General features: G+C 68.5%; 52 protein-coding genes (2 of these 52 running past the window's edge). 27 read left to right on the top strand and 25 right to left on the bottom strand.

Annotated elements, in window-relative coordinates:
* Positions 1 to 240 carry the 3' portion of a hypothetical protein gene (locus Ahu01nite_RS17230; RefSeq protein ID WP_203837537.1) on the top strand. The gene continues 3 nt to the left of window position 1, outside the view, so 240 of the gene's 243 nt are visible here — the last part of the coding sequence; its start codon lies off the left edge, out of view; the stop codon is at positions 238 to 240.
* On the opposite strand, the gene Ahu01nite_RS17225 is transcribed toward Ahu01nite_RS17230, so the two are convergent.
* Genes Ahu01nite_RS17225 through Ahu01nite_RS17210 form a run of 4 tightly spaced genes read right to left on the bottom strand, consistent with a single transcriptional unit; the run spans position 237 to position 3,397 of the window.
* Positions 237 to 950, bottom strand: coding sequence for an alpha/beta fold hydrolase (locus Ahu01nite_RS17225; RefSeq protein ID WP_203837536.1), 714 nt, complete (start codon positions 948 to 950; stop codon positions 237 to 239). The two genes, Ahu01nite_RS17230 and Ahu01nite_RS17225, sit on opposite strands and share 4 nt — an antisense overlap.
* 44 nt (positions 951 to 994) lie before the next feature.
* The gene (locus tag Ahu01nite_RS17220; protein WP_203837535.1) at positions 995 to 1,567 is read right to left on the bottom strand and encodes a DinB family protein; all 573 of its coding nucleotides are present in this window, start codon (positions 1,565 to 1,567) and stop codon (positions 995 to 997) included.
* A gap of 41 nt (positions 1,568 to 1,608) precedes the next feature.
* A complete protein-coding gene (locus Ahu01nite_RS17215) occupies positions 1,609 to 2,604 on the bottom strand; it encodes a prephenate dehydrogenase (protein ID WP_203837534.1) in 996 nt (331 codons plus the stop codon).
* Between the two features lie 25 nt (positions 2,605 to 2,629).
* Positions 2,630 to 3,397, bottom strand: a complete 768-nt coding sequence (locus Ahu01nite_RS17210) for a M23 family metallopeptidase (protein ID WP_239158906.1) — start codon at positions 3,395 to 3,397, stop codon at positions 2,630 to 2,632.
* A 37-nt stretch (positions 3,398 to 3,434) separates the two neighbouring features.
* On the opposite strand from Ahu01nite_RS17210, the gene Ahu01nite_RS52030 reads away from it, so the two are divergent.
* Positions 3,435 to 3,998, top strand: a complete 564-nt coding sequence (locus tag Ahu01nite_RS52030; protein WP_438874792.1) for a hypothetical protein — start codon at positions 3,435 to 3,437, stop codon at positions 3,996 to 3,998.
* Between the two features lie 102 nt (positions 3,999 to 4,100).
* Positions 4,101 to 4,268: a hypothetical protein gene (locus Ahu01nite_RS17200; protein ID WP_203837533.1), complete on the top strand. Its 168-nt coding sequence runs from the start codon at positions 4,101 to 4,103 to the stop codon at positions 4,266 to 4,268.
* Between the two features lie 555 nt (positions 4,269 to 4,823).
* Here the strand turns inward: Ahu01nite_RS17200 and Ahu01nite_RS17195 are convergent.
* From Ahu01nite_RS17195 to Ahu01nite_RS17180, 4 genes are read right to left on the bottom strand one after another with little or no spacing between them, the layout of a single operon-like run.
* The gene (locus Ahu01nite_RS17195; protein WP_203837532.1) at positions 4,824 to 6,494 is read right to left on the bottom strand and encodes a DUF885 domain-containing protein; all 1,671 of its coding nucleotides are present in this window, start codon (positions 6,492 to 6,494) and stop codon (positions 4,824 to 4,826) included.
* Between the two features lie 40 nt (positions 6,495 to 6,534).
* Positions 6,535 to 7,602: a PHP domain-containing protein gene (locus Ahu01nite_RS17190; protein WP_203837531.1), complete on the bottom strand. Its 1,068-nt coding sequence runs from the start codon at positions 7,600 to 7,602 to the stop codon at positions 6,535 to 6,537.
* 4 nt (positions 7,603 to 7,606) lie between these two features.
* On the bottom strand, positions 7,607 to 8,560 hold the full coding sequence (locus Ahu01nite_RS17185; RefSeq protein ID WP_203837530.1) for a DUF4034 domain-containing protein: 954 nt from the start codon (positions 8,558 to 8,560) through the stop codon (positions 7,607 to 7,609).
* 40 nt (positions 8,561 to 8,600) lie between these two features.
* Entirely contained in the window at positions 8,601 to 9,527 is a 927-nt protein-coding gene (locus tag Ahu01nite_RS17180; protein WP_203837529.1) for a tetratricopeptide repeat protein, read from the bottom strand.
* Positions 9,528 to 9,658: 131 nt separating this feature from the next.
* Here Ahu01nite_RS17180 and Ahu01nite_RS17175 point away from each other — a divergent pair, with 131 nt between their 5' ends.
* The 7 genes from Ahu01nite_RS17175 to Ahu01nite_RS17145 all read left to right on the top strand — a co-directional run bounded on the left by Ahu01nite_RS17175 (position 9,659) and on the right by Ahu01nite_RS17145 (position 17,604).
* Positions 9,659 to 11,500 carry a M48 family metallopeptidase gene (locus Ahu01nite_RS17175; protein WP_203837528.1) on the top strand — a complete coding sequence of 614 codons (1,842 nt, stop codon included), beginning with the start codon at positions 9,659 to 9,661 and terminating at the stop codon, positions 11,498 to 11,500.
* 416 nt (positions 11,501 to 11,916) lie between these two features.
* Positions 11,917 to 12,948, top strand: a complete 1,032-nt coding sequence (locus Ahu01nite_RS17170) for a hypothetical protein (protein ID WP_239158905.1) — start codon at positions 11,917 to 11,919, stop codon at positions 12,946 to 12,948.
* Positions 12,935 to 15,514, top strand: a complete 2,580-nt coding sequence (locus Ahu01nite_RS17165; protein WP_203837527.1) for a sensor histidine kinase — start codon at positions 12,935 to 12,937, stop codon at positions 15,512 to 15,514. The genes Ahu01nite_RS17170 and Ahu01nite_RS17165 overlap by 14 nt, the downstream gene beginning before the upstream one ends.
* Entirely contained in the window at positions 15,511 to 15,975 is a 465-nt protein-coding gene (locus Ahu01nite_RS17160; RefSeq protein WP_203837526.1) for a roadblock/LC7 domain-containing protein, read from the top strand. The genes Ahu01nite_RS17165 and Ahu01nite_RS17160 overlap by 4 nt, the downstream gene beginning before the upstream one ends.
* Positions 15,972 to 16,400 carry a DUF742 domain-containing protein gene (locus Ahu01nite_RS17155; protein ID WP_203837525.1) on the top strand — a complete coding sequence of 143 codons (429 nt, stop codon included), beginning with the start codon at positions 15,972 to 15,974 and terminating at the stop codon, positions 16,398 to 16,400. The genes Ahu01nite_RS17160 and Ahu01nite_RS17155 overlap by 4 nt, the downstream gene beginning before the upstream one ends.
* Complete coding sequence (locus tag Ahu01nite_RS17150; protein ID WP_203837524.1) at positions 16,378 to 17,004, top strand: GTP-binding protein; 627 nt, start codon at positions 16,378 to 16,380, stop codon at positions 17,002 to 17,004. The genes Ahu01nite_RS17155 and Ahu01nite_RS17150 overlap by 23 nt, the downstream gene beginning before the upstream one ends.
* 93 nt (positions 17,005 to 17,097) lie before the next feature.
* Positions 17,098 to 17,604 (top strand): hypothetical protein, encoded by a 507-nt coding sequence (locus Ahu01nite_RS17145; protein WP_203837523.1) that lies wholly within the window; start codon positions 17,098 to 17,100, stop codon positions 17,602 to 17,604.
* Here the strand turns inward: Ahu01nite_RS17145 and Ahu01nite_RS17140 are convergent.
* The 4 genes from Ahu01nite_RS17140 to Ahu01nite_RS17125 form a co-directional block, all read right to left on the bottom strand.
* On the bottom strand, positions 17,584 to 22,404 hold the full coding sequence (locus tag Ahu01nite_RS17140) for a DNA repair ATPase (RefSeq protein WP_203837522.1): 4,821 nt from the start codon (positions 22,402 to 22,404) through the stop codon (positions 17,584 to 17,586). The genes Ahu01nite_RS17145 and Ahu01nite_RS17140 overlap by 21 nt on opposite strands.
* Positions 22,401 to 24,431, bottom strand: coding sequence for an SPFH domain-containing protein (locus Ahu01nite_RS17135; protein WP_203837521.1), 2,031 nt, complete (start codon positions 24,429 to 24,431; stop codon positions 22,401 to 22,403). Before Ahu01nite_RS17135 ends, Ahu01nite_RS17140 begins: the two co-directional genes overlap by 4 nt.
* Before the next feature lie 8 nt (positions 24,432 to 24,439).
* On the bottom strand, positions 24,440 to 25,021 hold the full coding sequence (locus Ahu01nite_RS17130; protein WP_203837520.1) for a hypothetical protein: 582 nt from the start codon (positions 25,019 to 25,021) through the stop codon (positions 24,440 to 24,442).
* 134 nt (positions 25,022 to 25,155) lie between these two features.
* A complete protein-coding gene (locus tag Ahu01nite_RS17125) occupies positions 25,156 to 25,407 on the bottom strand; it encodes a hypothetical protein (RefSeq protein ID WP_203837519.1) in 252 nt (83 codons plus the stop codon).
* 345 nt (positions 25,408 to 25,752) lie between these two features.
* On the opposite strand from Ahu01nite_RS17125, the gene Ahu01nite_RS17120 reads away from it, so the two are divergent.
* The 4 genes from Ahu01nite_RS17120 to Ahu01nite_RS17105 are packed head-to-tail and all read left to right on the top strand — an operon-like array spanning position 25,753 to position 30,325.
* Positions 25,753 to 27,102: a glycosyltransferase gene (locus tag Ahu01nite_RS17120; protein WP_203837518.1), complete on the top strand. Its 1,350-nt coding sequence runs from the start codon at positions 25,753 to 25,755 to the stop codon at positions 27,100 to 27,102.
* 27 nt (positions 27,103 to 27,129) lie between these two features.
* Positions 27,130 to 28,317: a non-hydrolyzing UDP-N-acetylglucosamine 2-epimerase gene (wecB, locus tag Ahu01nite_RS17115; protein WP_203837517.1), complete on the top strand. Its 1,188-nt coding sequence runs from the start codon at positions 27,130 to 27,132 to the stop codon at positions 28,315 to 28,317.
* Entirely contained in the window at positions 28,317 to 29,945 is a 1,629-nt protein-coding gene (locus tag Ahu01nite_RS17110; RefSeq protein ID WP_203837516.1) for a DUF2334 domain-containing protein, read from the top strand. Before wecB ends, Ahu01nite_RS17110 begins: the two co-directional genes overlap by 1 nt.
* The gene (locus Ahu01nite_RS17105; RefSeq protein WP_203837515.1) at positions 29,945 to 30,325 is read left to right on the top strand and encodes a nuclear transport factor 2 family protein; all 381 of its coding nucleotides are present in this window, start codon (positions 29,945 to 29,947) and stop codon (positions 30,323 to 30,325) included. The genes Ahu01nite_RS17110 and Ahu01nite_RS17105 overlap by 1 nt, the downstream gene beginning before the upstream one ends.
* 31 nt (positions 30,326 to 30,356) lie before the next feature.
* Here the strand turns inward: Ahu01nite_RS17105 and Ahu01nite_RS17100 are convergent, their stop codons facing one another.
* A complete protein-coding gene (locus tag Ahu01nite_RS17100; protein WP_203837514.1) occupies positions 30,357 to 31,094 on the bottom strand; it encodes a dienelactone hydrolase family protein in 738 nt (245 codons plus the stop codon).
* Positions 31,095 to 31,243: 149 nt separating this feature from the next.
* On the opposite strand from Ahu01nite_RS17100, the gene Ahu01nite_RS17095 reads away from it, so the two are divergent.
* The gene (locus tag Ahu01nite_RS17095) at positions 31,244 to 32,704 is read left to right on the top strand and encodes a cellulose binding domain-containing protein (RefSeq protein WP_203837513.1); all 1,461 of its coding nucleotides are present in this window, start codon (positions 31,244 to 31,246) and stop codon (positions 32,702 to 32,704) included.
* 55 nt (positions 32,705 to 32,759) lie between these two features.
* Here Ahu01nite_RS17095 and Ahu01nite_RS17090 read toward each other — a convergent pair whose 3' ends face one another.
* The gene (locus tag Ahu01nite_RS17090; protein ID WP_203837512.1) at positions 32,760 to 33,368 is read right to left on the bottom strand and encodes a TetR/AcrR family transcriptional regulator; all 609 of its coding nucleotides are present in this window, start codon (positions 33,366 to 33,368) and stop codon (positions 32,760 to 32,762) included.
* Positions 33,369 to 33,474: 106 nt separating this feature from the next.
* On the opposite strand from Ahu01nite_RS17090, the gene Ahu01nite_RS17085 reads away from it, so the two are divergent.
* Both Ahu01nite_RS17085 and Ahu01nite_RS17080 read left to right on the top strand, forming a co-directional pair.
* Positions 33,475 to 33,963 (top strand): MarR family winged helix-turn-helix transcriptional regulator, encoded by a 489-nt coding sequence (locus Ahu01nite_RS17085; RefSeq protein ID WP_203837511.1) that lies wholly within the window; start codon positions 33,475 to 33,477, stop codon positions 33,961 to 33,963.
* Positions 33,960 to 35,564: an MFS transporter gene (locus Ahu01nite_RS17080; RefSeq protein WP_203837510.1), complete on the top strand. Its 1,605-nt coding sequence runs from the start codon at positions 33,960 to 33,962 to the stop codon at positions 35,562 to 35,564. The genes Ahu01nite_RS17085 and Ahu01nite_RS17080 overlap by 4 nt, the downstream gene beginning before the upstream one ends.
* A 171-nt stretch (positions 35,565 to 35,735) precedes the next feature.
* On the opposite strand, the gene Ahu01nite_RS17075 is transcribed toward Ahu01nite_RS17080, so the two are convergent.
* Together Ahu01nite_RS17075 and Ahu01nite_RS17070 are read right to left on the bottom strand one after the other, a co-directional pair.
* Positions 35,736 to 37,163, bottom strand: a complete 1,428-nt coding sequence (locus Ahu01nite_RS17075; RefSeq protein WP_239158904.1) for a DHA2 family efflux MFS transporter permease subunit — start codon at positions 37,161 to 37,163, stop codon at positions 35,736 to 35,738.
* A gap of 94 nt (positions 37,164 to 37,257) precedes the next feature.
* Positions 37,258 to 37,911 carry a TetR/AcrR family transcriptional regulator gene (locus Ahu01nite_RS17070; RefSeq protein WP_203837509.1) on the bottom strand — a complete coding sequence of 218 codons (654 nt, stop codon included), beginning with the start codon at positions 37,909 to 37,911 and terminating at the stop codon, positions 37,258 to 37,260.
* 184 nt (positions 37,912 to 38,095) lie between these two features.
* Between Ahu01nite_RS17070 and Ahu01nite_RS17065 the strand changes: the two genes are divergently transcribed.
* Positions 38,096 to 39,700 carry a tetratricopeptide repeat-containing diguanylate cyclase gene (locus tag Ahu01nite_RS17065; RefSeq protein WP_203837508.1) on the top strand — a complete coding sequence of 535 codons (1,605 nt, stop codon included), beginning with the start codon at positions 38,096 to 38,098 and terminating at the stop codon, positions 39,698 to 39,700.
* Positions 39,701 to 39,912: 212 nt separating this feature from the next.
* Positions 39,913 to 40,740, top strand: coding sequence for an SAM-dependent methyltransferase (locus Ahu01nite_RS17060; RefSeq protein ID WP_203837507.1), 828 nt, complete (start codon positions 39,913 to 39,915; stop codon positions 40,738 to 40,740).
* A 557-nt stretch (positions 40,741 to 41,297) separates the two neighbouring features.
* Here Ahu01nite_RS17060 and Ahu01nite_RS17055 read toward each other — a convergent pair.
* Together Ahu01nite_RS17055 and Ahu01nite_RS17050 are read right to left on the bottom strand one after the other, a co-directional pair.
* The gene (locus Ahu01nite_RS17055; protein ID WP_203837506.1) at positions 41,298 to 41,936 is read right to left on the bottom strand and encodes a nitroreductase family protein; all 639 of its coding nucleotides are present in this window, start codon (positions 41,934 to 41,936) and stop codon (positions 41,298 to 41,300) included.
* A gap of 443 nt (positions 41,937 to 42,379) precedes the next feature.
* Entirely contained in the window at positions 42,380 to 42,754 is a 375-nt protein-coding gene (locus tag Ahu01nite_RS17050; protein ID WP_239158903.1) for a hypothetical protein, read from the bottom strand.
* Between the two features lie 479 nt (positions 42,755 to 43,233).
* On the opposite strand from Ahu01nite_RS17050, the gene Ahu01nite_RS17045 reads away from it, so the two are divergent.
* Positions 43,234 to 43,470, top strand: a complete 237-nt coding sequence (locus tag Ahu01nite_RS17045; RefSeq protein WP_203837505.1) for a DUF397 domain-containing protein — start codon at positions 43,234 to 43,236, stop codon at positions 43,468 to 43,470.
* An 84-nt stretch (positions 43,471 to 43,554) separates the two neighbouring features.
* On the opposite strand, the gene Ahu01nite_RS17040 is transcribed toward Ahu01nite_RS17045, so the two are convergent.
* Entirely contained in the window at positions 43,555 to 44,445 is an 891-nt protein-coding gene (locus Ahu01nite_RS17040; RefSeq protein ID WP_203837504.1) for a Sco1979 family transcriptional regulator, read from the bottom strand.
* A 306-nt stretch (positions 44,446 to 44,751) separates the two neighbouring features.
* Between Ahu01nite_RS17040 and Ahu01nite_RS17035 the strand changes: the two genes are divergently transcribed.
* Complete coding sequence (locus Ahu01nite_RS17035) at positions 44,752 to 45,072, top strand: hypothetical protein (protein ID WP_203837503.1); 321 nt, start codon at positions 44,752 to 44,754, stop codon at positions 45,070 to 45,072.
* A gap of 205 nt (positions 45,073 to 45,277) precedes the next feature.
* Positions 45,278 to 45,700 (top strand): hypothetical protein, encoded by a 423-nt coding sequence (locus tag Ahu01nite_RS17030; RefSeq protein WP_203837502.1) that lies wholly within the window; start codon positions 45,278 to 45,280, stop codon positions 45,698 to 45,700.
* Here the strand turns inward: Ahu01nite_RS17030 and Ahu01nite_RS17025 are convergent.
* Positions 45,697 to 46,530, bottom strand: a complete 834-nt coding sequence (locus tag Ahu01nite_RS17025; RefSeq protein WP_203837501.1) for a phosphoribosylaminoimidazolesuccinocarboxamide synthase — start codon at positions 46,528 to 46,530, stop codon at positions 45,697 to 45,699. The two genes, Ahu01nite_RS17030 and Ahu01nite_RS17025, sit on opposite strands and share 4 nt — an antisense overlap.
* A 120-nt stretch (positions 46,531 to 46,650) precedes the next feature.
* Here Ahu01nite_RS17025 and Ahu01nite_RS17020 point away from each other — a divergent pair, with 120 nt between their 5' ends.
* Positions 46,651 to 49,734 (top strand): DEAD/DEAH box helicase, encoded by a 3,084-nt coding sequence (locus tag Ahu01nite_RS17020; RefSeq protein WP_203837500.1) that lies wholly within the window; start codon positions 46,651 to 46,653, stop codon positions 49,732 to 49,734.
* 161 nt (positions 49,735 to 49,895) lie between these two features.
* Here Ahu01nite_RS17020 and Ahu01nite_RS17015 read toward each other — a convergent pair whose 3' ends face one another.
* The 4 genes from Ahu01nite_RS17015 to Ahu01nite_RS17000 all read right to left on the bottom strand — a co-directional run bounded on the left by Ahu01nite_RS17015 (position 49,896) and on the right by Ahu01nite_RS17000 (position 53,352).
* Positions 49,896 to 50,432: a DUF305 domain-containing protein gene (locus Ahu01nite_RS17015; RefSeq protein ID WP_203837562.1), complete on the bottom strand. Its 537-nt coding sequence runs from the start codon at positions 50,430 to 50,432 to the stop codon at positions 49,896 to 49,898.
* A 29-nt stretch (positions 50,433 to 50,461) separates the two neighbouring features.
* Positions 50,462 to 51,253 carry a lytic polysaccharide monooxygenase gene (locus tag Ahu01nite_RS17010; protein WP_203837499.1) on the bottom strand — a complete coding sequence of 264 codons (792 nt, stop codon included), beginning with the start codon at positions 51,251 to 51,253 and terminating at the stop codon, positions 50,462 to 50,464.
* A gap of 84 nt (positions 51,254 to 51,337) precedes the next feature.
* The gene (locus tag Ahu01nite_RS17005; protein WP_203837498.1) at positions 51,338 to 52,669 is read right to left on the bottom strand and encodes a sensor histidine kinase; all 1,332 of its coding nucleotides are present in this window, start codon (positions 52,667 to 52,669) and stop codon (positions 51,338 to 51,340) included.
* Complete coding sequence (locus tag Ahu01nite_RS17000; protein WP_203837497.1) at positions 52,666 to 53,352, bottom strand: response regulator transcription factor; 687 nt, start codon at positions 53,350 to 53,352, stop codon at positions 52,666 to 52,668. The genes Ahu01nite_RS17005 and Ahu01nite_RS17000 overlap by 4 nt, the downstream gene beginning before the upstream one ends.
* A gap of 36 nt (positions 53,353 to 53,388) precedes the next feature.
* Between Ahu01nite_RS17000 and Ahu01nite_RS16995 the strand changes: the two genes are divergently transcribed.
* Positions 53,389 to 53,997 (top strand): DNA mismatch repair protein MutL, encoded by a 609-nt coding sequence (locus tag Ahu01nite_RS16995; RefSeq protein WP_203837496.1) that lies wholly within the window; start codon positions 53,389 to 53,391, stop codon positions 53,995 to 53,997.
* Between the two features lie 29 nt (positions 53,998 to 54,026).
* Here the strand turns inward: Ahu01nite_RS16995 and Ahu01nite_RS16990 are convergent, their stop codons facing one another.
* Positions 54,027 to 54,608, bottom strand: coding sequence for a Crp/Fnr family transcriptional regulator (locus Ahu01nite_RS16990; RefSeq protein ID WP_203837495.1), 582 nt, complete (start codon positions 54,606 to 54,608; stop codon positions 54,027 to 54,029).
* A gap of 179 nt (positions 54,609 to 54,787) precedes the next feature.
* On the opposite strand from Ahu01nite_RS16990, the gene Ahu01nite_RS16985 reads away from it, so the two are divergent.
* The 3 genes in view from Ahu01nite_RS16985 to Ahu01nite_RS16975 are tightly spaced (at most 21 nt apart) and all read left to right on the top strand, a layout consistent with a single transcriptional unit that may run on beyond the window.
* Positions 54,788 to 55,360, top strand: coding sequence for a hypothetical protein (locus tag Ahu01nite_RS16985; RefSeq protein ID WP_203837494.1), 573 nt, complete (start codon positions 54,788 to 54,790; stop codon positions 55,358 to 55,360).
* A gap of 21 nt (positions 55,361 to 55,381) precedes the next feature.
* The gene (locus Ahu01nite_RS16980; RefSeq protein ID WP_203837493.1) at positions 55,382 to 56,026 is read left to right on the top strand and encodes a helix-turn-helix transcriptional regulator; all 645 of its coding nucleotides are present in this window, start codon (positions 55,382 to 55,384) and stop codon (positions 56,024 to 56,026) included.
* Positions 56,026 to 56,404, top strand: the 5' portion of a protein-coding gene (locus tag Ahu01nite_RS16975) for a Pvc16 family protein (protein ID WP_203837492.1). 206 nt of this gene lie beyond the right edge of the window; the window shows 379 of its 585 coding nt (coding positions 1–379); its start codon is at positions 56,026 to 56,028; the stop codon falls past the right edge of the window. The genes Ahu01nite_RS16980 and Ahu01nite_RS16975 overlap by 1 nt, the downstream gene beginning before the upstream one ends.

Here is a 56,404-nt window from a genome sequence, read left to right as displayed (position 1 = left end):
GAGAGTTCGAGCACCGAGTCCCCCGCCCGCATCTGGCTCCGCCGGCTGGTCATCGCCGTTTCCTGCGCGCCGCTCGCTGCGCTCAGTGTTCTGCACACGATGGGACGCTCGGAGGACTTCGGCGTGCTGGGACGCTGGTACGTCATGGTCCCGCTGGCCGTCGGGTGTTATTTCGCCTGGAATCTCATTGAGAAGGCGATCGCGTGGACCACGCCGGTCGAGACTCGCGAGGAAGCTTAGGCATCCAGCTCGCTGAAGAACGCGAGGACCGGCGCGATCACCTGGTCGGGATGGGTCACCGGGGTGAGGTGACCGGCGCCGGGGAGTTCGAGGTAGCGGCTGTGCGGGATCGCCGCCGCCACCTCGCGCGCACGGGCCGCGAAGGTGTCCGTGTCCTGCGCGAAGCCCATCACCAGGCACGGCACCCGAATGTCGGCCAGTGCCGCCAGCCTGTCCCGGTGCGTTTCGATGAATTCGCGAGCTTGTGCGGCGGCCGCCGGGTTGGTGTCCGCAGACCAGGCCTGCAGGTTGGGCAGCAGGTGGTCCAGGAACGCGTCGTCGCTCAATAGGGCCGGCGGATAGCTGGTGAGCAGCAGCAACGCGAGCCGCACCGGGTCCAGCGACGCATCCGACGCGTCCAGACGCTGCCACGCTGATTGCAGGACGCGGTCGATGCTGTTCTGCCGACCGTACGGTGCGATCAGGGCCGCGCCCACTATCCGTAACGGGCGGAGGAGGGCGGCTTCCTGGGCGATGGCCGCGCCCTGGGACCAGCCGAGCAACCGCACCGGCGGCCCGCCCAGATGGTCCAGGAGGGCCGCCACCGCCGCAGGAGCCGGGCCGTCGGCGCTGTGGACGAACGTGAGGGCCTGGTAGCCGGCGTTGACCAGCGCCGTCACGAGCGGGCGGGCCCACCAGCCCGGGTCGGCGCGCGGGTTGCTGAGGATCACGACGGGTGGGCCGGAGCCGAAGGTTTTGTAGTGGCCGGCGCCCGTCAGGCTGATGCTTTCCAGGGCTTCATCCAGGGGGATTCGGGCCAGCCTTCGGCGGCGGCCATTAATGGGTACGCCGTGGCGCCGTCGACTGATTCGCGGATGATGTCGGCGTGGCCTGCGTGGCGGGCGGTTTCCTGGATCAGGTGGAGCAGGACCCAGCGTACCGACCAGTTGTCGATGTCTTTCGGGTTCCAGGGGACCGTGTGGTCGACCGGGACGGGATGGTCGAGGTCGTCGATTTCCGCGATTGTCTTCTCGGTTTTCGCGGCGATGCGGTCGTAGTCGGCGAACACGTCCTCGATCGTTTCGCCGTCGGCCAGCCGGAAATTGTTCTCGTAGGCGGCATAGTCGACCGGGCGCTGCTCACGGCGTACCGTGTCGATCCAGTTTTCCTCGGTGGAGGCGCAATGCTTGATCAGACCGCCGACCGTGAGCGGGCTGGCCGATGCGGCGGTTCTGAGCTGGTCCTCGGTAAGGCCGAAGGCCGTCAGGCGCACGACGTAACGCATCTGGGTGAGGTAGGCGAGCAGTCCCTCACGTTCGTTGCTGATGGCGCCGACCTGACCGGGCATGAGCGTTCTCCTGTCCATTTCGCTGGGCTTTCCCGCCCAGGTTAGGACGCTTTCAGGTCAGTTTCCGGCCGCATTCCGATCGCCGTGTCGCCCACCCGGGTGACCCATCCGCCCGCGCGCCCGAGCGCCAGCAGAGATTCCCGATCAAGACCGATTTCCACGGGTACGCCCGGAGCTGCCGGCCACCCCCGCCGAAGCTCACCGGGCCGGCGCAGGAGCCCGGTCAACTCGTCGACGGAGTCGAGCGATTCCGTAAAAATCGACAGGTCGGAAAGAACAAGTTCCATTGCTTCGCGTACGGCGTCCGCGTTGCCGCCGCACATCGCCGCGATGAGTTCGGGGCGGGTGGCGGCTACCCGCGTACCGTCGCGAAAAGAGCCGGCGGCGAGCGTACCCGCCAAAGGGTTGTCTTCGATCAGGTTGCTGAGCGCCGCGGCCAGCAGGTGCGGAACGTGGCTGATCCGGGCAACGGCCCGGTCGTGTTCGTCAGCCGTCGCGGGCACGACCCGGGCGCCGATGGACGTGTAGAGGCGGGCCAGCGTGACCCAGTCGGCCAGGCCGGTGCCGCCAGGCTCCAAGCAGAGCACCCACGCGCACTCGTCGAACAGGTGCGGGTCGGACGCGAGGAAACTCGACGACTCCTTGCCGGCCATGGGATGCCCGCCGACGTAGCGCAGGCCGCCCATCAGATCACGGACCGGGCCTTTCACCGAGGTGACGTCGGTGATCAGGCCGGGGAAGCCACTCAGGTCGGCGAGAACGGCGGGCGCTGCGGGCAGCGGTACGGCGAGCACCACCACCTCGGCGTCCGTCACCGCTTCCGCGACGCTGTCGGTGACGTGCCAGGCGCCCTTGATCTCGACCGGGCGGATCGAAGGGTCGGCGAAGTGGTGGGCACCCGCGGCCCTGGCCATGGCGGTCGCCTCGGCCCGGGTCGAGGACGCCAGGTCGTAACCGGTGACGTGATGGCCGTGGGCGGCGAGGGCGCGCAGCAGCGAGCCGCCGATGAGTCCGAGACCGATGACCGCGACATTCACGGGCCGACTCTCGCACACCCGGCCGTCAGGCCTTGCAGTTGTTGGCCTTCGCCCATGAGTTCACCTTCGCGACGGGGCTCTTGTTGCCACCCTTACGCCACGAGTCCAGGAACGTCGCCGGCCAGATCACACCGCGCCGGACCTTCCAGTCGCCCGTCTTCGCGCACGCCGGCGAGATGCCGTAGTGCAGGTGGCAGACGCCGTTGGCGTTACCGGTGTGCCCGACCTTGCCGACCTGCTGGCCCGCCGTGACCCGGACCCCGGCCTTGATCCCCGACAGCACCTTGCTCAGGTGCGAGCCGTAGTAACGCACCCCGTCATCGCCAAGGATCGACACGGAGAGGCCGCCGTTGAGCGGACCGTCCGGCTGCCCCTTCACGTACTCGTCCTTGAGGCTCACCTCGAGCACGACACCACTGGTCGTGGCGACCGCCGGCTCACCGCAGTCGGCGAAGATGTCCGTCGCCGGATACTTGCTGTGCGTCGGGTGGTAGTCGACGTTCGAGGCCTTCACCGGGAATGTGTACTTCACGGTGGTCGCGGTCTTGCTCGGGCTTTTGCTGGGACTCGGGCTCGGGCTCGTGGACGGCGGCGCGCTGGCTTTACCCGCGGCTGCCGGCGGGTCAGCGGACTCCGTCGCCGCCGTCGAGGGCGGATCCACGAACTGCGGTGTCGCCGAGCTTGACGAGTCGTCGCTCGGCGAGCCGCACGCGGCAAGCGAGAACACGGCAACGGTCAGGACCGAGAACGTACGCAGGGAAACCACGGCGCCATCCTGGCAGAAGTCATCCATCCCCGCTGACCTGCCGGCCGTGGATAAGGTGAGTGACATGACGGAACAGCACGGCGGCTGGGGCTCCTCGACACCACCGCCCGGCTGGCTGCCCACGTCCGCGCAGCCGGCGCAGACCCTCCAGCCGAGCCGGCCTCCCACGATGCCGCCTTACGCGACTGCGCCGTACGCAAATGCGCCCTACGCGACTGCGCCACATGCGAATGGGCCGTATGCGAACGGGCCGTATGCGAATGCGCCTTACGCGATGCCGCCTGGCATGGCACCGATGGGCCGCCCGCCCGCGTTCCCGCCGAGCCTGCCACCCCGCCCGGTCTATCGCGAACCCCACGCCATCTCAGCGGGCCCGCTCCTGGCCGGCATCGGAGCGACAGCGCTCTGGTTCGCCCTCTTCGGAGCCCTCGGCCGCGACCTCATGTCGTACGCCTGGTGGACATTCGCCGCCGCCGTCTCCGCCTGGCTGACAGCCGCCCTCCTCACCTTCATCGGCAACCGCGGCGTCGCCGTAGGAGTAGCGGTCAGCAGCGCCCTCGGCCTGTCCATCGCAGCCGGCTTCGTAGCCGCCCGATGGATCACCACCAACGACTGGCCCCTGTGGTGATTGCCCCACTCTGCCCATCCCTGTGAGCCACAATGGGTACGCTCCCAGTCGCACAACGCACTCACTCTTGACGAACGCCGACAGCCCAGGAAGTCTCGGCTCATGGCCCACGTACCGCAGCGACTCGACCCCGAGCGTCGCCGTCGCCGGCTCGAGCTCCTGGCAGCCCTCGCCGATGCCAAATCAGCCCGAGACCACGCCCAGCCATCCCGCCTCCGCGGCGCCCGCCTCCGCGAACTGATCGCCAACCGCCGCCGCCTCGCGAACTGACCAGGCCGGCATCTCGCGCTGTCTGGCCAGACCCGAGAGGCGCGCTTACCCGCGCGTAGGTGTCGGCGCCCGCGAAGCGGTTCGTCCACCTTCGCTATGAGCCCGAGGACCCCGGCCGCCGCCGAACTCGCTGACCTCGCTCGCCGCCGTTGGAGAGGTCTCAGTTACCAAAATTGGAGCTGGCCACGCGCGCGCCGACAGCTGTGCCGGCGAAACCGCAGGTCGGCAGCGAACAATCTGAGTCCGCGTTCACCGCGGATCGGTCCGCCGTAGCGGGTCATCCGTCGGGCAGGCCTGATTGCATGACGCGTCGCGCACTGCGATAGGGGCCGTCATGGGAGTCACGGGATGGCCCGGCTCCGGCGTGGCCCGGTGTTACCAGCACCCCACGGCAAATGAAGCCACAACAAGAAAATGCACGGTGCCTTCACACGCTTTCGGGACGCGACGTCTCGTGGTCCTTGGACCGGATGGCTGCGTGATCAGGTCGGGACGGCAGCGAGCTGGGCGGTGGACTCAGGGCTGGGGGTGGGGCGTATTTGGAGGGGGGGAGCGTTACAGGCGCGCCAAGGCCTTGCGGAGCGGGTCGAGGCCCAGGGAGCCGAGGTTGAGGGCGTCGCGGTGGAAGTCTTTGAGGTTGAAGGTGGGGCCTTTTCGGGCTTTGGCGTCGTCTCGGGCTTGGAGCCAGATGCGTTCGCCGACCTTGTAGGAGGGGGCTTGGCCGGGCCAGCCGAGGTAGCGCTTCCATTCGAAGCGGAGGACGTCTTCCTGCATGCGGCAGTGCTGGCGGAGGAAGTCCCAGCCGAGTTGGGGGGTCCAGCGGGCGCCGGGGTGGAAGGCGAAGGGGTTGTCGCGGGGGATTTCGAGCTCTAGGTGCATGCCGATGTCGACGATGACGCGGGTGGCTCGGAGGGCTTGGGCGTCGAGCATGCCCAGGCGGTCGCCGGGGTCGGCCAGGTAGCCGAGGTCGTCCATGAGGCGTTCGGCGTAGAGGGCCCAGCCTTCGCCGTGGCCGGAGGACCAGCAGAGGAGGCGTTGCCAGCGGTTGAGGGTGTCGGCTTCGTGGATGGTCTGGCCGATCTGGAGGTGATGGCCGGGGACGCCCTCGTGGTAGACCGTTGAGGTTTCGCGCCAGGTGGAGAATTCGGTCTGGCCTTCGGGGACGGCCCACCACATGCGGCCGGGGCGGCTGAAGTCCTCGCTGGGTGCCGTGTAGTAGATGCCGCCGTCGCTGGTGGGGGCGAGGCAGGCTTCGACTGTGCGGACGGCGGGCGGGATGTCGAAGTGGGTGCCGTTGAGCTCGGAGATGGTCTTGTCGGCGGTGGCCTGCATCCAGTCGCGGAAGGCTTCTTTGCTGGGGATGCGGCGGGCCGGGTCGGCGTCGAGGAGGGCGACGGCTTCGTCCACTGTGGCGCCGGGGCCGGCGATCTGGGCGGCCGTGGCGCGCATCTCGCGCTCGAGGCGGGCCAGCTCCTCGAAGCCCCAGGCGTAGGTTTCGTGCTGGTCGACGCGGGCGCCGAGGAAGTATTGCGAGGCGCGGTCGTAGCGCTCCGGGCCGGCGGCTTCCTTGTCGCGGCCGTAGGGGGACAGCTCGGTGAGCAGGAACTGGCCGAACTCCGCGACGGCGGCCGTGGCCGCGGCGGCGTTGCGGGTCAGCTCGGTCTGCAGCGCGCCGGTCGCCTCGAGGCCTTCGGCGAGGCCGTGGAAGAAGTTGTCGCGGGCCGGGTCGGTCCAGGTGGCGCACTGCTCGGCGACCTCGATCATCTGGATCCGCGCGCTGGCGTTGCCCTTGGCGGCCTCGTCGAGCAGCGTGCGCCGGTATTGCCGCAGGGCGTGCGGGAAGCCGCCGAGGCGGGCCGAGATGTTGGCGACCGCCTCCTCGCCCTGGATCGGCATGAGGTCGAAGGTCATCCGCATGCCGTGCACCGCGCTGGTGATGACGTTGATCTCGCTGGCGATGTCGCCGGCGTCGTAGCGGGTCAGGTCGAGACCGAGCCGCTCCTGCATGGCGTCCTTGGCGACGTTCTCACGCTCGGTCCCGGGCTCGATCAGGTCGAGCTCGGTCAGCGTGCGGCGGGCCAGCTCGGCCTGGGCCTCGAAGCCCTCCGGCGACAGGTCGTCGAGCTGGGCGTCGTGGCCGGGCACGCCGATGAAGGTGGCGCCGGTCGGGTTGAGCGGGGCCCACTCGTCGACGTAGCGGTTCGCAAGGTCATCAATCTGTCCCACGCGACGACCCTACGGGAGGGGGCTGATATTTTCCCGCCCGTTATCCGGGGGTGCTGTGGCTCACTGTCCAGTCGAGCAGGCGATCCATGGACCAGGAATTAACGACCCTGTCCACGGGTACGCCGCACAGCGCGGCCCGCTCGCACCCGTACCTCTGCCAATCGAGCTGTCCCGGGGCGTGCGCATCGGTGTCGATGCTGAACAGGCACCCGGCCTCGACGGCGACGGTGAGCATCCGTTTCGGGGGGTCGAGCCGGTCCGGGCGCGAGTTGATCTCGATGGCCTTACCGTGCTCGGCGACCGCGGCGACCACCCTTGTCAGGTCGAAGTCACTGGGCGGCCGGGTGTGCCCACGTCGATGCCCTTTGTCCCCTTCCCCGGATGCTGCGACCTTCCGTCCGGTCATGTGCCCGAGGATGTCGAGGTGCGGGTTCTCGATGGCCGCCAGCATCCGGCGGGTCATCTTGGCCGAGTCGTCGCGCAGGCCGCTGTGCACCGAGCCGACCACCACGTCGAGCCGTTCGAGCAGCTCGTCCTCCTGGTCGAGGGAGCCGTCGGCGAGGATGTCGACCTCGATGCCGGTGAGGATGCGGAACCCCTCGGGCAGCGCCTCGTTCACCTTGGCCACATGGTCGAGCTGTTTGCGCAGCCGGGCGGCGGTCAGTCCGTGCGCCACCGTCAGTTTCGGCGAGTGGTCGGTGAGCACCATGTATTCGTGGCCGAGCTCGACGGCGGCCAGCGCCATCTCCTCGATGGGCGAGCCGCCGTCGGACCAGTCGGAGTGGCAGTGACAGTCGCCGCGCAGCGCCGAGCGCAGGACCGCCGCCGCGCCCTTCAGGTCGGTGCCCTCGGTCGACTCGATGCGGCGCAGGTAGACGGGCTCCTCGCCGGCGAGCGACTCGGTGACGCAGCGTGCGGTCACGTCGCCGATCCCGGTGAGTTCGGCGAGGGTGCCGTCCGCCGCACGCCGGTTGAGCTCGTCGGCGGGCAGCGCGGCGACGGTCGCGGCCGCCGACCGGAACGCCTTGACCCGGTAGGTCGCCTCGTTGGCGCGTTCCAGCAGAAAGGCGATGCGTCGCAGGTCAGCGATCGGATCTCGGGAGGTCACCACGTCACGATAGGGCTTGGCGGACGTTCTCGCGGCTGGTGAGGAAGACCGTGGCGGGGTCGCCGAGGTACGACCACGGCATCTTGCTCGGGTGGTCGCCGATCGCGTCGAAGCAGGCCTGGGCTGCCCGGGCCTCGCCGCCGCCCCCGAACGCGATAGCGAAGATCCCGAAGAGGCCCTGATCGCCGGGGGTGCGCTGGAACGCCGGGTGGAAGATGGACCTGTTCGCGGCAGCGTGCACCTCGGCCACCACCTCCGGCCGCGCCAGGTAGTCCTCGCCGGAGATCTGCACCGCGATCTCGAAGTGGGCCCACGCGATCAGCGAGCCGAGAGCATTGCCGTCCGGCATCGCGGCGACAGTCTGCCGGGCGAAGCCCAGGGCCAGTTCGTCACTGCCGCCCCATTTGGCGCACTTCTGCTGGAGCAGGCGGGCGTGCGCGGGGCGGTGCCAGCGGTCCCGGGCGATGACCTGCTGGAAGCGGCGTTCCGTCTCCTCCAGGCCGAGCTCGCGGCCGATGGACGTCTGGATCAGCGCCGTCCAGGCGAGCGGGTCGCCGGGGTCGCGGGCGATGGCCTCGTCGAGGGCGTCCTCGGCGAGTTTGAGACGGCGGAAGAAGACCGCGAACTGCTCCTGGCTGACGTGCTGCGCCTGCAGGTTGCTGCGCGCCTCCCAGGCCCAGGTGATGGCGTGGTCACCTTTCACCAGGAACGGCAGCGCCGATTGAGGCTCCGCCGCGATCCACTCGTCGATCCACGGCTGAGGACCCCGCCGGTCGCAGAGCACGTCGAGGTAGAACGCGCGGATCTCCCAGTTCGTGGTCGCGGTGAGCACGTCGCGGGCGTACTTCCAGTCGCCGTTGTCGGCGGCCGCGATCAGCGACCGGGCGGTCGGATCGCCATGGGTCGGGTCGAACACGATCGTCGGCGCCGCCGGTTTGTCCCGTTTGAAAGGCCACATGTGGATCTACGTCTCCCCTGTTCAGAGCAGGGATGATAGGTCAGCGGCCGACGCGGGAGTAGACCTCCCGGCGAAAACCCCGGTACGCCCGGACGGTGTCCCACGGGTCCTCGGCGGGCAGGTCGCCGATGGCGTCGAGGTGGGTGGCCGCCGCTTGGAATTCTCCGGCGAGCACGAAGGCCAGGGCGAAATACCCCTCGGCTGCCTGGTAACCGGGTCGGCGCTGGAAGGCGGGGTGCCGCACAGACTTGCCGCCGGCGGCGTAGAGCTCGGCGATCACTCCCGTACGCCGCAGGTAGTCGATTCCCTCGTCGTGCCGGCCGGCGTGCTGCAGGTACGCCTCCGGAACGAGCACGCCCAGCTCGGACCCGTCCGGCATGTCCTCGACCGTCTGCCGGGCGAACTCCACGCCGATGCCCTCCTGGCCGCTCCACTTCTCGTGCAGCTGGTTCAGCAGGTTGCGATGCGCGCCCCGGTTCCAGCGGTCCCGGGCGGTCGCCTCGCTGAAGCGGTGCCGCGCCTCCCCGACCCCGAGCTGGCGGCCCATCGCCGTGACGACCCGCTGGGACCAGGCGATCGGGCTGTCCCTGTCCCGCGTGGCCGCCTCGTCGAGGGCGTCCTCGGCCAGCTTGAGCCGGCGGAAGAAGACGGCGAACTGGTCCTGGGACACGTCCTTCGCCAGCTTCGTGCTGCGTGCCTCCCAGGCGTACACGATCTGCTGGCGGCCCTTCGCGAGGTAGGGCAGTGCGGATTTCGGCTCGGCCTTGATCCAGTCATCGATCCAGGGCTGCGGCCCTTCCCGCTCCACGGCGAGGCACAGGTAGAACTCGCGCTGGTCCCAGTCGGTGACCGCGGTGAGCCCGTCGCGGACCGTGGCCCAGTCGCCACGCTCCCCGGCGGCTGCGATCGCACGCGCGGCCGGATCGCCGAAAGTCGGGTCGAAAGCGAGCTTTTTGAACGGCCACATGAGATCTGTCCCCCCGGCTGCGGAGACAGGATCTTAAGGGGTTGCCCGGAGAATATTGAGATCGGTATCTTCCCCGGACCGTCGGCCCGCTCGGGCTCTCAGACGGTAAAACGGGGAAGGAAGCACGGGGGATGTTTCGCGCTGCCGCATCGCTGGCGATGCTGCTGGGTTTCTATGTCGTCGCTCTGATCCAGCTCGTGATCGTGATCGCGTTCGCCATCTGGGTGGGCGTCGAAACCACGGCCTTCATCGGTGCCAAGATCGCCATCCCGCTGGTCATCGCGGTGGGCGCCACGTTCGTCGGGGTGTTCAAGGCGATGCGCACCCGCTCCGGGGCGGAGCACGGGCTGCTCGTCACACCGCAGGCCGCGCCGGAGCTGTGGAACACCGTGCACGCGCTGGCCACCGAGGTCGGCACCCGGATGCCCGACGAGATCCGGCTCGTGCCCGAGGTCAACGCCGCGGTCAGCGAGGACGCCAAGCTGCTCGGCCTGATCGGGGGACGGCGGCGGCTCTACCTGGGCATGCCGCTGATCCAGGCGTATTCGGTCGACCAGATGCGCTCGATCATCGCCCACGAGCTCGGCCACTACTCGGGCCGGCACACCGGTCTCGGCGTGGCCGCCTACCGGGGCCGGCTCGCGGTCGAGGAAACCGTGGAGCAGCTCGGCAGGTTCAACCCCGTCGGCATCGTCTTCCGCGGTTACTCCCGGCTGTACCTACTCGTCGACAACGCGGCCTCGCGCAGCCAGGAGCGGGAGGCCGACCGGGCGTCGGTGCGGGTCGCCGGCCCGGCTGCCGCCATCGAGGCGCTCAAGGACCTGCCCGCCGTCAGCGCGGCCTGGGGTTTCTACTTCAGCAGGTACGTCGCTCCGGGCTGGGAGGCGGGCTACGCGCCGGACGACCTGTTCGGCGGTTTCGGGCAGCTCGTCGCCGCGCGCCAGGAGGAGCTGGCCGAGCTGCGCCAGCAGGAGCCCGAGGAGGCGACGTCGCGGTGGGACACGCACCCGTCGCTCGCCGACCGGATCGCCATCATGCGCGCGGCGCCGCAGCAGGCGCACCCGGTCGACGGCCGGCCCGCCACGGTGTTGCTGCCCTCGATCCAGCAGGCGGGCGTCGCCCTGCAGCGTGAGGTCGTCGAGGTCGGCTCCCGCCAGGTGCTGCCCTGGCCGCAGTTCATCGCGGCCGCGACGACGGCCGGGCTGCAGCGCACGTCGGACCGGATCTTCCGGTCGCTGACCCGGCTCACCGGCACGTCGGAGCCGAGCCTGGGTGCGCTGCTGGACCTCGTCGAGGCGGGGCGGCTCGGCGAGCTTGCTGAGGAGTTCTTCAGCAACGCGACCCGTAAGGAGGCCGCGGTCAAGTTCTCCGGCCCGATGGACATGATGCTCACGCTGGCCGCGATCCGCTCCGGCAAGGCGTTCTGGCAGATGTCCTGGACGGAGCCGGTGAAGTTGGTCGACGCGGACGGCGCCGACCTGGACCTCGAGGACATCGCCAAACTCGCCGTCAACCCCGAAACGCTCGGCGAGGCGCGGTCCCGGCTGGCCGAGATGGGCGTACGCGTAGAAGCCGCCACCGTGATCGAAGCGAAGGCAACCGGCCGGGGTGCCGAGGTCATCGGCGCGATGGCCAACGTCAAGGTCGACGGCATCGAGTCCGACCTGGTGCTGCTGAACCGCGGTTTTGTTGTCGCCTCGGCACCCAAGAAGTCCGACAAGGGCGAGCAACGGCTCGAGGAACTGGTCCAGATGTACACCGGGGAGGAGCTGGCCGCGCGCTTCCGTTTCATCCCGTTCGAGGAGGCCGGCGGGGCCACGATCACCAAGCGAACGCCGATCCGGGCCGAGCTGCGCCTGCACGACGGGACCGTGGTCACGATGGAGGAACGCTGGTCGGGCGATCAGCTCGGCAAGAGCCGCGACACGTTGGTCGAGATCCTCGAGCGGATCATCCGGAACACGGAAGAGTAGTCAACTGACTACGCTACGCAAGGTTATTTTTACGAACAAGTAACACGCGTAGGGGCAGAGCACCTTACTCCATTGTGGAAAGCTGCGCCTAATCGGGCACCCCGTCGGCCAGGCCGCCGCGCGGGCATTCGCGCACGGCCCCCGACGGTGCCCGATCGCAGGCCGCGCCACGTTTCCCACCCGCGTACGACCAGGCAACCCCTGCGGTCCATCCCCCGATCAGACGAGTCAACTCTGACCTAGGGAAAGGGGTCGCCCGCTTTTTTCTCGGCTAGATTGTCCCCGATCGGTGCGCCCACGCGACTACGGAGTGTAGTCACCAAACGGTGTAAAGCGGGCGCATGGCGGAGGAATTGACGATGTCAGACTCGGTGAACCACCGGCGAACCCGGACGCGCTCCGTACTAGCGGCCGTCATGACGGTCCTGATCCTCGTGCCGGCGGGGGTTTTGTTCACCCGGGTCTGGAGTGACGTCTCCGACCGGCGGGCCGGCACCAAGCTCGAGCAGAAGGGCGTCGAGTACCTGGCGGCCCTCGCTCCGCTGGTCAGCTCGCTGGCCGAGGCGCAGTCGTCCGCGCTCTCCGGCGTCTCCGACCCGCCCGCCTCGCTGACCACCGCGGTCAACGGCGTCGCGGCGGTGGACCAGCGGCTCGGCGGCGATCTGCGGACCCGTGACCGCTGGACGGGGCTGCGGCAGAAGATCGAGCTGCTGCCCAAGACCACTGGCGACCCGCTCACCGTCCTGCAGGCCCACGTCGAGGTCGCCGATCTGACGCTCGCCCTCTACGAGGCCGTACGCGACAACTCCGAGCTGGCCCGCGACCCCGACAACGACCTCGCGCACCTGCAGGAGGCGGTCGGCGTCGACCTGCCCACCACGGTTGTCGAGGTGAGCCGGATGGGCGACTACAGCCAGCTCGTCGCCAAGGCCACCGCCGCGCAGCTCGCCCAGCTCAGCCCGCAGTTCGGGGCCGCGGTGCTGGCCGTCAACACGTACGTCAACCGCCTCACCGACAACCTGCAGGCCGCGGTCGACAACACCACGAGCGGCACGCTGAGCGGGAGCCTGGTCAGCGGGCTCGACTCGTTCCGGCGCGGTGTCGAGTCGCTGACCCGGGGTGCGAATCCGGGCGGCGTACCGAATGCGGCGACCATGGCCACCGCGCAGAGCCAGCTTCAGGTCTCGCTGTCGAACCTGTCGAACATCACCGTCCGGGAGATGGCGACCCTGCTGCAGGACCGGCTCGACCGGTTGGCGTACCGCGAGGCGGAGACGCTGGCCGCCGGTGTGCTGATCGCGCTGCTCATCGTCGGGGCGGTCGTGCTGCCCCTGACCGGCCGCCGCCGACGGGGCCGGCCGATTCACAGCGAAGCCGCCCGGGACGTGACCGTAGGACCGGGCGATGTGGACACCACACGACGGGAGCACGCCAGTGCTCTTCGGTAAACTCCGCATTCTGGGCAAACTGGTCCTGCTGATGCTCGTGCCGCTGGTAGGCGTCGTCGCCCTGGCCGTGCCGATCGTCGTCAACCGCATCGAGGTCGGCCGCGACGCGCAGCGCATCTCCGACTCCGTGCAGTTGGCCACCCAGGTCGGCTCGGCCGTGCAGGAGCTCCAGGAGGAGCGGCTGCTCTCGGTCGGCTACCTCTTCGGCCTCATCCAGCAGCCCGAGCTCGTGGTGCAGAGCGCCAAGGCGACCGACCGCATCGAGGGCCTCAAGAGCCTGGACCAGCCGCTGCCGGCCGGGCTGCGGCGCGCGGTCAACAACATCTCGCGGCTCACCAGCACCCGCGCCAACGTGATCAACCGGACCATCCGGCCCGACCAGATCGTCACCGAGTTCACCGACGTGATCACCCCGATCATCAACGGGCTCGCCCTCTCCACGAACGCCGACCTGACCACGTCCGCCGGACGCCAGGTCTACGCGCTCGACCAGGCCCTGCGCAGTGACGACCTGATCAGCCAGGCGGCCAGCCACCTGACCGGCGCCGTGGTCACCAAGAATTCCGGGCTGGTCGGGCTCTTCTCCTCGACGCTCCTGCAGCTCCAGCTGATCATCACCAATGGCGAGCCGTACTTCACCGCCAGCCAGTACAAGCTCTACCTCGGTGCCCAGTCGGCGTTCGGTGCCCGGGTCGGCAACCAGTTCCTGACCCAGGCGCAGACCGACCCGTCCGGCGCGGTGAAGCTGCTGAACATCCAGACGCTGTTCCCGTCGCTGCGCTCGGTCATCGTGCTCGGCGGTTTTGTGGAGAAGCGCGTGGCCGCCGACGTGGACGCCGCGGTGACCGAGAGCCGCAACGGCGCTCTGCGTACGGCCGGTGTGGTCGGCGGCGGTGCCCTCCTGCTCGTCTTCGCGGTCGTCGCGCTGTCGCTGCTGATGGCGCGCGCGGTCGCCCAGCCGTTGCGCCGCTTGACGACCTCGGCCGACCGGATCGCCCGCGCCGCCGAGGCCGAGCTGGAACGGGTCGCGGACGATGACGCGGAGACCGTACGCCCGATCCGGCTCGACCCGGTCGACGTGGCCGGCCGGGACGAGATCGGCGACCTGGCCCGCGCCTTCGACCGCGTGCAGAGCACGGCCGTCCGGCTGGTGGAGCGTCAGGTGCTCGGCCGGCGCAACGTCGCCCAGATGTTCGGGCACGTCGGGCGGCGGACGCAGAACCTGGTCGGCCGCCAGCTCGCCCTGATCGACAACCTGGAGCGCCGGGAGACCGACACCGACCGGCTGGGCGAGCTCTACCGCCTCGACCACATGTCCAGCCGCCTTCGCCGCAACGCCAGCTCGCTGGTGGTGCTCTCCGGTGGGGCCGGCGCCAACGACCACATGGCCCCGCTGGCGCTCTCCGACGTCGTGCGGCTCGCCCTCGGCGAGATCGAGGACTACACGCGCGTCGACGTCGAGGTGCCCGAGGAGATCGTGGTCGTGCCGGCCGTCCTGGCCGACCTGACCCTGCTGCTCGCGGAGCTGATGGAGAACGCGACCTCGTTCTCGCCGCCGCACACCCGCGTCACGGTCACCGCCGCCGAGCTGCGCGGGGGTGCCCGGCTCGCGGTTGTCGACCACGGTCTCGGCCTGACCCCGGAGCGCATCGCCGAGGAGAACGCGCGGCTGACCCGCCGCGAGCGCCTCGACCTCGCCCCGTCCGAGGTGCTCGGCCTCTTCGTGGTCGGCCGGCTCGCCCGGCGCCACGGCATGGAGGTCACCCTCGCCGACACCCCCGACGGTGGCATCACGGCCTGGCTCGACCTGCAGCCCGATCACCTGGTGCCGCGGGTCGACACCGTGGTCACGCCGCACGGCCCGATCCAGGCGACCGTGCCGAGCCAGCACAGCGAGTTCTCGCCGCTGGTCGCGGGCGGTTCGGCGCGCTCGGTTCCGGGCAGCGCCCTGCCGTTCGACTCGAACATGCTGGGACGGGCCACCCGTACGCTCGAAGTGGCGAAGTCCTGGAACGCGTTCGCCCTGCGGCCGCAACTGGAGGCCACGCCGGTCGCCGGTCGTTTCCCGGCCGGCCTGCCGCAGCTACCCGCCGGTGGACAGGTCCGCGCGGAACTCGAGGCCCCGGCGATTCCCCGCCAGCGCCCCGCACCCGAAGAGGCCCCGGTGATCCCCCGCCAGGTTGCCGAGCCGCTGCGCCGGCGGATCCCGGGCAACCAACTGCCTGCCGAGACCGCCCCGAGGATCCATGCGACCGTCCCCACCACGGACGACGCGCTGGCCGCCCGCGCCGCCTTCGACGCGTTCGAGGCCGGCGTCTCCCAGGCCCAGTGGGACGTCGCCGAGCAGGAGATGTCCGCGCCCCCGGCCGTGGGGCACGCCCCGCTCTCCCGACGGGTGCCGGGCGCGACCCTGCCGGTCGGCGAGCCCAGCACCCCGACCCCGCCGGCGTCGCCGGCCCAGCCGCTCGATCCCGACGCCGCCCGGGCGTTGATGGAGCAGTTCGAGTACGGCGTTGCCCGAGCCCTGAGCGAAACCCAGCCACAACCCGAGGGACAACCGCGATGACATCCCCCTACTCCACCGACACCGGCAACGGCACCGCGCAGTCGCAGCTCAGCGCCGAGGCCAAGACCTTCAACTGGCTGCTGGACTCGTTCACGTCCGGCACCGCCGGCGTGGTCGAGGCGATCGCCGTCTCCTCCGACGGCCTGCTCATGGCGATGTCCGCGATCAAGGACCGCCCGAACGCCGAGCGGCTCGCGGCTGTCGTCTCCGGCCTGACCAGCCTCGCCGGCGGCGCGGCAAGCTGGTACAAGCTCGGCAGCCTCAACCGGGTCATCATCGACATGGCCGACGGCTACCTACTGGTGACCGCGATCAGTGCCGGCTCGGTGCTCGGCGTCGTTGCCGACCGGTCCGCCAACCTGGGCACGCTCGCCTACGAGATGACCCTCTTCGCCACCCGCGCGGGCGGCGCCCTCAGCCCGCGGCTCATCGCTGAATTGAAGAACGCCGTCCAGCAATGAGATATCCGGCCGGACCCGACGACCCGGAACACCCGGCGACTCCCGGGGTCCGGCCGTTCCTGCGCGGCAAAGAGGCCCCACCGGCCCCGCAGGAAGTGGCGCCCGCGCTGCGGCCCTTTGTGATCACGTCGGGGCGCGTGGCCGCGGTCGACCCCGACATCGGGCTGGAGACCCAGGTCAGCGCGCTGCCGAGCGCTTTTTACGCGCGGCTCTCCCCCGAGCAGCGGGCAATCGTCCAGCTGTGCCGCGACCCGCTTTCCCTGGCGGAGATCTCGGCGCAGCTCCGGATGCACTTCGGCGTGACCCGGATCCTCGTCTGCGATCTGCGGGCAGCGGGGCATCTGGACGTGCACGTCCTGCAGAGCGACTTCCCCGACCCCGACACCATCATGCGAGTGATCCGTGGCCTTCGATCCATACTCTGACAGCCGCGTCGTAGGCAGCGCGCGTGTGCCGGAACCGCCGCGGCGCAAAGCCCCGGTGCCGGTCAAGATCATCGTGGCCGGGGGCTTCGGCGTCGGCAAGACGACCACGGTCGGTGCCATCTCCGAGATCTCGCCGCTGACCACCGAGGCCGAGATGACGATGGAGTCCGTCGGCGTCGACGACCCGGGGCAGGCGAGCGCCAAGACCACCACCACGATCGCCATGGACTTCGGCTGCGTCACCATCGACCAGACCCTCAAGCTCTACCTCTTCGGTACGCCGGGCCAGTCGCGCTTCTCGTTCATGTGGGACGACCTCGTGCGTGGAGCCCTCGGCGCCCTGGTAGTGGTCGATACGTCCAGGATTGATGACTGTTATCCCGCAGTGGACTATTTCGAGCGTGCTGGGCTTCCCTTCGTGGTCGGTGTGAACACCTTCAACGGGCAGCTCGGCTACAACCTGGACGAGGTTCGCTGGGCGCTCACTGTGCGTGACGAAGTACCTGTAGTGCAGTTCGATGCCCGGTTCCGTGGTTCCGTACGCGACGCCCTGCTCGTCGTTCTGGATCAGGCCCTCAACAAAGCATTGCGGATGCGGCAGTAAGGTTTGCGCCGAGTCGCGTAGTACCGGTTTCCAATCTGACCCGCGAGCGGGCACAGTTGTACCGGCCACTGCGGGTAACGGAGGGACGGTGTCGTGCGAGGCGGACTGGACGACGCACTCGACAAGCTGGCACGCCGCGATGAGTTGCGGCGGCGGGCCAACGGCGAGTCGGCAAGCAGCACCCCACCGGCGGTGAACGAGCTGGTCGAGGCGATCGCGGCGGTGGTGGGCCGCAACCCCGAGCTGGCCGTGACCGTCGGCGTCGAGGGATCGGGCGATCCGCTCCTGCTGCACTTCGCGGTCGAGGGCGGCATAGTCCAGGTCAGCGCGGACAACACCGTGGTGCAGCGTGGTCCGGAGCCGGGCCACCAGGACGACGTCATCGACGCCGACCTGGTGGAGGAGCCCTATCCGCAGCCGCATCCCTTCGCGGCCGCCCCGCCACCGGACGTGCCCCCGCAGGAGGAGCAGCGCGGCTTCCTACCGCCACTGCCCGAGCCCATCCCGTTGCACGTCGACGAGCAGGAGACCGAGCAGGCGGCGAAGCGGCTCGCCGCACTGCTCCGCGCGGACCCCTCCCTACTGCGGTCGCAGGACTAGGATCGCTCTTTCCACGGCGCTGACCTTGTCGGCGAGCAGGCCCACCGCGCCGACAGCCCGGTTGAGCGGGTCGTCGCCGGCTCCGCCCAGCGACTGCTCGCGCAGGAAGCCCGCCTTGACCTCGGCCCACCGCTCTGCCTGCTCCGGGGTGAGGCGGCCACGCAGCTCCGCGAGCTTGAGCAGGTTCGCCTCGGCTCCCGTGGTCAGCGTCTGCGCCTCACCGACGTAGTGGTCGTCGATGATCGACTCCAGCTCGGCGTCGTTCAGGGCCGGCACGATCCGCTCGGCGATCTTGTTCATGTTGCGGTAGGAGCCCTGCAGCTTGAACGGCGGTTCGACACGCGACGAGTCCGTCTGTCCCGCCGACGCGATGTACGCCTGGTTGTTGCGCAACACCGTCCGTTGCACCCGCCGCATCTTGCGCAGCACCGACAGCACCTGCTCCAGCTCCGTGGCGGAATACGCGTAGCTCAGCCGGTCGGGCCGCACCGAGTCGTCGCCCTCCGCGAGCCGCACCAGCAGCGTCAGGTCCGCCCGGTCCCGCGCGGCGAGCGGCGCCAGCACGGCGTTCGAGGTCAGGGCGTTCTCCAGGTAGGACATCTCGAACGCGTCCTCGCGCCCGGAGAGCACGTCGCCCAGGTTCCACACGTCGGCCCGGTTGGCGAGCATGTCCGGGATCCGGAACCGCTGCCCGCTCTCGGTGTACGGGTTGCCCGCCATGCAGACGGCGAACCGCTTGCCGCGCAGGTCGTACGTCCGCGTCTTCCCGTTCCAGACGCCCTCCATCCGGCGCTGGGCGTCGCAGAGCGAGATGAACTTCTGCAGCAGCTCCGGTGAGGTGTGCTGGATGTCGTCCAGGTAGAGCAGGACGTTGTTGCCCATCTCCAGGGCGAACGAGATCTTCTCGACCTCCTGGCGCGCGGTCGCGTCGGGTGCGTCCGCGGGGTCGAGCGAGGTGACCGCGTGCCCCAGTGCCGGCCCGTTCACCTTCACGAAGACCACGCCGAGCCGGTTGGCGACGTACTCCATCAGGGTGGTCTTGCCGTAACCGGGCGGTGAGATCAGCAGCAGCAGGCCGGACTGGTCGGTGCGTTTGCTGTCACCGGCCGCGCCGAGCTGCCGGGCCAGGTTGTCGCCGATCAGCGGTAGATAGACCTCGTCGAGCAACCGGTTGCGGACGAACGCGCTCATCACGCCGGCCTTGTACTCGTCGAGCCGCAACCGGTCCCGTTCTGCCGCGGCCACGGCGGTCCGCTTCCGCTGATATTCACGGTACGCAGGAATGCGCTGTTCCCGGAACCTCCTGGTCCGCACCAGGAACTCGTCCAGCCGCAGCGTGAACCGCCCGTCCGTGATGCCCGGGTGCACCCCGAGCAACCCCTCGACGGTCTCGGTGAGCGCCGCCGCCGAGTCGTAACGGGTCAGCGTCGCGCCGGTCAGCTCGATGGCGACCGCCTCGACCTGATCGTGCTGCGAGCCGCTGTCCGGCTGAGCCGCCCGGAACGCCTCCAGCCACGCCGAGACGAGCTGGCGTCGAGCCGCGGGATCGTGCTCCAGGGCGCGCAGATCATCGGCGAAACTGCGGTCACCGGCACTGAGCGCACGGTGGAACCGGTCGAGGAACCGGCGGGCGCCCGCACTGGTCACGAACCCCGCCGGCGCGGTGGCGAGCTCCTCGATGAGGTATTCGCCGACGTCCGTACCCGCCGCAAGATCTAGTTCCGCCCGCAACTCGTCCATGGCACTGCCCGCGGAGCCGAACATGTCCCGCGCCCGGACCAGCGACGAGGCCCGCAACGTCCACAACGCCTGCTGTTCCGGCGTGGTGCCGGCCCAGAACAGCTGCGCTGCGGCACGGACCTGGGGTTCGTAACGCAGGAGCCCGGCCGCGGCGTGCAAGCGGATCAGCGCGCCGAGGATCAGGGTCGCGTCGCTGTCGTGTACGCCCCGCTCGTACCCCTCGTCGAAGCGTGCCTCGGCACCACGCCGCACCACGTCCCGCAGCGACCCGTCGGCCAGGGCCGTGGCCGTTCCCGCGGGGTCCGCGGCGAAGATCGCGGCAGCCAGATGCGCACCCCGATAGACGTGGCGGTCCTCGGAGATCAGCGACTGCGTCCAGAAATCCTGCGTGGCGGCGAACGCCGGATCGGTGACCGGCGCGCGGTAGTCGGTGCCGGTGACCGTGAACGCCAGCTCGTCGCCGTTCGGCACCACGGTCAGATCGATGGCCTGGGTGTTCACCGCGAACGAGTGCCGCCCGAGGCGGATCGTGGCGCCCCCGTCGGAGAACAGGTCGAGCCGGTCGCGCAGGGACCGGCCGGCCTCCTGCCGCGCGGCCTTGACCCGCCCGTCCAGCTCCTCGGCACGCACAGAATCGCCGAGGGTACGCAGCTCAGCAGCCACCGACCGCAGCTTCGCGACCATCTGGTCCGTGGCGAAGTACGTGTTGACCTCGTCCACGGTGGTCAGACCCGCGGCCCGGCGCTGCACGCTGGTCAACGTGCGCTGCGCCGACGAGAACAGCCGGTCGGCCCGGCGTGACCGGTCGTCCAGCAACTGCTGGCGCCGTCCGGCGAATGCCTCGTAGATCTCCGAGCGTTTCGCGGCGAGCTGGTCCGCGAAGTCGTCGAAGTCCCCGAACCGGGACTCCAGCGCCTCGACCTGCAACATCAGCTTGGCGGACTGTTCGTCGCCGTGCTCGGGGGTGTCCGCGGCGGCCAGCCCGGCCGTCACCGACTGGGTGAGCAGCGCGAACTCGGCGGCGAACGCGGCCCGGCCCTCGACGGCGGCGAGGTCGCGGCGGCGGGCGTCGAGGGTCGCGCGGGCCCGGTTGACGCCGCCGAGCACTTCGCCGATGCGTTCCAGAATGCCGACCCGGACGGTCGCGTCGGCGATGTCGAGACCGCCGACCACCTCGGTGACGACCTGGAGGCCGTCGGCCTGCTCACCGAGCTTCGCGGCGACGGGTTCCGCCTCGGCGACCGTCTTGATGCCGGCCGCGGCGGTGACGAGCTGCTCGACCGAATCCTGATAGCCGGCGAAGGCGTCCTCGCGCTGCAGGAACTCCACGGCACGACGTGCTGCGGCGTCCACCTCGGACTCGAGCTCCGCGCCGAGGCGGTCGAGCCGGTCGGTGTCGACGTAGCGCAGTTCGCGGAGGGTGACCGTGTGGCCCTGGGCCGTACGCAGCGTAGCGAGCTGCCGTACCCACCCGTCCGTGGTCGCGGGCACCTCGCTGCGCGACAGCCGGACCAGTGTCCTGGTGGAGGCCTCCGCCTCGTCGACCGCGGTAGCCGCCTGCGCCGTCAGCTCCTGCACCGACTCGAACTCGTCGAGCACCTGCTCGGCGGTGGTCCGCAGCTCGGTCACCGGGGCGGCGAGATCGCCCAGCTCGGGGTCGGCGAGCCAGTGGTAGTGGTCGAACAGCCGGTTCGCGGCCGCGATGATCGCCTCGAAGACCGGGCCGGAGGGGCTCATGTCGTCGACCATGCGGGCCACCGACAGCGCATCCGCGATGCCCCGGACCAGGTCGGCGTTGCCGATGCGTTCCAGCGGGCCGGTGCCGATCTCCTGCGCCGCGGCGTACGTGTCCGAGACGTACGGCGTCTGCCACACCTGCATCGGGTGCACCCGCGCCGGCTCGTCCATCGCCCGGAACGCGATCAGCGTCCCGTCGTCGAACAGCGAATACCCGTGGCACGTGATCGGGGTCGCGACCTCTTTACGGATCACGTTGTACGGCAGCAGCAGGTAACGCCCGGCGGCCCGCGCGTGGAACACGTAGAGCGTGTCCTCGCCGTTGACCGAGCGCACCACCCGCTCGAACTCCAGCTCGGCGGTCTCCGCGTCGAACGTCTTCGCCAGACCCGTGGCCAGGTAGTAGCCGCCCGGGAAGATGATGCCCTGGTCCTCGGGGAGCCGCTGGCACGCCTGCCCGATGCCGTCGAGCCGGCGTACGTCCCGGGTCCGGGTGTTGAAGACCAGGTACCGGTGCACGGTTTCCTTGTACGGCAGGATGCGCAGCAGAATCAGCGGACCGACCCGGGCGTACGCGATCTCCCCGTCAGCGAGGCTCTGCAGCGGCTCGTCCACCGGCTCGGAGAAGATGCCCTCGCCGTCCTCGGTGTTGTTCTCCACCTTGACGGTGAGCGTGCCGCCGACCGTCTCGACGAACACCTCGTCGTCGATGGACACGTGCGGGTGCCGCCCGAGCACGTGCTGGTCACGGGTGGTCAGCGTCCACTCGAAGTCGTGCGAAGGCGGGAAGACGTGATCCCGTTCGCCGCGGTTGTCGACGTACGTCACCGACCCGTCCGCGCCCAGCCGCCACCGCAGCACCTTGAGGTCGTCGGCGCGCGCACCGGTCTGGAAGACGGCCAGCAGCAGCGAGTCGAGCCGCCGCAGCTGCAGCAGATGCGTCTCCCGGTAGTAGCGGTACAGCTCGGCGAAGTCCCGCTGGAAACCCGGGTCGTCGAGCAACCCCGGCACGGTGGCCGCCTCGAAGCCACCGTCCTGGGTGAACGCGTGCACGGCGAACACGTCCGCCACCGACGTCTCCGAGCGCAGCCCGATGAAGACGTTGTAGCCGAACAGCATCGCGCCGCCGACCTGCACGATGTCGCGCGGCACGCAGTTGTTCTCCGTGCGCACCCGCTGCGAGCCGAGCTGGCGCATCTGCTGCCCGCCGAACATCTCCGTCCGGCGGGCGTTCAGCTGTTCCGCACGCTCACCCAGCTCCTTGGCCTGCACGCCCAGCCGGGCGCGGAGAACCTCATAGGTACCTGCGTCGAGTTCACTCACCGGGCTGCGGGAACCTTGGCGTCGCCCAGACCCATCTTTTCGGCGGCGGCCAGCAGCTCCTTGAGCTTGCCGGTGTCGTTGCCACCCGACCGGATCTGCTGGGTGAGGAACGCCGACAGGGTCAGGTTGGCGACGTCACCGGTGTTCACCGAGCCGAGCACGCGGCCCAGGTCCTCGGTGAAGTTCGTGGAGCCGTCGAGGTACCGGGCTCCCAGGCTCTGGGCGACGTTCGAGTGCTCGACGAAGCCGTCGACGCTCTTGCCCATGGAGATCGCGCCGACCAGCTTGTCGAAGAAGATCGAGTCGCCGCCGACGATGTCGATGTCGGCGCGCTCCAGCCCGGTCGCGATGAGGGTCGCCTGGGACTCGGCGATGTCCTTCTGCACGTTGATGCCGGCGAGGCGGATCTCCTTCTCCATCTCGAGCCGCAGCCGGTATTCCTCGTGCTCGCGGGTGGCGGCATCCATCGCCGCCATCGCGCCGGCCTTCTCCTGCAGACCCGCGGCCTCACCGAGCAGCTTCTCGCGGATAGCCTCGGCGACGACCAGCGCCTTCGCCTGCTCGACGGCGGCCTCGGCGCGGCCCGTCTTCTCGATGACCTCGGCGTTGGCCCGGCCGGTCTTCTCGATCACCTCGGCGTTGCGTTCGCGGACCTGCACGTCGGCGAGGCCTGCCGCTGCGGCCTCGGCCTGCGTACCCTCCGCCATCCGGATCTTCGCCCGGGCATCGAGCTCCGCGGTCTGCTGGCGGGCCTCCGCCAGCACCAGCTCCTCGCGGGCCTTGAACTTCGCGGCGGTCTCGGCGGCCTCGGCGGCCTTGATGTCCTTGACCAGGGCCTCCTGCGCCTCGGCCTCGGCGTTGATGATCACGGCCTGCCGGGTGCGCTCGGCCTCCTCGACGACGCGGAGGCGCTTGATGTTCTCCTCCTGCTCGGCGACGGTCTTCTCCACCGCGATGCGCTCGCGGATCAGGTCGGCGATCGAGCGCTTCTCGGTCTCGATCTCCTTGTTCTTGGAGATCGTGGAGAGCTCGGTCTCCCGTTCGCGACCGATCACCTCGAGCATCCGGTCCTTCTCGATGCGCTCGGTCTCGATCGCGATGACCCGCTCGCGGTTCTTCTCGGCGACCGCGATCTCCCGGTCCTTGTTCTGCGTCTGGATGCCGAGCTGCTGTTCGGTACGCAGGTGCGCGCCCTCGGCCCGCAGCCGCTCCTCGGCGTGAGCGAGCGCGATCTCGGCCTCCTCGCGGGCCCGCATCGTCTCGATCTCCCGGCGCTGCTTGATCTCCGCGTCGGCCTGGCGGCGCTCCAGCTCGAGGATCGCCTCCTTGGCGTCCACGTTCTGGCGGGTGAGTTCCTTCTCCTCGTTGCGCCGGAAGTCGTTGGTGAGCACCGACTCGATCGCGGTCAGCTCGGTGATCTTCCGGATGCCCTGCGCGTCGAGGATGTTCTTCGGGTCGAGCGACGACATCGGGGTCTGCTCGAGGAAGTCGATCGCGGCGTCCTCGAGGCTGTAACCGTTGAGGTCGGTGCCGATCACCTCGATGATCTGGTCCCGGAACTCGTTGCGCTTGGTGTAGAGGTCGACGAAGTCCAGCTGCTTACCGACGGTCTTGAGCGCTTCGGAGAACTTCGCGCTGAACAGCTCCTGCAGCGTCAGCTCGTTGCTGGCCCGCGCGGTGCCGATCGCCTGGGCGACCTTGATGACGTCCTCGACGGTCTTGTTGACCCGGACGAAGAACGTGATCCGGATGTCGGCGCGGATGTTGTCCCGGCAGATCAGACCCTCACGCCCGGTCCGCGCGATCTCGATGGTCTTCACCGAGATGTCCATGATCTCGGACTTGTGCAGCACGGGCAGCACGACGGCGCCCGTGAAGGTGACGTCCACGCGGCGCACCTTGGAGACGATGAGCGCTTTGCCCTGCTCCACCTTGCGGAACAGCCGGCTGACGAACAGCAGGACACCGATCGCGATGAGCAGTACGACGGCGATGAGCACGCCGAATCCAGTGGTGACCACGTCCATGGGGGTCCTTAAACGTTGGCGATGTCGGACGGGATGACCCAGAAGAACTCGCCTTCGGGGTCGACGTCGTACAGAAGGGCGGTTGTCCCGGCGCGCAGATCGTCGTCGCCGGCCTGGCGAACCTGCACGATCGCGGAGGAACCGTCGGGTGAGTGCACCTCGGCCTGGCCGAACGTGCGGGTCACCCGCCCGGTGCGGATGACGCACGTGAGCCCGATGAAGTCGGCCCGGGAGGGTTCCGGGCCGGTCGGCAGGAAGCGTTTGACCGCCATGACGGCGACCTTGGTGAGAATCCAGGCCGCGGCGACGGCACCCGCCAGCACCAGCGCGACCGGGATCATGTCGAGCAGCTCGGTGCCGGCGAGGCTGCCGAACCACGCGAAGACGACGAGCAGGGAGAGCACCACGGAGGCGGGCACACCGCCGAGTCCGAGGAAACCCAGGAACCCGCCGCCGTCGTCAGCCGCGCCGTCGCCATCGGGATCGGCGCCACCGACGATGACGACCAGCCAATAACCGATGACCACCACGAGCAGCGGAGTGAAAACAACGGTGGGGAAGCTGAGCACAGCCTCGAAGAACCCACCCATGACTCAGCCCGCCCCCGTGTGCCGCCGCCGTCGCTCCCCGTGTGCCAAGCGATCCTTGCGGTGATGTCGATGATGACAGGGGTAGGCAAGAACGGCCCTCGTCCATCAGGACGAGGGCCGGTCACAAGTAAGAGTCAGTCGTCCGTCAGAGCCAGGGCGTCGGGCAGGTCCTGCAGCACCTCACGACGGTCGCGATCGCGGGTCGCCGCGGCGAGTTCCTCGATGTAGTCGATCAGCTCGTCGCGCTCCGCCTCGCTCAGATCCTCGAGCGACGCGGCCAGCTCGTCGATCAGGGTTGTCGCCGTTTCCGGCTCGATTTCGTCGTCGCTGGTGAGTTCGATCGACACGGCCAGGTCGATCAGGGCGCGCATCAGGGTCCGGTTCACGCAGGCAGCATAGACCTCACCGTAAGTAACAGGCAGTGATCCCCGGGCCACTCCTTGCCCGCAACGGCCTACATCACCTTGAGTGACTAAAAGCTCGCGCGACGGTAGGTGATCGCCCCGCACGCGAGGTTTGTCCTCACGCCACGTGACGCGGCCTTTTGCCGGTTATTTAACGCTTTGCGACGCCTGAGATGTCTGGCATAGCCCATTTGGCCAGTTCGCCCGAGACCTCCGGTCCGCGGCCTTGAATCACGCTCGGTGACACCCTAATGTCCTGATTAGTCCAGCGGCGCGGCAAGAGTGACTGCACTGCTGACACGAACAGTGATGAAGGGAGGGCGGGTCATGACGGCATCGAACAGTTGGTTCCTCGTGATCACCGGCTACGCGATCCTGCTGGCCTGGCCCGTCTCGACGCTGGCCCTGGTCAGCTTCGCGGTCCGTTACATGGCGTCGCATCGCCGGGTCGTCGTCGACCGGTCGCTGGCGAAGGGCGACGGCACGCCGGAGCACTTCTGGATCATCGTGCCGGCGCTGAACGAAGAGGTCGTCGTCGGCAACACGGTCAACGCGGCACTGGCCCTCGGCGGCCCCGGCGGCACCCTGGCCCGGGTCCTCGTGGTCGACGACGGATCGGACGACCGCACCCCCGACGTACTCGCCGCCATCAACCACCCGAGGCTGATGGTGCTGCGCCGCGAGCTTCCCGAAGCACGCAAGGGCAAGGGCGAGGCGCTCAACGCCGCCTACCGCTATATCGCGCAGATCACCACCGAAGCCGGCGTACGCCCGGACAAGGTCGTCATCGGCATCATCGACGGCGACGGCCAGGGCAGCAGCAACATCCTGCTCGAGGTCTCCCGGATGATGCGCGACCCGCAGATCGGCGCGGTGCAGGTGCAGGTCCGCATCCGCAACCGCAACAAGCTCCTCGGCGCGGTCCAGGACCTCGAGTTCGGGGCCATCGTCAACGCCTGCCAGAGCCTGCGCGACACGATCGACACGGTCGGGCTCGGCGGCAACGGGCAGTTCACCAGGCTCTCCGCGCTGCTGGCTCTCGGCGACGCGCCCTGGTCGGCCTGCCTCGTCGAGGATCTCGAGCTCGGCCTGCGGATGCACCTCGACGGGGTCGGCATCCGCTACACCCCGCGGGCCACCGTCACCCAGCAGGCCGTCGTCGACCTGCGCCGGCTCACCCGCCAGCGCACCCGCTGGGCCCAGGGCAACCTGCAGTGCGCGCGTTACCTGCGCCGGCTGGCCGCCTCCAAGCGGATCGGCGTGACCTCGCTGGTGGAGATGTTCCACTACCTGGTCTCGCCCTGGATCAACGCGCTGGTCACCGTCGCCCTGCTCGGCGGGGTCCTGGCCGGCGCCGCCGGTCTGGCGCTCGGCCACCCGATGCCCTACCTGCGCTCCTGGCAGGACCTGGCCACGAGCGGCGAGGTGTGGTTCGCGGTGACGTTTTTCCCCGGCTTCATCTGGGCCCTCGTGCACCGTTACCGGCTGCGGGACGAGAGCCTGCGCCGGCTGCTCACCGCCGCGGTCGCGTACCCGATCTTCCTTCTCCTCGGTCTGGTCGCCACCTACCGCGCCATCGCCCGCCAGGCGAGCGGCCGGCAGTCCTGGGCCAAGACCGAGCGGCTCGCCGAAGAGCCGATCTCCCCCGCACCGCTGCAAGTCGCTCTAGCCGCCTGACTCCCCCTGCTAGAAAAGGTCCAAAAAATGTCGCTCCCCGAGGTACACCTGATCGGCGGCACCCGCCCCGAAGCCGTCAAGCTCGCCCCCGTAGTGCTCGCCATGCGCGAAGCCGGCCTGCTCGCCCCCGTCCTGGTCGCCAGTGGCCAGCACCCCACGATGGTCAGCCAGGCGCTCGTCGCGTTCGGCCTCGAACCCGACGTCACGCTGACCGTCGAGCGTGGCACGGGAACCCAGGCCGAGCTGCTCACCGAGATGATCCGGCAGCTCGACGAGCTGTGGGCGCAGCGGACCCCCGCCGCCGTGATCGTGCAGGGCGACACCACCACAAGCCTGGCCGGCGCGCTCGCCGCGTTCTGGCGGCGGATCCCGGTCGTGCACCTCGAGGCGGGGCTGCGCTCCGGTGACCTCGAGTCGCCGTTCCCCGAGGAGGGCAACCGCCGGCTGGTCGCGCAGGTCGCGTCGCTGCACCTCGCGCCGACGCCGCTGGCCGCCATGAACCTGCTCGACGAGAACATCAACACCGCCGACGTGCTGATCACCGGGAACACCGTGGTCGACGCCACGCTCGCGGTTGCCGGGCGGCGGATGCCGTACGAGACCCCCGCGCTGGCCGCCCGCGCCGACTCCGAGAACCGGCTGGTCGTCGTCACCGCGCACCGCCGCGAGTCGTGGGGCGCCCCGCTCGACCGCATCCTCGCCGCCGTCCGCGAGCTCGTCGAGCGGTACGACGACATCGACGTGGTGCTGCCGAGCCACCCGAACCCCGCCGTGCGCGCCCAGGTCGAGGCCGGCCTCGGCGGCGTCGAGCGGGTCACGATCACCGACCCGTTGCCGTACCCGGATCTGTCGCGTCTGCTCTCCGAGGCGTACCTGGTGCTCACCGACTCGGGCGGCATCCAGGAGGAGGCCCCGTCGTTCGGCGTTCCCGCGCTGGTGCTGCGCGAGGTCACCGAGCGGGTCGAGTCGCTGCACGCCGGCTGCGCCAAGCTCGTCGGCTCCAACCCCGAACTGATCGTCAAGGAGGCGGCCCTGCTGCTCGACAGCCGGGTGCGCCGCGACGCGATGACCGCGGGCGGAAATCCCTACGGCGACGGTCTCGCGGCCAGCCGTACCGCTCAGGCCACCGCGAACCTGCTCGGCCTCGCCGAGGCTCCCGAACCGATGCCCGCCTTCGAGTCCACCGCCGCTGTCACGTACGGAGCGTCCTTCTGATGCGTACCCCCAAAATCACCCGCCGCACGATCCTCGGCGCCGGCGTCGCCCTCACCGCCACCGCCGCCCTCGGGGTCGGCGTGATGAACGCCGACGCCGCGACCACCACCACGTCGGCCGCCACCAAGTCGGGCAAGGCCGCGCCGGGCGGCGGGACCGCGAAGACGCTCGTGCTCTACGACACCACCGGCGACTACGGCTGGATGGGCGAGGTCTACGCCACCCAGACCGCGAACCTCGCCTCGCACTTCGGTTCCTGGACCGCGGCGCCGGTCGCGGCCTACAAGGCCGGTGACCTGAACACCTACACGGCCGTGGTCTACGTGGGCTCCACCTACGACGAGCCGCTGCCGGCCGCGTTCCTCACCGACATCACCGCGACGAAGAAGCCGGTGACCTGGCTCTTCGACAACATCTGGCAGCTGGCCGCCAAGGACGCGAACTTCGCCGCCAACCACGGCTTCACCAGCGGTTCGTTCGACTTCGCCGACGTGACCGAGGTCGACTACAAGGGCAAAAAGCTCACCCGTGACACGACCGACAAGTCCGGCATCATGAACCTCACGGTCACGGACACTTCCAAGTTCAAGACCTTGGCTTCGGCCGTACGCCCGGACGGCACCACCTTCCCCTGGGCCGTCCAGTCCGGCAACTTCACCTACGTCGGCGAGATCCCGTTCGCGTACGTGACCCACGACGACCGCTACCTCGCGTTCGCCGACATCCTCTTCGACTCGCTCGGCGACACCGGCGTCTCCCGGGAACGGCACCGCGCCCTCGCCCGCATCGAGGACATCGGCCCCGACTCCGACCCGGACGAGCTCAAGGCGATCGCCGACTACCTCTACGCCGAGAAGGTCCCGTTCAGCGTCGCCGTCTACCCGCGGTACCGCGACCCGAAGGGCGTGCAGAACAACGGCAAGGCCCAGGACTACACGCTGGTGAACAAGCCGAAGGTCGTCGCGGCGCTGAAATACATGCAGAAGCGCGGCGGCACCCTGATCATGCACGGCTACACCCACCAGTACGGCAACGTGGCGAACCCGTACGACGGCGTCAGCGCGAACGACTTCGAGTTCTACATGGCGCACGTCGACGCGAACAACAGCGTGATCTATGACGGCCCGGTCAAGGAGGACTCGGCGTCATACGTGACCAGCCGCGTCACCGCCGCCGGCCTGACCTTCGCGCTCGCCGGCCTCGGCATGCCCACGACGTTCGAGTTCCCGCACTACGCGGCGAGCGGGCTGGACTACCAGACGATCAACACGCTGTTCGGCAAGCGCTACGACCGCGGCCTCTACTTCCCGGGCGTGCTCACCGGGGCGCAGTTCGACTACACCCGCCAGTTCGGGCAGTTCTTCCCGTACGCCGTCCGCGACGTCTACGGCTCGGTCGTGATCCCGGAGAACATCGGCAACGTCGAGCCCGACGCGTTCAACAACCACCCCGCCCGGCTGCCCGCCGACCTGCTCGCCTCCGCGGACCGCAACCTGGTCGTACGCGATGGCGTGGCCAGCTTCTTCTACCACGCGTACCTCGGCACGGACCACCTGAAGACGCTGGTCACGGGGCTCAAGGCGCAGGGCTACACGTTCGTCACCGGCGACTCGATGGTCACCGGCTGATGTCCGCCACCGGGGAGGTAGCGGCGTTCTACGCGCAGTCGTGGATCCATCAGGACCGCAACGCCATGTTGCGGGTCATCGCACCGGACGCCGAGATCGAATGGAACCTCGACCAGCCGGCCGATGACGAGGAACTGGCCCAGCTCCTGCAGCGGATGGCCGCGTTCGCCGACTCGGTCACGATCGCCTCGACCGTCTGCGCGGACGACCGGGCGGCGCTGGTCTACGACTGTGCCGCTCCCTTCGGCACGGCCCGCTTCGCCGAGTTCCTCACGGTCACCGACGGCCTGATCAGTGAGGTCCGGCAGGTGTACGACGTGACGGCGCTGCGCCGCTACTTCCACGGCCTGCTCGACGAGGAAGACGAGTACGAGTTGTGATCACGTCTCCCTCCATCGGCAGGGGCCCGTTCTACTTGAGAGTTCTTTCCAAGAGCGCGAACAAGTTTTCCCAGTGGCGCTTCTCGCCGGCCTCGTCGTACGCGGACGTGTCGGTCATCGTGTAGCCGTGCGAGGCGCCGTCGTAGATCTCCGACGTGTAGGTGACCCCGGCCTCGTCCAGCGCCTGCTCGAGCACGGCGATCTGCTCGGCGGTGATCGAGTGGTCCTTGTCGGCGTGGCCGAAATACAGCTCACCCGTGATAGCCCCTACCGCCAGGTGGGGGCTGTCAGGCTGATCGGTCACCAACCGGCCGCCGTGGAAGCTGGCCACTGCTCTGATCCGGTCCGGGTACGCCGCGATCGCCTTGAACGCGTTCGTGCCGCCCATGCAATAACCGGTGATCGCGACCGGGCCGGTCTCGTAGGCGCTGAAGAAGTCCAGGTACGCCTTGGTGTCGGACAGGATCTCGGGAGTGTTCAGCGCCATGACGAGCGGCATGATCGTGGCGATGGCGGCTTCCCGGGCCTCCGGGGTCTGCAGGGAGCCGTCGAAGAGCGGGGCGCGCTTACCGCGGTAGAGCAGGTTCGGGGCGAGGACTGCGTACCCGTGCTCGGCGATCCGCTCCGCCATCTCGTAGATGCGGGGACGCAGGCTGAAGGCATCCGGGTAGAGCAGCACGCCCGGGAACGGCCCGTCGCCGTCGGGCAGCACCAGGTACGCGTCCGCGACGCCGTCCGGGGTTGTGATGTCCACGGTGGTCTTGTTCATACGGGCACGCTATCCCCCTTACCCACCGTGATCGTCGACGCCGGTTGGTGCCACTTAAAACAGACTTAAGGAATTTGGCAGAACGCTTTAAGCCGCCCAGGATCACGATCAGTCTCGTTCTCAGCCTTACCTTGATCGGAGTTCTGCCCATGGCACGTCGTCGTCTGCGTTTGGCCATCTACGCGGGAGCCGCCGCAATCGCCATCGGCGGTGGCGCCGTCGCCGCGGTCGCTGCCACCAACCCGTCGACGCAGGCCACCGGCGGGCTGACCGCGAGCTTCACCAAGGACTCCGACTGGGGCAACGGCTACCAGGGCAAATACACGATCACGAACTCAGGTGGCGCCGCGGTCAGCGGCTGGCAGCTCGTCTTCGGCCTGCCGGCCAGCGCGAAGCTCAGCAGCTCGTGGGAGGCCACGGTCACCACCGCGGGGACCACGTCGACGGCGAAGGACAAGGGCTACAACGCCACGATCCCGGCCGGCGCGACCACCACGTTCGGGTTCATCGTGACCGGCAGCGGCGCACCGACCAGCTGCACGATCAACGGCGCGTCCTGCGGTGGCGGCGGCTCGACCCCGACCACGGCACCCACCACCGCGCCGACGACCAAGGCTCCGACCACGGCACCGACCACCAAGGCGCCCACGACCGCGCCCACCACGAAGGCGCCGACGACGGCACCGACCAGCGCACCGGCGACCACCACACCGCCGTCCTCGGGCAGCGGCAACGTGCTCGTCGCGCCGTACGTCGACATGGGCCTGCTCTCCAACGGCAGCACGACGCTGTCGCAGCTGGCATCGAGCGGGAACGTCAAGTCGTACTCGCTGGCGTTCGTCACCAGCGTCGGCTGCAAGGCGAGCTGGTTCAACGCGTTCGACCCGCGGGCCAAGCAGTTCGGTGACCAGATCACGGCGATCCGGGCCGGCGGCGGCGACGTGAAGGTGTCCTTCGGCGGCGCGACCGGCATCGAGCTGGCGCAGGCGTGCACCGACGTGAAGGCGCTGCAGGCCGAGTACCAGGCGGTCGTCTCCGCGTACAACCTGAAGTACATCGACCTCGACATCGAGGGCGCGGCCGTGGCCGACCCGACCACGATCGCCCGCCGCTCGACCGCGCTCGCCGCGCTGCAGAAGGCCAACCCCGGCCTGAAGATCTCGCTGACCCTGCCGGTGCTGCCCGAGGGCCTCACCGCCGACGGTGTGAACGTGGTCAAGTCGGCGAAGAACGCGGGCGTCGACCTCGACCTGGTCAACATCATGGCGATGGACTATGGCCGCTCCGGTCAGGACTACGGCGACCTGGCGATCCAGGCCGTCAAGTCCACCAAGGACCAGATCAAGTCGGTCTACGGCAACAGCGACGCGGCCGCCTTCAAGATGGTCGGCGTGACCCCGATGCTGGGCAAGAACGACGACAACGGCACCTTCACCCAGGACGACGCCCGGGACCTGGTCGCCTTCGCGAACAGCAACCACCTCGGGTTCGTCTCCTTCTGGGAGGTCAACCGCGACAAGAACGCCTGCAACGGCGCGCTCTTCCAGTGCACCAACGTCACCCAGTCGCCGTTCGAGTTCTCCAAGATCTTCGCCGGCTTCAAGGGCTAGGCACCTGAGTTTCCGTCCCCCAACGGAAGAACCATCCCTAGAGAAACGCGGTCCCTCACGGGGCCGCGTTTTCTCGTTCAAAACCCTTGCCGAGCTCGGCGACCGTACGCCGGGCCAGGTCACGCAGAGATGTGTCGTCCGGGCTCTCCAGCCAGAAGTGCAGCGCGACCCGCATCGCGGTCATGAACGTGGCGGCCATCAGCCGGGCGGTGACGGGATCGCCGAGCCGATCGGCGACTGCACCCGCCAGCTCCTGCTCCAGCGCGGCGAACGTGCTGACCTGCTGGACGAGCAGTGCCGGCTCGGTCCGCAGCAGCCGCGTCTGCGCCACCCACTGCGGGTCGACCACGCCGATCTGCTCGTAGTACTCGTCGGACGCGCCGGCCAGCGCGGTCCACGCGCTCTCCCGCGCCGGCCGGCCCCGGACCAGGTCGACAAGCGTGGCGATGCGCCGGTGGTCGCCGTAGAGCAGCGCCTCTTCCTTGTTGGCGAAGTAGTTGGAGAACGTACGCCGGGAGACCCCGGCCTCGTCCGCCACCGCCTCCACCGTGACCTTGTCGGCCCCGTGCGCGATCGCGAGCCGGACCGCGGCCTCATGCAGGGCCTGGCGGGTAGCGGCCTTCTTGCGCTCCCGCAGCCCGGGCTCGGACGTGGCGGTACTCATGGCCGAAGCTTAGCGGCGATCTGCATCACTTCCCAATGGGCAAACTTGCACTTTGAGCAAGTCAAGCAGATAGTTGTATGTGACACCCATCCCGCAGGAGGCTCTCATGCCTGACGACGCCGGCACCGCGGCTCGTCGCGAACTGCTCCACCAGGTCCGCGAGATGTTCACAGCGTTCCGCCTCTTCAAGGGCGAGCTGCCGAGCCAGCACGCGGCCGTGCCCCCGGGCACCCTGATGGTGCTCGCGTCGATCGATCAGATGACCCCCGGCTCCGACGCCGGCTGCCACCTCAAGGATCTCGCCGTCCGCTGCTCGCTCGACCCCTCGACGGTCAGCCGCTCGGTCGCCGCCCTCGTCAGGTCAGGCCTCGTCGACCGCGCCGCCGACCCGGTCGACGGCCGCGCCAGCGTCCTCGCCCTGAGCGCCCACGGCCGACGCACCCTCGACGAGATCTACGGCTGGATCGACGACCGTCTCGCCGTGGCCATGCAGGGATGGGCCCTCGACGACATCGCCGTCTTCACCGCGCTCATGCAGCGCTTCTCTTCAGACCTCACCCTCAAGACCCTCAACCCGCTGGAGGCCGCGCGATGAGCGCACCGACCACTACGCGCGTCGAACCTGATGCGATGAGCCACCGCCAGATCCTGGAGGCCCTCAGCGGCCTCCTGCTGGCCCTGTTCGTCGCCATGTCCAGCGCCACCATCGTCTCGACCGCCCTGCCGACGATCATCGGATCGCTGAACGGCACCCAGAACCAGTACACCTGGGTCGTCACGGCAACGCTGCTCACCAGCACGGCGACCACCCCGATCTGGGGCAAGCTCTCGGACCTCTACAGCAAGAAACTGCTGGTCCAGCTCTCGATCATCATCTATGTGGCCGGCTCGATCGTCGCCGGCTTCTCCCAGACCGCCGGTGAGCTGATCGCCGCCCGCGCCTTCCAGGGCATCGGCCTCGGCGGCGTCCAGGCCCTGGTCCAGGTCGCCATCGCCGCGATGATCGCACCCCGCGAACGCGGCCGCTACAACGGCTACCTCGGCGGCGTCCTCGCCCTCGCCACGGTCGGCGGCCCGCTCCTGGGCGGCGTCATCGTCGACTCCCCGCTGGGCTGGCGCTGGTGCTTCTTCGCCGGCGCACCCGTCGCGGTCCTCGCCCTGATCGTCCTGCAGCGGACCCTGCACCTGCCGGTCTTCAAGCGCGACAACGTCAAGATCGACTACGTCGGCGCGAGCCTGATCGCCCTCGGCGTGAGCGTCATCCTGATCTGGATCTCGTTCGTCGACAGCTCCTTCGCCTGGATCTCCTGGCAGACCTTCGCCATGGTCATCCCCGGCATCCTGATCCTCGTCGCCGCCGTCTGGGTCGAGTCCCGCGTCGCCGAGCCGGTCGTCCCCCTGCCGATCGTCAAGCAGCGCAACACCGCCCTGGCCATCGTCGCCAGCCTCGCAGTCGGCATGGCGATGTTCGGCGGCTCGGTCTTCCTCGGCCAGTACTTCCAGATCGGCCGCGGTTACAGCCCCACCGAAGCCGGCCTGCTCACCATCCCCCTGATGGGCGGCCTCCTGGTCTCCTCAACGGTGTCCGGCCGCATGATCACCAAGACCGGCAAAATCAAGCCCTACATCCTCGCGGGTACGGCCATCCTGGTCGCCGGTTTTGCCATGCTCGCCTTCATGGACCACGAAACCCCGCTCTGGTTCCTCTGGACCGGCATGCTGCTGGTCGGCATCGGCGTCGGCATGTCGATGCAGAACCTGGTCCTCGCCGTCCAGAACTCGGTCTCCCTCAAGGACATCGGCGCCGCCAGCTCCACGATCGCGTTCTTCCGCTCCCTCGGCGGCACGATCGGCGTCTCGGTCCTCGGCGCCGTCCTCGCCCACCGCGTCACCGACTCGATCACCAGCCAGCTCGCCGCCTCAGGCGCCCCGGCCGGCTCCGGCGGCGGCAGCATCAGCGCCCTGAACCTGTCGAGCCTCCCCGACTCCCTCCAGCACATCGTCCGCGCCGCCTACGGCGACGCCACCGGCCACATCTTCATGATCTCCGCGTTCATCGCGGTCATCGGCGTCGTCGCCTCGCTGTTCTTCAAGAACATCACCCTGCGCACGTCGCTCGACATGACCAAGGCCGCCTCCGAGACCAGGTCCGCCGAAGACGAAGCCACCATCCCCGCCGAAGCCGTCACCCGCTGACCCACCCGGCACGATAAGTTGTGCACAATTTAATTGTGCACAACCGAATTCACAGCAGCGCCCGGGCCAACCGCCCGGGCGCTGCTCCGTGTGCGGCCGGCTTTGCGCCGGGCCCACATTTCCCGCGATCAGGCGCGGCCGGCCTTGCGGCCGGGCCCATGTTTTCCGCGATCAGGCGGCGGCTGCGGCCTCGGCCATCTGCTCCTCGGTGGGGCGCAGGCGGGGCGCGGCGAGTGCGGCCAGGATGTTCGCGGCGGCGAACACAGCGGCGATCAACAGACCCCGCTCGAACCCGCCGACCAGCGCCTCCTGGGGCTGCGCACCACCGCTGATCAGGTTCTCCACGTGCGAGGTGGAGAACGTGGTGATGATCGCCAACCCGAGAGCGCCGCCGATCTGGTAGCCCGCGTTGACCACCCCGGAAGCCGCGCCGGCCTGTTCGTGGGTGACATCGGCGACGGCGGAGATCGAGGCGGGGGTGCCGACGGCGATGATGCCGATGCCGAACAGGACCAGGCCGGGCAGGACCGTGGCGGCGTAGGAGGAGGTGGCGTCGGCCTGGGAGAGCAGGAGGAGGCCGGCGATGCTCAGGATGCCGCCGCCGATCTGGACGGGCTTGGTGCCGAAGCGGGTGACGAGCTGCGCGGAGACGACAGCGCTGGCGATCGCTGCGAAGCCCATCGGGAGGAATTCCAGGCCGGTTTCGAGGGCGGTGAGACCGCGGACCTGCTGGAGGAAGATCGCGGTGAGGAAGAACATGGCCAGGAAGGCCGCACCGTTGAGTGCCAGCGCGAGCGTCGACGTGGTCATGCTTCGAACCCGGAAAAGCGTGAGGGGTACGAGCGGAGCAGTCGAGCGGGCCTCCACGCGTACGAAAGCGAACAGCAGAGCCGCGCCACCGATGAGCAGGGCGATCACCTCGAAGGACGACCACCCGAGGGGTTCTGCCCGGATCACGCCGAGCACGATGGCCAGCAGGCCGGCGGTGCTCAGCAGCGCACCGGCGACGTCGAACGTGCGCGGGCCGGCCTGTGATGCCCTGCTCTCCGCCACGATCGACGGCGCCAGCAGCGCCAGCACGATGGCGAACGGCACGTTGACCAGGAAGATCCAACGCCAGGAGAGCGAGTCCACGAGTACGCCGCCCGCGATCACGCCCAGCGTGCCGCCCAGTCCGGCCAGGCCGCCCCAGATACCCATCGCGATGTTGCGCTCACGGCCGTGGGCGAACGTGACGGTGAGGATGGCGAACGCCGCCGGGGAGAGCAGTGCGCCGCCGAGCCCCTGAACGGCTCGCAGCACGATGAGCTGGTCCGGCGACTGGGCCAGCCCGGCGAGCAGCGACGTCAGGCCGAACAGCAGCAGGCCGATCACGAACATCCGGCGCCGCCCGACGAGGTCGGCAACCCGGCCACCGAGCAACAGGAAACCACCGAAGAGCAGGGTGTACGCGCTGATCACCCACTGCAGCGCGGAGGCACTGAACCCGAGGTCCTGCTGTATGTCGGGCAGCGCCACGTTCACGATCGTCACGTCCAGCACGACCATGAACTGCGCGACTGCCACTACGGCCAGGGTCGGCCATGGATTACGGGACACCGCTTCACCCCCACGCTCAAGCCGCCCTATGCGGCGTACATGTACAACGTATATGTACGGCGTACAGGAGCGTCAAGAGAGGTGTGATTTTGCTCTAGCGGATGCCCCGCACGCCCTGGACCAGCAGGTCGAGGTTGAGATCGAAGAAGTCGTCCTGGCCGAAACAGCTGACCAGGCCCGGGGCGGCTGCGATCAGGTGCGGGAACCGGGTCGGGGGCAGCGCCGCGAGCGTCGCGGTCTTGAGCCGGAGCCGGTCTTCCAGATCCTCGGGCGTGACGACCTCGCGCTGCCCCGGATCGCCGGCGACCAGCGCGACGACCGAGCAGAACAGGAACGTGGCGACCTCCGCGGCCCGGCGCGGCTCCAGCCCGGCCTCGGCCAGGAGCGCCAGCACCCGCTCGGTCAGTTCAAGGCCGGCATCGGCGACCAGGACCTGACGTGCGGCCATTCCGGCCACTGCCGGATGCGGGCGAAGGGCAACGGCAATCGCTTCGAGTACGTCACGGAGCTGGGCGTCCCAGGGAGCCTCCGACGGCGGTGGCAGCTTGACGGCCTCGACAAGATGCGCGGCCAACGCGTCGAGCAGGGCTTCCTTGTCGTTGAAATGCCAGTACATGGCCATCGGCGTGACGCCGTTCTCCTGGGCCAGGCGCCGGATCGTCACGGCCTCCAGACCCTCGGCATCGGCGAGCGCCATCGCGCAGTCGACGATCACGTCCCTGCTGAGACGCTGATTCCGCTTGGCCATGCGCCAACTGTACGACGTACATCGGGTGCTTCCCGCCGGCGGCCGCGAGATGGATCACGTCTGCGACTGTGGGATCAAGTGTTCACTCACGGCTAACCTTCGGAAACAGAGCGCATTGGCGATTGTTCTTCAGCGGGAGCCCGAGTTGTCGATGAATCGTGGTGACACCGAGAGGAGCAGGCCGATGCAGGGGCGCTTGACCGACGCCGAACAGCTGTCCGCTGCCCTTACCGAGCTCGAGGACCAGTACGTCTGGGCCGCGGATTCGTCGTACGACACCGCGACCGCGTACGAGCGCCAGGCCCGTGCCCTCGGCGACGAGCGGCTGATCACCCGCGCCCGGCTCTGCCAGGCGAACATGCTGATGCGCATGGGTGACGTCGCCGCCGCCGCCCGCCAGATCTGGGCCCTGCACCGCTGGGCCGCCGAGCACGACGACCGCGTCCTGCAGGCCCGCACCCACCTCGTCTGGTCCAACATCCACCGCCACCTCGGCGACGCCGCGCAATGCCTGGAACACGCCGTGCTCGCGGTCGAGCTGCTGGACGGGAGTGCGACGGCGTACATGCACGTCTGGCACCGCACCAAGCTCGCCGACGCGCTCGGGCTGGCCGGTTCGATGGACGCCGCCCGTGCCCGGTACGAGCAGACCGAGGAGCTCGCCACCGACCTCGGCGAACCGCATCTGCTTCTCGGAGTGCTCAACAACTACGCGTACACCGAGCACGCCGCCGGTGAACACGAACGCGCCCAGGCGGTGACCAACCAGCTCCAGCTGATCGCCCTGGAGCACGGGCTCGAGCTGGACCCGGCCGGCCTGGACACGATCGGCGCCATCGAGATCGAGAACGGCAACTACTCAGAAGCCGAGAAACTTCTGCTGGAAGCCGTACGCAGGCACGAGCTCGGTAGGTACGAGGACGCCGACGCGCTCGCCGAGTACAAGCTCACGCTCGCCCGTGCGCAGCGGTTCCTGGGCGCCACCGATCGTGCGCAGGACAGCCTCGACAAGTCCCGGGAGCTGTGCGTCTCGCGGGGGCTCGGGGATGTGCTGGTCCGCGTACATCAGGAACAGGCCGAACTGCACGCGGCGCGTGGCGAGTTCGCCGAGGCCTTCGCCGTTCACAAGATCTTCTTTGCCGCCCACCACGCCCTGCACTCGTCGCAGCGAGAGGCACAGGCCCGCACCCGGCAGGCGATGTTCGAGACGGCCGAGGCCCGCCAGGAGGCCGAACGCTTCCGCGAGCAGGCCCGCCGCGACCCGCTGACCGGCCTGCGCAACCGCCGCTACCTCGACGAGCAGCTGCCCGGGATGGTCGAGCAGTGCGTCGGCCTGACCGTGGCCATCGTCGACCTCGACCACTTCAAACGGGTGAACGACCAGCTCTCCCACAACATCGGCGACCAGGTGCTGATCCAGGTGGCCAAGATCCTCGAGACGGAGCTCGCAGCCGTGTCGCCGGACGGCTTCGTCGCCCGAATGGGTGGCGAGGAGTTCCTGCTCGCACTCCCCGGGATCACCGGGCCCACGGCCGGCGAGCACCTCGACGGCATCCGCGTCGCGATCTCCTCCTACGACTGGTCCGAGCTGACCCACGGCATGCCGATCACCGTGAGCATCGGGGTCGCGGGGCTGACCGACACGAACACCGCGTCGCAGGCCGCCCTGCTGTCCATCGCGGACCGCAACCTCTACGTAGCCAAGCACGCCGGCCGCGACCGGGTGGTGGCCGGCAAACACCTCGACGGCCGCCACCGCTCCTACCGCAACGGCGCAAACGCCGCCTGACCCGCGCCGAGCCCACCCCGCGCTTGATTCCGTGACGTCGGGACCGGGTGTACCCGATATGCGGGGATGCGTCCACGCCTCCCGTCCCGCCGGGCGACACGGCTGAAATTGATCATCTTCGAGCGCTACGCTGATCCCCTTGCTTCGGGGCATCCTCGCGATTTCCGGGTCGGCCCCTCACGATTTCGAGCAGATCAGCGGAGGCGGTCGGCATGACGAGCGACAGCGAGGCGTCCCCACCTGCCGAGACGGCGCCGCCCGGGGTCAACCCGAAGGTGCCGCATTCGGCCCGCATCTACGACTACTGGCTCGGCGGCAAGGACAACTTCGCCGCGGACCGCCAGGTCGGTGACGCGATGTTGCAGGCGATCCCCGGGCTGCGCGCGATGGCCGCCGAAAACCGCAAGTTTGTGCACCGGGCCGCCCGCGACCTGGTCACCGAGGAGGGCCTGCGCCAGTTCCTGGACATCGGCACCGGCATCCCCACCCGGCCCAACCTGCACGAGATCGCCCAGCGGCTCGCCCCCGAAACCCGCGTGGTCTATGTGGACAACGACCCGATCGTGCTCGTGCACGCCCGCGCACTGATGGTCAGCAGCGAGCAGGGCCGATCCGAGTACATCTCGGCGGATATCCGAGACCCTGACTCGATTTTGACCGAAAAGGTTCTCCAGGAAAACCTCGACCTGAAGCAGCCCGTCGGCCTGACCCTCATCGCGATCCTGATGCTGCTCGCCGACGAAGCCGACCCCTGGACCCTGGTCGCCCAGCTCCGCGACGCCCTCCCCTCAGGCAGCGTCCTGGCAATCACCCACCCCACCGCCGACTTCAACCCAGCAGCGGTGGGCGAGGCGGTGGCGGCAGCCCGAGGCGCAGGCATGACCCTGGTAGCGCGCACCAAGGACGAAGTAGCGCGCTTCTTCGGCGACTGGGAGCTCCTGTCCCCGGGCATCGTGCCGACCTCGGCATGGCGCCCGGACACCCCGGTCGACAACCCCGAAGCCACCTACTACTGGGCCGGCGTCGCCCGCAAGCCCTGACCCACAAGCCCTGACCTGCAAGCCCTGACCCGCCGATCAGCCCGCCGGGCCCTTCGCCGGGCCACCGCGGCCTCAGGTCTTTGTCCCCGCGTCCGCAGCAGTGAACGATGCCGCCCGAAGGACCGGTTTCTGGTGGATGACGCGCAATGCGTGAACGCCGCCCTGAGTGCGGTCAGGGTGGCATGCCCGGGCGCGGTGTTCATCTCCGTGTCGACGTCAGATCAGGACTGCCACGGATTTGTGATTGACGCCGTCCTCAGCGCGTCCGGCAGAGCTCTGCTTGGGAATGTCAGTCTGGGCGCGCTGCGGGATGAGACGGGGCCGTGGATGTCGTCGGTGTCGTGGGACTCGATCGTCAATGAGGACACGTTCGGGTATGCGTGGCATGACCTCCGGAAAGGCACGTGGCATCCCGGGACGCAGCCGTTGTTCTAAGCCGGCCAGACGGGTTCTTTAACTTAGGGCGGGCACCCCGGAGCGGGCACCCCGGAGCGGGCACCCCGGAGCGGGCACCCCGGGGCGGGCACCTCGGGGCGGGCACCTCGGGGCGGGGCTGCTCACCACGAGTCCCAGTGGATGACCGAGTTTGGGTCGGGGCGCTCGGCCGGGTGGAAAGTGGTGCCTTTTGTGTACGCGAGGGGGGTGAGGACGGCCTGCGCGACGGTTTCGTAGGGGATGCCCAGGATCTCGGCTACGTCGCGTTCGCGGGCGCGGTGCATCGAGGTCCAGGCTGTGCCGAGGCCGCGAGCCCTCGCCGCGAGCATGAAGCTCCACATGCCGGGGAGGATGTTGCCGAGGCCGGCCTCCGCGGATGCTCGATCGGGGCCGGCTGTGCACCCGAGGACCAGGACCGGGGCGTCGCCCATGTGATCGCCCAGGAAGTCGGCGGAGCTCGCGACCCTGCCCTGAACCCGATCGCGGTCAGCGTCCCCGGTCGAGCGGCCCGGGTAGTAGGGCGAGGCCTTGTAGCCGGCGTAGACCTCGCGGTAGACCTGACCGACGGCCTGACGCTTCGCCTCGTCGCGGACCACAACGAAGCGCATGGTCACGACGTTCGAGCCGGACGGCGCCTGCAGGGCCATGGCGACGCACTCACGGATCAGCTCGTCGGGGACGGGGCGTTCGAGGTCGAGCCGTTTGCGGACTGCCCGCGTGGTGGAGAGCAGCTGATCGGCGTCGAGTCCGAGAAGGGTCATGCCTCCATTTTTGCGCGCCAAGATCGGCGTGTGCCCGAAGCGGGAGTGGAACGCCTGGGGTGAGATGGCCAACTCACGCAGAACGAAGGGTGCGGGCGGCTGTTCTGGCGCCCTCGGCGCCTTGGCCGGCCGGGCCCGGCCTCGACGGGAGTTGCGGTCCGCACCCACCACTCAGGCACGACATCCAGATTTGGATCTTCATCCTTTTGTCGCAGATATCCGACTGCCGCATCGGGCTCGTCGCAGACGTCTGGCTGCCGCGTCGGGCTTTTGTCGCAGACATCTGGCTGCCGCGTCGGGATGCGGGGTCTCTGCGAATACCCGGCCGGCCGAGCGATCCAGCACGGGGGAACCGGACCGCCCGGCCGGGATCCGGGCTGCGCACCGCTGGGGCGCGCGTTGAGCGACGCCGCAACCGGCGTCGCTCCTCTTCTATGACGTTGTCAGGGCCGTAAACGTGGACGCTTCCGGGCCGGAGGATTCGGCAGGCGGCCGGCACGCACCAGGACCTGACGGACAGGGCCCGGGCGGCCGGTGCGTGGGTCGATAACCGTGCCCTCGACCTCCAGCCAGACGTCGCCCTCGTGCGGGATCGGCTTACCCCACTCGACGCGTTTGAGACGCATGACGAGCGGGCCGATTCCGTAGCAGTAGTCGTGCTCCTCGAAGACGTGGATCGGCCATGCCGCGAGGCTGGCCTGCGGACGGCCGCCGCGGAACGCTGTTGCCGTTATTGACCAGCCACGCAGGCCTGCGACGCCCGAGGGGCGGCGGGTGCGGGCGCAATGGACGTGTTCAGTGACGCGCGTGGGAATCACCGCCATCGTCAGGAAGGGACGGACCCGGACGGAAGCCATCCTTCCGGGTCAATGCGTAGCGCACCCCTCCGAACCGGTGGGACACTGTGGCCGCGCGGGTGGTAGCCGCTCTCATGCCGTCGGTGCGTTGCTCGCCTCGAATGATGAGAGCCGGATTGCAACGTCTCTGCGCGTCAACAGCGTCGTTATCGGTGAGGGTCCAGAGTTCCGGGCCGGTGTTCGGGACAGACATACCTTTCCTCCGCTCGGACGCCCCCGCCAGAGAGCCCCGCGTCAGTGGCCGCACGGGCCGTTCCGCGACCAACCCGTCACGCAAAGATGTCACCCTCCGTGATCCCCATGGGGTGGGGTACGTGCGTTATCATGCTCACAATCATGTGAGAACGCAAGGCCAAATGCACGTGCATCTGCACAGCAGGTAGCCAGCGGGACACACATCGCCGGTCCCCGGACCGGTCTCACCGTTAGGGAGTCAAGTAATGACGCGCATCTTCAACGGCATGCCCGCCGGCCAGCTGCAAGATGTGAGCTGGAAAAAGAGTGGCCGCAGCAACCCCAGCGGCAACTGCGTCGAGTGCGCGACCCTGCCGGACGGCAGCGTGGCGATGCGGAACTCCCGCGACCCGGAGGGCCCGGCCCTGATCTACACGCCGGCCGAGATCGAAGCTTTCCTCGGTGGGGTCCGCGATGGGGACTTCGACCACCTGCTTGGGTGAATCTCTGTAGCCACCCGAGTGACAGCCGGGCGAATTAAATACAGAAAGTTACTGAGCCACGACCGAAGATCAGGTCGGCCACTCTCAGTTGGGGCGGCCGATCTCGTGCAGCAGCTTGCCGAGGATCTCCTGGGTGTGGTTCGGCGGGTCGGCGTCGATGCATACGCGCTCCATGGCGATCGCGTACTGGTCGACGTCGTCCCGCTTGTCCAGATAGATGCCGCTGGTCAGCTGCTCGACGTAGACCACGTCGGGCAGCTCCGGCTCCGGGAAGCGCAGGATCGCGAAGGGCCCGCCCGCGGCGGCGTGCCCGCCGATGTGGAACGGGATGATCTGGAGCCGGACGTTCGGCTTCTTGGACGCCTCGATGAGCGCCTCGATCTGGCCGCGCATCACGTCGAAACCGCCGATCGGGCGGCGCAGCACGGCCTCGTCGATGACGGCCCACAGCTGCGGCGGGTCGGTGCGCTCGAGCAGCAACTGCCGCTGACGGCGCAGCTCGACGCGACGGTCGATCTCGTCCGCGGTGGCGCCGGCATGACCGAGCATGATCACAGCGCGGGCATATTCCGGCGTCTGCAACAGGCCGGGCACAAACTGGATCTCGTACGTCCGGATCAGCGACGCCGCGGCTTCGAGGCCCAGATAGGACTGGAACCACGACGGCATGACATCGCCGAAGTGGTGCCACCAGCCGGGGTTGTTCGCCTGCCGGGCCAGGCCCAGCAGCGCCTCACGCTCGGCCGAGTCCTTGACGTCGTACATCGTCAGCAGGTCGGCGACGTCGCGCTCCTTGAAGCTGACGCGCCCGAGCTCCATGCGGCTGATCTTCGAGCCGGAGGCACGGATCTCGTAGCCGGCATCCTCACGGCTGATCGCCTTGCCTTCACGAAGCCGGCGAAGCTGCGCACCGAGCAGGATGCGGAGCACGGTGGGGCCGCTGTTGGGCGCCTCGTCCTGCGAACCCGCGCTCACCTGGCTCCTTGTCCCGTACTGCCCGCAAACCTGCAAGTTGCAGATCCGTCGCCCACTGCATCCTAAGGGTGAGATCGTCCGGCGGAAAACCGAACGTTCGGCCATCCTCTCATTCAGACGCACGTGCCGGATGCACGTGCATCCGACCTTGCGGACGCACTCGATCCCGAGCATGATATCTGACAGGCGGTCGTTGGTGCGCTGACGCAGAGTGCTGAAAAGTGTGGCCATTCCGGTGGTCACACGGCGCGACCGCTCAGGGACCCACCCGATGACCGAGTCGATCCCGGAAGCAGGAGGCTCTCGATGTCGACCCCGAGCATGGCCCCACCGCAGCGTGACCCGGCCGAGGTAGCGCCGGCGAACAGCTACCACAAGGCGGACCCCGTCTGGGTCTACCGCAACGGCTGGCGCGCCGGAGTGATCGAGGCATCCTCGGTCATGGCAGTGACCGTCACCTACCGCCCCGGCAGCCACATGGGCACGGGCGTGGACACGTTCACCGCGCCGTATGTCACCTACCGGGCCGACGAGGACCCCGCCCTCGACCGCCGCCAGGAGAACGCCCTCGCGTTCCGCCGCCCCAAGACAGGTGGCGACGGCGCCGCACTGCTCGGCTTCAGGTGACCGGCGCCGTCACGCTGGCCGCGCTCATAGGGTTGGCCGGTCTGCTCGCAGGCGTGGCCCTGGGCTGGTATCTGCGCCGCACCAACGACTGGTGCGCGCAGTGCGGCGAACAGCTCGGCTGCGACGCGTGCGGTAGTAAGGCCGCTTGGCCCCGCGACCTGGTCCACTAGTTTCAACCCTGCCGCTGTGCGGGTAACGCGAACCTGTGCCCGAGTCCACGTTCGACGCCATGGTCGCCGGGCTCCACGCCGACGACCCGGCGTTCGCCCGCCGCATGGCCCGCATCAGCCGGCCCCGGCCGGTGCCGGTCATCCTGTTGTGGGCGGCGTCGCCGCTCCTCATCATCTTCGGCGGGCGGCTCGGGCTCCTCGGCGTTGTGCTCACCGCGGCCTGCGCGGCCCACCTGATGCACCGCCTCCGCCGCCCCACCCTGGAGGACCCCATGACCGACCCGTTCATCGCCGCCACCGTAGGCAGCTCCCCCGAGGGCATCCGCCACGTCAGCAGCGAAGAAGCCGTAGAGAACCTCCGCCGCGACGGCGAACTGAACGAGGCCAACGCCACCACCACGGCCCCGGCCCCGCCGCTCTCAGCCCCGATCGACGACCCCGAAGAGCTGGCTTCCTAGCGCCACTTGTCGCCGGTCAGCCGCTCGTAGACCTCGACGTACCGGTTCCGGGTCGCCTCGACAACCTCGTCAGGAACCTCCGGCCCGGGATCCGTACGGTCCCAATCGGACTGCGAAGACCAGTCCCGCAGGAACTGCTTGTCAAGGTAGCGAGGCGGCTTCCCCGGCTGCCACTCGTCAACAGCCCAGAACCGCGCCGAGTCCGGCGTCAGCAGCTCATCACCAAGCTTGAGCTGCCCGTCCGCGAACCCGACCTCAATCTTGGTGTCGGCAAGAAGGATCCCGCTCCGCTCGGCCACCTCAGCCCCACGCCGGTAGACCTCCAGCGCAATCCGCTTCAGCTCCGCAGCCACATCAGGCCCAACGGCGACTTCCACCTCGGCGTACGTCATGTTCTCGTCATGACCCGCCCCGACCGGCGCCTTGGTCGTCGGGGTGAAAATCGGCTCCGGCAGCTTCGACGCCTCGGTCAGGCCCGCGGGCAGCGGAACGCCACAGATCGCGCCATCCTTCTCGTAGCTCTTCAGCCCCGAGCCGGCCAGATAACCCCGAACGATGCACTCGACCATGACCATCTCGAGACGCTCGCACCGAACCGCGCGGCCGGCCCACTCCTGGGGGACATCGGTCGCCGAGATGATGTGGTTGGGCACCACATCCGCCAACTGGTCGAACCACCACAGCGATAGCTGAGTGAGAATCTTCCCCTTGTCAGGGATCGGCGTCGGCAGAATCACGTCATAGATCGAAATCCGGTCCGAAGCGACAAGAACGATGTCATCCCCGTCCGCGTAAACCTCCCGGACCTTCCCCGAGTGCAACAGCTCCACGTGATCCCCTTAGCCGGCGTCCTACTCCTGTGCAGGTCACGCTATCCGAACGGCACCGCCGCCCCCGACATCGCCCATGAACTACCAAACGTTGTCGGATGCTAGCGCTATGTTGCAGCCGTGACGGATCTCGCCGAGGGCGCATACGAGCACATCATCACGCGGGGCCTGCAGCAGAAGCTCACCGACTTCGACAAGGACCTTGTCCAGCGGATCGAGCTCGACTCGGGCGATTCCCATGAAGTGCTGGCCCGGCACATCGCGGCGCTGGCCGAGCGAGCGCTTAAGGCAGTAAAAGGCGAGGGGAACGCCCGTCTCACAGCGCAACTCGAACTCGCCAACAAGATCGCAGAGGCGATCAAGGCTGAGGCCCCCAGGGCCGTTCAACCCGACGATCTCTTGAATACGCCGGCGGAGTTGCTCACCGCGATCGTCACCCGTCCACCGGCACCCCTTTCTGTGGCGTTTCCGCAGCGTCCCGAAACCCCCTTCGCGACAGGAGCGCTGCTGACCAACGGACGAGGTCAGCCTCGGATCGGTACCGAGGTCGTGAAGGAAATGGCCACGGCGACGGAGGTGCAGCTTCTGTGCGCCTTCATCAAGTGGCACGGTGTTCGGCTGCTCCAGGATGCGATCACCGAGTTGGTCGCTCGGGGTGGCAGCATCCGCATCATCACCACGACCTACATGGGCGCTACCGAGCAGCGGGCGCTTGATCGTCTGGTGGAGCTGGGCGCCGAAGTCCGGATCTCGTATGAGACGCGAACCACCCGGCTACACGCGAAGTCGTGGCTGTTTCAACGGCCGACCGGAACCAGCACGGCGTACGTCGGCTCGTCGAACCTGTCGAAGAGCGCGATGATCGACGGGCTCGAGTGGAACGTACGGCTCTCCCAGCTCGAACAAGACGCGTTGGTAGACACGATCCGGACCACCTTCGTGGAGTACTGGAACGATCCCGCGTTCGAGCCGTATGACGCCCAGAATGATGAAGATCGTGAGCGGCTGGCCCAGGCTCTGCTCCGGGCGACCGGTCCGCAACGCGATGACCTGCCGATCAACATCAGCGCGATTGACGTACGCCCGTACCCGTATCAGCAGGAGATCCTCGAACGGCTCGATGCTGAGCGGATGGTCCACGATCGGTGGAACAACCTGGTTGTCATGGCCACTGGCACCGGGAAGACCGTGGTCGCCGCTCTGGACTACCGCCGGCTTCGCGCCGATCGGGGCATCCGGACGCTGCTGTTCGTCGCCCATCAGGAGCGGATCCTGCGCCAGAGCCTCGCGGTCTTCAGGCAGGTCATGCGAGATGGCACCTTCGGGGAACTGTTTGTTGGCGGGGAACGCCCGACCGAGTGGCAGTTTGTTTTTGCCTCGGTGCAGTCGCTCCGCACCCTCGACCTCGACGACTTCGATCCCGAGCGCTTCGACATGGTGATCGTCGACGAGTTCCACCATGCCGAGGCGGCGACCTATCGGAGCATCCTGGACCACCTTCACCCACGCGTTCTGCTCGGGCTTACCGCTACTCCGGAGCGACCGGATGGCCGGGACATCCTGCACAGGTTCGGCGGCAGGCACGCTGTAGAGCTGCGCCTGTGGGAGGCCTTGGAACGGCAGTTGCTGGCGCCGTTCCAATACTTCGGCATTCATGACGAGGTCGACCTCTCCACCCTGAAATGGCGGCGTGGGAGTGGCTACGAGGACTCTGCCCTCGAGAACGTTTACACGGGCGATGACGCCAGGGTTCGGCTGATCGTCGGAGCGGTACGTGACACGGTCGACGTGACACGGATGCGCGGCATCGGCTTCTGTGTGATCATCAAACACGCCAACTTCATGGCTGAGCGCTTCAACCATGTCGGCATTCCTGCCGTTGCGCTGCACTCGGAAGTTCACGGCCGTGATCAGCGCGAGGCAATCAAAAAGCTCGACGACGGCAGCCTCAAGATGCTCTTCACGGTGGACCTCTTCAACGAGGGCGTTGACCTGCCACGGGTCGACACCATCCTGATGCTCCGTCCCACGGAGAGCGCGACCATCTTCCTTCAGCAGCTGGGGCGTGGGCTCCGACTCGCCGACAACAAGCCTTGCCTGACTGTCCTCGACTTCATCGGGGGTCAGAACGGCCAGTTCCGCTTCGATCTGCGTTACCGGGCCCTGACTGGTACGACCCGACGCGCACTCGCCCGCGACGTGGAACAAGATTTCCCGACGCTGCCTGCCGGGTGTCACATTGAGCTTGACCGGATTGCCAAGCGGATCGTGCTGGATAACATCCGTGCTGCGCTTCGACTGCAGCGCAAAGACCTCGTGGCCGAGCTTCGTGCGCTTCAGGACGTCAGCCTGGCCGATTTCCTCGAGGAGACCGGGTTCGAGATCGAGGACCTGTACCGCCGCAAGAAGGGTCGCGGATGGACCGGGCTTCGGGAAGAAGCTGGGCTCGAGGCGCCTACCGGAACGGACGACGAGGCCCTCAGCGCGGCGATCGGTCGGATGCTGCATCTCGACGACCCGGACCGGATCGAGGCACTCCGGCAGCTGGCCGTCGGGCGCTCGGTCGGTGGTCGCTTGGGTGCCGTCATGAATCAGTCGCTGTTTGGCGACCCGCTGGCGGACAGCGCGCGGCGACTCGCCGACTTTCCTCAACGGCGTGCGGAATTACAGCAGATCGCCGACGTCCTTGAGGCACGCATCGCGCGGGTTACCTCACGGATGGACCAGACCGGCGTGAGCCCGCTGCGTCTGCATGCCCGCTACTCCAAGAACGAAATCTGCGCCGCGTTCGGCATGACCGACCCGTCGAACATGCGCGAAGGGGTCAAGTGGCTACCCGATGAGAACGCTGACTTCTTCCTGGTGACTCTGACAAAGACGGAGCAGCACTACTCGCCAACGACGATGTACCAGGACGTTGCCATCACGGATTCGCTCTTCCAATGGGAGTCGCAGAGCACCACCTCGACGGCCTCGGCCACCGGGCAGCGCTACGTTCACCACTTCAAGCGCGGGTCATCGGTGCATCTGTTCCTTCGTGACGTCAAGGATGCCGACGGCGATCTCGGCGTTCCGCCGTTCCTCTACGCAGGGACCATGGTTTACGAGCGCCACAGCGGTGATCGGCCCATGCGGATCGAATGGCGGCTGGATCATCCGCTTCCGGCGGACGTCTTCCACGCGGCTCGCCTGATGGCAGCTTGACCGACCTCACGAACAGACTCCGGCCGGCCCGCGCGGTTAGGGCGGGTCGGCCGGAGCTTGGGCTTTGGCGGTCTTGAAGGGGAGACCGTTGGGCCCGTCTTGCCGAGCTGGCGGCTGCGAGGGGGATCAGCCGGGGGATGCCAGGTCGGGGAGGTTGAGGGCTAGCTGTTGAGCATCGTCAGCATTTGTTGGATCTGGTCGGTGCGGCTTTGGCGGATTCGGGTGGCTAGGGACTTTGCTTCTTCGTTGGTGCCGTCGGTGGTTTCTAGGGTGGCCATTTCGACGGCGTTGTGTTGGTGGGCTACGAAGAGGTTGAGGAAGGCTGTTTCGAAATCTTTGCCCTTGGCTTTTTTGAGGGCTGCGATTTCTTCCGGGCCGGTCGCGGGGAGGCCGCCGTGGTCGGCGTGGGTGGTGGGGGCGTGGTCGACTGTGGTGGGTTCTTGCCAGTCGGTTAGCCAGGTTTTCATCAGGGTGTCTTCGTCTGATTGGGTGGCGTCGACTGCGGCGGCGAGGGTTTTCAGATCGGGGCGGGTGGCCTTGTCTTCGGCAAGGCGGACCATTTCCAGGCCTTGCTCATGATGGGCGATCATCATTTGCAGGTACATGGTGTCGGTGTCGTTGTGAGTGCCGGATGCCTTGACGGCTGCGGAGACGGTGGTTGCCGGCGGAGTGGTTGGCGCGGTGCCGCAGGCGGTCAGGAGCAGCACTGTCGCGAGGGCCAGGCGCTTCACAGGGGGAGCCAGAGGGCGAGGGTGTAGATCGACGGTTCCCAGCTGCTCAGGGATGTGTGCGACTGGCGGCATTCGTAGGTCTTGCCTTCGTACTTCACCTTGTCGCCGGTCTTGTATGACACGCCTGGCGCCCAAGAAGAGGACGAGGAGACCGGAGCCGCAGAAGAAGTAGCCGGAGCAGGAGCTGCCGAAGTGGGAGCCGCAGAAGTAGGAGCTGCAGAAGTGGGAGCCGCCGAGGTAGGAGCCGCCGCGGAAGGCGTAGGTGCTGGGGCAGAGCCGCCGCCCACGTTGAGGTCGATGCAGCTGTAGAAGGCGTTGGCGGTGTCGCCGATGTTCCAGACTGCCAGGACCGTCTGCTTGCCGGGGAAGGCGCTCAGGTCGATGTTGTGCGTGACCACGGCGTCCGGTTGCTGGTTGTTGCCGTTGACGGTGGCTACCTTTTTGCCGTCGATGAAGTATTGCCAGTCGGCTGTCCGGTGGCGGGCGGTCATCACCCAGGTGAAGGTGACGTTGGTGCCTACTGATTTGGCCGGCCAGTTGCGGCTTTCGTCGGCGAGGATCGAGAACTGGGAGACGCCGCCGTCGCACGATTTCAGGCCTTTGACGCCTTCGACGCTCTGGGGCTCGAATTGGATCTGGCCGCAGTCCTTGACGGCTCCTGAGGCGCAGAGGGCCTGGCGACTCGGGGGTGCCGAGACGTAGCCGTGGGCCAGTGCGGGCGAGGCGACCGCCAGCGTTGAGCCGATCGCTCCCAGGGCTACCAACGGATAGGCGACCGACCTGCGCATTTTGAATCCTCCAAGAAGAAACCACGGGACGGGAGGACCGTATCCGCGGCTTCCATAAAGGAGCCTTAAAGAGAGCGGAAAGACTTATGAAGCGGCTCGGCCACGGCGGCGGCGGCCGACCTCGGCGGGTGGTGCCGGTGGTGCCGATGGGGGTACGCCCAACAGCAGCCCGATCCGAGCCCCGCCCAACGGCCCCCGGCTGATCTCCATGTGCCCGCCCGCCGCTTCGGCGACGCGGCGCACGATGTCCAGCCCCAGGCCCGTCGAGCCCGCGCCGCTGACTCCGCGCTGGACGGCCGCGGCCGGGTCGGCGATGCCGGGGCCCGCGTCGTCGACGAGCAGGCCGGCCGGGGAGACGGTGACCCGGAACGCGACTCCTTCGGGGGTGTGTGCGAAGACGTTGCCCAGCAGGGAGTCGACGGCCAGGATCAGTTCGCTGCGCGGGAGCGGGACCGGAACCGGGGTCTGGCCGCCGATGACTTCCCAGGGGCGCTGCTGGTCCTCGGCGAGCGCCGACCAGAACGCGAGCCGGTCGGCGAGGACCTCGATCAGGTCGGACTGCTCGTTACCTCGGGCTTCGACGCCGAGGCGGGCACCCGCGATGATCGCTTCGAGTTCTTCGTCGAGCATGTCGCAGGCCTGACGCATGCGGTCGGCGATCAGGCCGGGTGGCATGGTCTCGGCGTCGAGGCGCAGGGCCGTCAGCGGGGTACGCAGGCGGTGTGACAGGTCAGCGGCGAGTTCACGTTCGGCGTCGAGCAGCCGGCGCAGGTCGGCGGCCATCGAGTTGAACGCGTGGGCGGCGTCCTGGAGTTCACGGGGACCGCTGGGCTCTACGCGTACCCGCAGATCGCCTGAACCAAGACGTCTGCTGGAACCGGCCAATTCGCGGGTTGCCCTGACGAGGCGACTGCCGAGCCGGTCGGCGAAGAGCACCGAACCCGCGACCAGCACGAACGCCAGTGCGACCAGGGCGAGCCAGGCCGGCCAGACGCCGCGGCGCATCTCCTCGTCGGGGACAAAAACCTCGATGACCGCTGACCGGCCGTCGCTGAGGACGCTGGGTTGCAGGTACGCGAGCCCGCCCGGCACATCCGCGGTCACCGAGCGCCGGTACTGATTGGCCTGCGCGATCGCGGTGTCGCCCACGTGTGTGGTGCCGACGGTGTCGATGCCGGGGAGGTGGACCGCGAGCCGGCCCGTGCTGCCGGCGATCGTGCTGGCCACCGCGTTGTTCAGCAGTCCCGGATCGGCGTCGACGGCGAGCGCCGCCACGATCGCCGCGGCCTGCTGGCGGGCGTCGCTGAGGGCGCGGTCATGCGCGATCTTCCCGGTCGCGTAGATCAGCGGCACGAGGAACGCGATGGCCACCATGGAGGTGATCGCGAGCGCGAGCCGGTTCAGTTCCCATCTCACCGCGGATCGACCATCATCACGCCCACCCCGCGTACGGTATGCAGATATCTCGGCGCCGCCGCCGTTTCGCCCAGTTTGCGCCGCAGCCAGCTGATGTGGACGTCGATCGTCTGTTCCTCACCGATCCGGGACTGGTTCCAGACCTCGGTGAGCAGCTCCCGCCGGCTGATCACCTGTCCGACGCGCTCGGCGAGATAGGTGAGCACGTCGAATTCGCGGCGGGTCAGTTGCAGTGCCTGGCCGCCGAGGGCGACGCGACGCTGTCTGGGGTTGATCTCCAGGTCGCCGACAATGATCACTGTGGGTGCCTGGGCAACTGCTGCTTGCGTACGCCGAAGCACGGCATTGATGCGCGCCAGAATGTGCCCGCTGGAGAACGGCTTGGTCACATAGTCATCGGCACCCGCACTGAGCAGCGCGATGATGTCGGCCTCCGAGCGCCGGGCGGTCGCCACGATGACCGGCACGGCCGACACCGAACGCATCATCCGCAACGCGTCGGTGCCGTCGATGTCGGGTAGCCCGAGGTCGAGGATCACGAGGTCGGGCTGGTCCTCGGTGACCACCTTCAGCGCCTCGGTCGCCTGCCCGACCGGCCGCACGACATGGCCGGCGTCGGTGAGCGCCCGCACCATCGCAGCCGTGATGTTGCGGTCGTCCTCGACCAACAGGATCAACGCCATGGCGAACACCATAGAGGCAGTGAGAACATAACCGGCGTGCGATCTTCCCGGAGCTGGTTCCCCGTGCTGGGCTGGTGCGCGGCCACGCTGACCAGCGTCGCTCTCGCCTCGGTGGCGATGTTGCCCGTTCTTCGCACGGCCACTGCCGATGAGGGCACTCTTGTCTCGGTCGACCAGCTCCGCGACTCCGGGGAGTTGACGCCGACGCCGATCCCGGATCCGATCGCGACGACGAAACCGCCCAAATCCTCCTCGCATGCCTCGCCGTCATCCTCGCCTTCTCCTTCGCGGAGCCGGAGCAAGTCGCCGTCCAAAAGCGCGGAGACATCGGAATCACCGAAGCCGACGACAAAGCCCCCCACGACGACGACCGAGGACGGCTGGACGGTCACCACGAGCGAGGACGACGTCCGCACGTACGTCCGCTCGTTCCGGGTCGAAGGTGGCCAAACGGTCATCCGTGCGTCGGAGGGCGTCATCAAGCTCGTGACCGCGACCCCGGCGGACGGCTATTCGGTCGCGACCGTGCAGAACACCGCCGACAACCTCGCGGTGTACTTCAACGAGACGAACCACAGCTTTATCGTGCATGTGGTGTGGCAGGCGGATAAGCCGTTCGCCCAGGTCGACGAGGTCGGATCCTGACGACGAAGGCCTGCGTACGGAAAAAGGAACTAGAGGCTGCGTAGTGCGGCCGGGACCGAGGCAACCGGGGCGTCGACCAGATCGGCCAGGTCCGCTTCCGTGATCCAGGCCGGCAGGGCCGGGGAGCCGCAGAGCTCGGCAAGCTCGCCCGTCACCCGGGCCAGCCGCTCGCGGATCGTCAGCGTCGCGAACTCGTCCCGGCGCTGGTTGGCACCGGTCAGCTCGGTCATGACAAGCGCCTTGAGCAGGTCACCGACGGCCGGCCGGCGGACCAGGTAGTCCGTCAGGAGCGTGAGCGGCACGATGCGCGCCACCACCGGGGTGCACGCGATGATCGTCGCCGCATGGGTGGGCGCGGCCGGCTCACCCACGACGTCGCCCTGAGCCCGGATCGCCAGCAGCACCGTGTGCCCCTCCGCGGCGGCTGTCACCTTCGCATAGCCACTGAGCAGCAGCAACACGTCGCGCCGGGAGTCGTCCTGGAACATCAGCACGCCGCCGGCGGGATAGTCGTGCTCGACCCCGAGACTCAGCAGCTCGGCGCGGTCGGACTCGGCTAGTTGACCGAGCAGGGTCGCAGGGCGCCAACCCCCGGCGAAAGCTGACGTCATGGTCCCAGATTGCGCTACCCGGACCCGGACCGCATTCCTCCCAAAGGTGGATGCCGAGCGACCCACCTGCGGGTCTATCCGGCGTTTATCGGGAGTCATGCCAACACCTTTCCCCGCCGGGTCTGCTCTATCCATCGGTCGGCGACGGTCGCCGGACGATGTGAGGGGGACGTTTTTCCGTGAACACCAACCGACTGGTCGTGGCCGCGGCCGCGCTCTGCAGTGCCGCGCTGCTCTCCGCCTGCGGGCTGACCGGCAACGACCCGGCACCGGTCCAGCAACCGGTGCAGGTGCCCGCGCAGGACACCGCCGCCGCACCGGCACCCACCACCCCGGCTGCGGCAGCGCCCACCGCCGTCATCCCGAACCTGAACCCCACCGGCGGCTATTGGCCGGCGAAGGTCGTCAGCTACCAGAACCCGCAGCTCGGCGAGGTCGTCGTGGACGGCGACGGATACACGCTCTACCGCTTCGACGACGACAACGCCAAACCGTCGAAGTCGGCCTGCTACGACGACTGCGCGAAGAAGTGGCCGCCGGTGCTCACCAAGGACACGATCCAGTTCGTCGGGATCAACGGCTCATACCTGGGCGGGTTCGCCCGCCCCGACGGCACCACGCAGGTGACCATCTCGGGCTGGCCGGTCTACCGCTTCGCCGGTGACCTCAAGCCGGGCGACACCAACGGCGAAGGCATCGGCAACACCTGGTTCGCCGTCAATCCGGTCGGTCAGAAGGCCGGCAAGAGCTAGTCAGAAGGGGGTGACGAGGCGGTGGAACGCATCACGGTCACAGTGCACACGACCGATCCGCTCTCCCGGGACGGTGTCGCCCGGCAGCTCGGCTACCAGCCCGGTATCACGGTGCTGGACCGGCCCGGGCAGGGCGAGGACGGCGGGGCCTCGAACCCGGGAGGGGTCGCGGTGATGGTGGTGGACCGGCTTGACGAGCCGGGCCTGATGGAGCTGCGCCGGGTGGCACGCAAGGGGGACCGCCGGGTAGTGCTGATCGCCGGTGAGCTGCGCGAGCCCGAGTTGCTCGCCGCCCTCGAGTGCCGCATCCAGGGGATCCTGTGGCGCAACGAGGTGACCGGTGACCGGCTCGCCGCCGTGGTGCGTTCCGCCGCCCGGGGAGGCAGCGACCTCCCACCCGACCTGGTCAAGCGGTTGCTCGACCTGCTCGGCCGGTTACGCCGGGGCGCCGGTCCGGCCACCGCGCCGCCGGCGTTCGGGCTGGTCGAGCGGGAGGTCGACGTGCTGCGGCTGGTTGCCGAGGGGCTGGAGACCCGGCAGATCGCCGACAAACTGGCCTACTCCGAGCGCACGATCAAGAACATTCTGCACAACATGATGACCCGGTTGCGGCTGCGGAACCGGGCGCACGCCGTCGCGTACGCACTCCGCGAGGGACACATCTGATGATCAACGATGTCGACGAGGCGCTCCGTGGGCTCATTCACGGCGGAGCGCTGCCCACGGGCACCGGCGAGGTCGTCTTCGAAGCGCCGACCCGGGATTGGGCGGCGCGACGTAACGCACCGACGGTGAACGCTTACCTCTATGACATACGCGAGGAGATCACGCGCCGGGAGCGGGGCATGATCCCGGTACGCGACGACGCCAACCGGGTCACCCACCGTCGCCGCCCGCCCCGCTGGTTCCGCCTGTCCTACCTGGTCACCGCGTGGACGAAGCGGCCGGAGGACGAGCACCGGCTGCTCGCTGCGGTGCTCACCTGCCTGCTGCGCCACGAATCGCTGCCCGCCGAGGTGCTCAGCACCGCCTTGGGCGCGCTCG

Source organism: Winogradskya humida (assembly GCF_016862215.1).
Taxonomy (GTDB): domain Bacteria; phylum Actinomycetota; class Actinomycetes; order Mycobacteriales; family Micromonosporaceae; genus Actinoplanes; species Actinoplanes humidus.
The sequence above is the reverse complement of the archived record's forward strand: the minus strand, read 5'-3'. Positions and strand labels throughout refer to the sequence as shown.

Excerpts from the sequence above, each read along its gene's own strand:
- Ahu01nite_RS17220 (WP_203837535.1), bottom strand. The coding sequence starts at position 1,567 with ATGCCCGGTCAGGTCGGCGCCATCAGCAACGAACGTGAGGGACTGCTC.
- Ahu01nite_RS17210 (WP_239158906.1), bottom strand. The coding sequence starts at position 3,397 with ATGGATGACTTCTGCCAGGATGGCGCCGTGGTTTCCCTGCGTACGTTC.
- Ahu01nite_RS52030 (WP_438874792.1), top strand. The coding sequence starts at position 3,435 with ATGACGGAACAGCACGGCGGCTGGGGCTCCTCGACACCACCGCCCGGC.
- Ahu01nite_RS17200 (WP_203837533.1), top strand. The coding sequence starts at position 4,101 with ATGGCCCACGTACCGCAGCGACTCGACCCCGAGCGTCGCCGTCGCCGG.
- Ahu01nite_RS17185 (WP_203837530.1), bottom strand. The coding sequence starts at position 8,560 with ATGTGGCCTTTCAAACGGGACAAACCGGCGGCGCCGACGATCGTGTTC.
- Ahu01nite_RS17180 (WP_203837529.1), bottom strand. The coding sequence starts at position 9,527 with ATGTGGCCGTTCAAAAAGCTCGCTTTCGACCCGACTTTCGGCGATCCG.
- Ahu01nite_RS17175 (WP_203837528.1), top strand. The coding sequence starts at position 9,659 with ATGTTTCGCGCTGCCGCATCGCTGGCGATGCTGCTGGGTTTCTATGTC.
- Ahu01nite_RS17170 (WP_239158905.1), top strand. The coding sequence starts at position 11,917 with ATGACGGTCCTGATCCTCGTGCCGGCGGGGGTTTTGTTCACCCGGGTC.
- Ahu01nite_RS17160 (WP_203837526.1), top strand. The coding sequence starts at position 15,511 with ATGACATCCCCCTACTCCACCGACACCGGCAACGGCACCGCGCAGTCG.
- Ahu01nite_RS17155 (WP_203837525.1), top strand. The coding sequence starts at position 15,972 with ATGAGATATCCGGCCGGACCCGACGACCCGGAACACCCGGCGACTCCC.
- Ahu01nite_RS17135 (WP_203837521.1), bottom strand. The coding sequence starts at position 24,431 with ATGGACGTGGTCACCACTGGATTCGGCGTGCTCATCGCCGTCGTACTG.
- Ahu01nite_RS17130 (WP_203837520.1), bottom strand. The coding sequence starts at position 25,021 with ATGGGTGGGTTCTTCGAGGCTGTGCTCAGCTTCCCCACCGTTGTTTTC.
- Ahu01nite_RS17120 (WP_203837518.1), top strand. The coding sequence starts at position 25,753 with ATGACGGCATCGAACAGTTGGTTCCTCGTGATCACCGGCTACGCGATC.
- wecB (WP_203837517.1), top strand. The coding sequence starts at position 27,130 with ATGTCGCTCCCCGAGGTACACCTGATCGGCGGCACCCGCCCCGAAGCC.
- Ahu01nite_RS17110 (WP_203837516.1), top strand. The coding sequence starts at position 28,317 with ATGCGTACCCCCAAAATCACCCGCCGCACGATCCTCGGCGCCGGCGTC.
- Ahu01nite_RS17105 (WP_203837515.1), top strand. The coding sequence starts at position 29,945 with ATGTCCGCCACCGGGGAGGTAGCGGCGTTCTACGCGCAGTCGTGGATC.
- Ahu01nite_RS17100 (WP_203837514.1), bottom strand. The coding sequence starts at position 31,094 with ATGAACAAGACCACCGTGGACATCACAACCCCGGACGGCGTCGCGGAC.
- Ahu01nite_RS17095 (WP_203837513.1), top strand. The coding sequence starts at position 31,244 with ATGGCACGTCGTCGTCTGCGTTTGGCCATCTACGCGGGAGCCGCCGCA.
- Ahu01nite_RS17090 (WP_203837512.1), bottom strand. The coding sequence starts at position 33,368 with ATGAGTACCGCCACGTCCGAGCCCGGGCTGCGGGAGCGCAAGAAGGCC.
- Ahu01nite_RS17085 (WP_203837511.1), top strand. The coding sequence starts at position 33,475 with ATGCCTGACGACGCCGGCACCGCGGCTCGTCGCGAACTGCTCCACCAG.
- Ahu01nite_RS17080 (WP_203837510.1), top strand. The coding sequence starts at position 33,960 with ATGAGCGCACCGACCACTACGCGCGTCGAACCTGATGCGATGAGCCAC.
- Ahu01nite_RS17070 (WP_203837509.1), bottom strand. The coding sequence starts at position 37,911 with ATGGCCAAGCGGAATCAGCGTCTCAGCAGGGACGTGATCGTCGACTGC.
- Ahu01nite_RS17065 (WP_203837508.1), top strand. The coding sequence starts at position 38,096 with ATGCAGGGGCGCTTGACCGACGCCGAACAGCTGTCCGCTGCCCTTACC.
- Ahu01nite_RS17060 (WP_203837507.1), top strand. The coding sequence starts at position 39,913 with ATGACGAGCGACAGCGAGGCGTCCCCACCTGCCGAGACGGCGCCGCCC.
- Ahu01nite_RS17055 (WP_203837506.1), bottom strand. The coding sequence starts at position 41,936 with ATGACCCTTCTCGGACTCGACGCCGATCAGCTGCTCTCCACCACGCGG.
- Ahu01nite_RS17045 (WP_203837505.1), top strand. The coding sequence starts at position 43,234 with ATGACGCGCATCTTCAACGGCATGCCCGCCGGCCAGCTGCAAGATGTG.
- Ahu01nite_RS17035 (WP_203837503.1), top strand. The coding sequence starts at position 44,752 with ATGTCGACCCCGAGCATGGCCCCACCGCAGCGTGACCCGGCCGAGGTA.
- Ahu01nite_RS17010 (WP_203837499.1), bottom strand. The coding sequence starts at position 51,253 with ATGCGCAGGTCGGTCGCCTATCCGTTGGTAGCCCTGGGAGCGATCGGC.
- Ahu01nite_RS17000 (WP_203837497.1), bottom strand. The coding sequence starts at position 53,352 with ATGGCGTTGATCCTGTTGGTCGAGGACGACCGCAACATCACGGCTGCG.
- Ahu01nite_RS16990 (WP_203837495.1), bottom strand. The coding sequence starts at position 54,608 with ATGACGTCAGCTTTCGCCGGGGGTTGGCGCCCTGCGACCCTGCTCGGT.